At 56.3% G+C, this 57,671-nt stretch carries 51 protein-coding genes, 2 tRNA genes and 1 pseudogene (1 of these 54 running past the window's edge); 29 read left to right on the forward strand and 25 right to left on the reverse strand.

Features of this window, described 5'->3' with window-relative positions; translation table 11 throughout:
* Nucleotides 1-19 precede the first annotated feature (19 nt).
* From RB602_RS09470 to RB602_RS09490, 5 genes are read left to right on the forward strand one after another with little or no spacing between them, the layout of a single operon-like run.
* Nucleotides 20-550, forward strand: a complete 531-nt coding sequence (locus RB602_RS09470) for a hypothetical protein (RefSeq protein ID WP_317080315.1) — start codon at nucleotides 20-22, stop codon at nucleotides 548-550.
* Nucleotides 551-556: 6 nt separating this feature from the next.
* Entirely contained in the window at nucleotides 557-1,084 is a 528-nt protein-coding gene (locus tag RB602_RS09475; RefSeq protein ID WP_317080316.1) for a hypothetical protein, read from the forward strand.
* Complete coding sequence (locus RB602_RS09480; protein WP_317080317.1) at nucleotides 1,077-1,370, forward strand: hypothetical protein; 294 nt, start codon at nucleotides 1,077-1,079, stop codon at nucleotides 1,368-1,370. Before RB602_RS09475 ends, RB602_RS09480 begins: the two co-directional genes overlap by 8 nt.
* A gap of 58 nt (nucleotides 1,371-1,428) precedes the next feature.
* Entirely contained in the window at nucleotides 1,429-1,791 is a 363-nt protein-coding gene (locus tag RB602_RS09485) for a hypothetical protein (protein WP_317080318.1), read from the forward strand.
* Nucleotides 1,792-1,808: 17 nt separating this feature from the next.
* A complete protein-coding gene (locus tag RB602_RS09490; protein ID WP_317080319.1) occupies nucleotides 1,809-2,045 on the forward strand; it encodes a DUF4170 domain-containing protein in 237 nt (78 codons plus the stop codon).
* A 122-nt stretch (nucleotides 2,046-2,167) separates the two neighbouring features.
* Here the strand turns inward: RB602_RS09490 and RB602_RS09495 are convergent, their stop codons facing one another.
* From RB602_RS09495 to carB, 3 genes are all read right to left on the reverse strand, one after another.
* Complete coding sequence (locus RB602_RS09495) at nucleotides 2,168-2,836, reverse strand: rhomboid family intramembrane serine protease (protein WP_317080320.1); 669 nt, start codon at nucleotides 2,834-2,836, stop codon at nucleotides 2,168-2,170.
* 23 nt (nucleotides 2,837-2,859) lie between these two features.
* A complete protein-coding gene (greA, locus tag RB602_RS09500) occupies nucleotides 2,860-3,330 on the reverse strand; it encodes a transcription elongation factor GreA (protein WP_317080321.1) in 471 nt (156 codons plus the stop codon).
* A 105-nt stretch (nucleotides 3,331-3,435) separates the two neighbouring features.
* Complete coding sequence (gene carB, locus RB602_RS09505; protein WP_317080323.1) at nucleotides 3,436-6,777, reverse strand: carbamoyl-phosphate synthase large subunit; 3,342 nt, start codon at nucleotides 6,775-6,777, stop codon at nucleotides 3,436-3,438.
* Nucleotides 6,778-6,830: 53 nt separating this feature from the next.
* On the opposite strand from carB, the gene RB602_RS09510 reads away from it, so the two are divergent.
* Both RB602_RS09510 and RB602_RS09515 read left to right on the forward strand, forming a co-directional pair.
* Complete coding sequence (locus RB602_RS09510) at nucleotides 6,831-7,016, forward strand: hypothetical protein (protein ID WP_317080324.1); 186 nt, start codon at nucleotides 6,831-6,833, stop codon at nucleotides 7,014-7,016.
* A 49-nt stretch (nucleotides 7,017-7,065) separates the two neighbouring features.
* Nucleotides 7,066-7,422, forward strand: coding sequence for a PIN domain-containing protein (locus tag RB602_RS09515; RefSeq protein ID WP_317080325.1), 357 nt, complete (start codon nucleotides 7,066-7,068; stop codon nucleotides 7,420-7,422).
* Between the two features lie 143 nt (nucleotides 7,423-7,565).
* Here the strand turns inward: RB602_RS09515 and RB602_RS09520 are convergent, their stop codons facing one another.
* Complete coding sequence (locus RB602_RS09520) at nucleotides 7,566-8,123, reverse strand: hypothetical protein (protein ID WP_317080326.1); 558 nt, start codon at nucleotides 8,121-8,123, stop codon at nucleotides 7,566-7,568.
* Entirely contained in the window at nucleotides 8,120-9,394 is a 1,275-nt protein-coding gene (carA, locus tag RB602_RS09525) for a glutamine-hydrolyzing carbamoyl-phosphate synthase small subunit (protein ID WP_317080327.1), read from the reverse strand. Before carA ends, RB602_RS09520 begins: the two co-directional genes overlap by 4 nt.
* Nucleotides 9,395-9,589: 195 nt before the next feature.
* Between carA and RB602_RS09530 the strand changes: the two genes are divergently transcribed.
* The 9 genes from RB602_RS09530 to RB602_RS09570 all read left to right on the forward strand — a co-directional run bounded on the left by RB602_RS09530 (nucleotide 9,590) and on the right by RB602_RS09570 (nucleotide 19,126).
* Entirely contained in the window at nucleotides 9,590-10,042 is a 453-nt protein-coding gene (locus RB602_RS09530; RefSeq protein WP_317080328.1) for a GatB/YqeY domain-containing protein, read from the forward strand.
* Between the two features lie 180 nt (nucleotides 10,043-10,222).
* Entirely contained in the window at nucleotides 10,223-12,037 is a 1,815-nt protein-coding gene (gene dnaG / locus RB602_RS09535) for a DNA primase (protein WP_317080329.1), read from the forward strand.
* Between the two features lie 109 nt (nucleotides 12,038-12,146).
* Nucleotides 12,147-12,416 carry a hypothetical protein gene (locus tag RB602_RS09540; protein WP_317080330.1) on the forward strand — a complete coding sequence of 90 codons (270 nt, stop codon included), beginning with the start codon at nucleotides 12,147-12,149 and terminating at the stop codon, nucleotides 12,414-12,416.
* Nucleotides 12,417-12,478: 62 nt separating this feature from the next.
* Nucleotides 12,479-14,482 carry an RNA polymerase sigma factor RpoD gene (rpoD, locus tag RB602_RS09545; RefSeq protein ID WP_317080331.1) on the forward strand — a complete coding sequence of 668 codons (2,004 nt, stop codon included), beginning with the start codon at nucleotides 12,479-12,481 and terminating at the stop codon, nucleotides 14,480-14,482.
* Nucleotides 14,483-14,502: 20 nt separating this feature from the next.
* Nucleotides 14,503-15,126: a VanW family protein gene (locus RB602_RS09550; protein ID WP_317080332.1), complete on the forward strand. Its 624-nt coding sequence runs from the start codon at nucleotides 14,503-14,505 to the stop codon at nucleotides 15,124-15,126.
* A complete protein-coding gene (locus RB602_RS09555; protein WP_317080333.1) occupies nucleotides 15,123-16,148 on the forward strand; it encodes a hypothetical protein in 1,026 nt (341 codons plus the stop codon). The genes RB602_RS09550 and RB602_RS09555 overlap by 4 nt, the downstream gene beginning before the upstream one ends.
* 186 nt (nucleotides 16,149-16,334) lie before the next feature.
* Nucleotides 16,335-17,000: a DUF6975 family protein gene (locus RB602_RS09560; RefSeq protein WP_317080334.1), complete on the forward strand. Its 666-nt coding sequence runs from the start codon at nucleotides 16,335-16,337 to the stop codon at nucleotides 16,998-17,000.
* A 79-nt stretch (nucleotides 17,001-17,079) separates the two neighbouring features.
* Entirely contained in the window at nucleotides 17,080-17,925 is an 846-nt protein-coding gene (locus RB602_RS09565; protein ID WP_317080335.1) for an AAA family ATPase, read from the forward strand.
* A 19-nt stretch (nucleotides 17,926-17,944) separates the two neighbouring features.
* Complete coding sequence (locus RB602_RS09570; protein ID WP_317080336.1) at nucleotides 17,945-19,126, forward strand: vWA domain-containing protein; 1,182 nt, start codon at nucleotides 17,945-17,947, stop codon at nucleotides 19,124-19,126.
* A gap of 147 nt (nucleotides 19,127-19,273) precedes the next feature.
* Here RB602_RS09570 and RB602_RS09575 read toward each other — a convergent pair whose 3' ends face one another.
* Genes RB602_RS09575 through RB602_RS09585 form a run of 3 tightly spaced genes read right to left on the reverse strand, consistent with a single transcriptional unit; the run spans nucleotide 19,274 to nucleotide 22,333 of the window.
* Nucleotides 19,274-20,542 carry a M24 family metallopeptidase gene (locus RB602_RS09575; protein ID WP_317080337.1) on the reverse strand — a complete coding sequence of 423 codons (1,269 nt, stop codon included), beginning with the start codon at nucleotides 20,540-20,542 and terminating at the stop codon, nucleotides 19,274-19,276.
* Between the two features lie 28 nt (nucleotides 20,543-20,570).
* A complete protein-coding gene (locus tag RB602_RS09580; protein WP_317080338.1) occupies nucleotides 20,571-21,776 on the reverse strand; it encodes an exo-beta-N-acetylmuramidase NamZ family protein in 1,206 nt (401 codons plus the stop codon).
* A gap of 2 nt (nucleotides 21,777-21,778) precedes the next feature.
* Entirely contained in the window at nucleotides 21,779-22,333 is a 555-nt protein-coding gene (locus RB602_RS09585; RefSeq protein WP_317080339.1) for a DOMON-like domain-containing protein, read from the reverse strand.
* Nucleotides 22,334-22,426: 93 nt separating this feature from the next.
* Between RB602_RS09585 and tyrS the strand changes: the two genes are divergently transcribed.
* Together tyrS and RB602_RS09595 are read left to right on the forward strand one after the other, a co-directional pair.
* Nucleotides 22,427-23,656 carry a tyrosine--tRNA ligase gene (gene tyrS, locus RB602_RS09590; RefSeq protein ID WP_317080341.1) on the forward strand — a complete coding sequence of 410 codons (1,230 nt, stop codon included), beginning with the start codon at nucleotides 22,427-22,429 and terminating at the stop codon, nucleotides 23,654-23,656.
* Nucleotides 23,657-23,747: 91 nt separating this feature from the next.
* Complete coding sequence (locus RB602_RS09595) at nucleotides 23,748-24,086, forward strand: PilZ domain-containing protein (RefSeq protein WP_317080342.1); 339 nt, start codon at nucleotides 23,748-23,750, stop codon at nucleotides 24,084-24,086.
* Nucleotides 24,087-24,198: 112 nt separating this feature from the next.
* Here RB602_RS09595 and recG read toward each other — a convergent pair whose 3' ends face one another.
* On the reverse strand, nucleotides 24,199-26,250 hold the full coding sequence (recG, locus tag RB602_RS09600; RefSeq protein WP_317080343.1) for an ATP-dependent DNA helicase RecG: 2,052 nt from the start codon (nucleotides 26,248-26,250) through the stop codon (nucleotides 24,199-24,201).
* Between the two features lie 105 nt (nucleotides 26,251-26,355).
* Between recG and RB602_RS09605 the strand changes: the two genes are divergently transcribed.
* Together RB602_RS09605 and mfd are read left to right on the forward strand one after the other, a co-directional pair.
* Complete coding sequence (locus RB602_RS09605; RefSeq protein WP_317080344.1) at nucleotides 26,356-26,637, forward strand: succinate dehydrogenase assembly factor 2; 282 nt, start codon at nucleotides 26,356-26,358, stop codon at nucleotides 26,635-26,637.
* Nucleotides 26,638-26,642: 5 nt separating this feature from the next.
* Nucleotides 26,643-30,131, forward strand: a complete 3,489-nt coding sequence (gene mfd / locus RB602_RS09610) for a transcription-repair coupling factor (protein WP_317080345.1) — start codon at nucleotides 26,643-26,645, stop codon at nucleotides 30,129-30,131.
* On the opposite strand, the gene RB602_RS09615 is transcribed toward mfd, so the two are convergent.
* Nucleotides 30,128-31,588, reverse strand: a complete 1,461-nt coding sequence (locus RB602_RS09615; RefSeq protein ID WP_317080346.1) for an EAL domain-containing protein — start codon at nucleotides 31,586-31,588, stop codon at nucleotides 30,128-30,130. The genes mfd and RB602_RS09615 overlap by 4 nt on opposite strands.
* Before the next feature lie 259 nt (nucleotides 31,589-31,847).
* On the opposite strand from RB602_RS09615, the gene RB602_RS09620 reads away from it, so the two are divergent.
* Nucleotides 31,848-32,624: an NAD kinase gene (locus tag RB602_RS09620; RefSeq protein WP_317080347.1), complete on the forward strand. Its 777-nt coding sequence runs from the start codon at nucleotides 31,848-31,850 to the stop codon at nucleotides 32,622-32,624.
* A 67-nt stretch (nucleotides 32,625-32,691) separates the two neighbouring features.
* Nucleotides 32,692-32,766, forward strand: a tRNA-Asn gene (locus RB602_RS09625).
* Between the two features lie 52 nt (nucleotides 32,767-32,818).
* Here RB602_RS09625 and secA read toward each other — a convergent pair.
* Nucleotides 32,819-35,587 (reverse strand): preprotein translocase subunit SecA, encoded by a 2,769-nt coding sequence (gene secA / locus RB602_RS09630; protein ID WP_317080348.1) that lies wholly within the window; start codon nucleotides 35,585-35,587, stop codon nucleotides 32,819-32,821.
* 104 nt (nucleotides 35,588-35,691) lie between these two features.
* Nucleotides 35,692-36,084, reverse strand: a complete 393-nt coding sequence (locus tag RB602_RS09635; RefSeq protein ID WP_317080349.1) for a hypothetical protein — start codon at nucleotides 36,082-36,084, stop codon at nucleotides 35,692-35,694.
* Here RB602_RS09635 and argJ point away from each other — a divergent pair.
* Nucleotides 36,083-37,306, forward strand: a complete 1,224-nt coding sequence (argJ, locus tag RB602_RS09640; RefSeq protein WP_317080350.1) for a bifunctional glutamate N-acetyltransferase/amino-acid acetyltransferase ArgJ — start codon at nucleotides 36,083-36,085, stop codon at nucleotides 37,304-37,306. The genes RB602_RS09635 and argJ overlap by 2 nt on opposite strands.
* Entirely contained in the window at nucleotides 37,306-38,118 is an 813-nt protein-coding gene (locus RB602_RS09645; protein WP_317080351.1) for an inositol monophosphatase family protein, read from the forward strand. The genes argJ and RB602_RS09645 overlap by 1 nt, the downstream gene beginning before the upstream one ends.
* A gap of 166 nt (nucleotides 38,119-38,284) precedes the next feature.
* Here the strand turns inward: RB602_RS09645 and trxA are convergent, their stop codons facing one another.
* From trxA to ahcY, 8 genes are all read right to left on the reverse strand, one after another.
* Entirely contained in the window at nucleotides 38,285-38,611 is a 327-nt protein-coding gene (trxA, locus tag RB602_RS09650; protein WP_317080352.1) for a thioredoxin TrxA, read from the reverse strand.
* Between the two features lie 83 nt (nucleotides 38,612-38,694).
* Nucleotides 38,695-42,123 carry a double-strand break repair helicase AddA gene (gene addA, locus RB602_RS09655; RefSeq protein ID WP_317080353.1) on the reverse strand — a complete coding sequence of 1,143 codons (3,429 nt, stop codon included), beginning with the start codon at nucleotides 42,121-42,123 and terminating at the stop codon, nucleotides 38,695-38,697.
* The gene (gene addB, locus RB602_RS09660; protein ID WP_317080354.1) at nucleotides 42,120-45,128 is read right to left on the reverse strand and encodes a double-strand break repair protein AddB; all 3,009 of its coding nucleotides are present in this window, start codon (nucleotides 45,126-45,128) and stop codon (nucleotides 42,120-42,122) included. Before addB ends, addA begins: the two co-directional genes overlap by 4 nt.
* Entirely contained in the window at nucleotides 45,121-45,852 is a 732-nt protein-coding gene (locus RB602_RS09665; protein WP_317080355.1) for a nucleotidyltransferase family protein, read from the reverse strand. Before RB602_RS09665 ends, addB begins: the two co-directional genes overlap by 8 nt.
* Nucleotides 45,849-46,856 carry an aminoglycoside phosphotransferase family protein gene (locus tag RB602_RS09670; RefSeq protein WP_406568347.1) on the reverse strand — a complete coding sequence of 336 codons (1,008 nt, stop codon included), beginning with the start codon at nucleotides 46,854-46,856 and terminating at the stop codon, nucleotides 45,849-45,851. Before RB602_RS09670 ends, RB602_RS09665 begins: the two co-directional genes overlap by 4 nt.
* Nucleotides 46,843-47,292: a tRNA (adenosine(37)-N6)-threonylcarbamoyltransferase complex ATPase subunit type 1 TsaE gene (tsaE, locus tag RB602_RS09675; protein WP_317080356.1), complete on the reverse strand. Its 450-nt coding sequence runs from the start codon at nucleotides 47,290-47,292 to the stop codon at nucleotides 46,843-46,845. Before tsaE ends, RB602_RS09670 begins: the two co-directional genes overlap by 14 nt.
* Nucleotides 47,289-49,649: a PAS domain-containing sensor histidine kinase gene (locus tag RB602_RS09680; protein ID WP_317080357.1), complete on the reverse strand. Its 2,361-nt coding sequence runs from the start codon at nucleotides 49,647-49,649 to the stop codon at nucleotides 47,289-47,291. Before RB602_RS09680 ends, tsaE begins: the two co-directional genes overlap by 4 nt.
* 150 nt (nucleotides 49,650-49,799) lie before the next feature.
* Nucleotides 49,800-51,212, reverse strand: coding sequence for an adenosylhomocysteinase (gene ahcY, locus RB602_RS09685; protein WP_317080358.1), 1,413 nt, complete (start codon nucleotides 51,210-51,212; stop codon nucleotides 49,800-49,802).
* Nucleotides 51,213-51,441: 229 nt separating this feature from the next.
* Here ahcY and RB602_RS09690 point away from each other — a divergent pair, with 229 nt between their 5' ends.
* Nucleotides 51,442-51,918: a peroxiredoxin gene (locus tag RB602_RS09690; protein WP_317080359.1), complete on the forward strand. Its 477-nt coding sequence runs from the start codon at nucleotides 51,442-51,444 to the stop codon at nucleotides 51,916-51,918.
* A 71-nt stretch (nucleotides 51,919-51,989) separates the two neighbouring features.
* Here RB602_RS09690 and folE read toward each other — a convergent pair whose 3' ends face one another.
* The gene (gene folE, locus RB602_RS09695; RefSeq protein WP_406568348.1) at nucleotides 51,990-52,610 is read right to left on the reverse strand and encodes a GTP cyclohydrolase I FolE; all 621 of its coding nucleotides are present in this window, start codon (nucleotides 52,608-52,610) and stop codon (nucleotides 51,990-51,992) included.
* Between the two features lie 98 nt (nucleotides 52,611-52,708).
* On the opposite strand from folE, the gene RB602_RS09700 reads away from it, so the two are divergent.
* Both RB602_RS09700 and RB602_RS09705 read left to right on the forward strand, forming a co-directional pair.
* A complete protein-coding gene (locus RB602_RS09700) occupies nucleotides 52,709-53,929 on the forward strand; it encodes a bifunctional alpha/beta hydrolase/OsmC family protein (protein WP_317080360.1) in 1,221 nt (406 codons plus the stop codon).
* A gap of 125 nt (nucleotides 53,930-54,054) precedes the next feature.
* Nucleotides 54,055-54,462, forward strand: a complete 408-nt coding sequence (locus tag RB602_RS09705; protein WP_317080361.1) for a host attachment family protein — start codon at nucleotides 54,055-54,057, stop codon at nucleotides 54,460-54,462.
* 13 nt (nucleotides 54,463-54,475) lie between these two features.
* Here the strand turns inward: RB602_RS09705 and RB602_RS09710 are convergent.
* Both RB602_RS09710 and RB602_RS09715 read right to left on the reverse strand, forming a co-directional pair.
* Nucleotides 54,476-54,552: transfer RNA gene (locus tag RB602_RS09710), tRNA-Arg, on the reverse strand.
* Between the two features lie 80 nt (nucleotides 54,553-54,632).
* Nucleotides 54,633-55,034, reverse strand: coding sequence for a (deoxy)nucleoside triphosphate pyrophosphohydrolase (locus RB602_RS09715; RefSeq protein WP_317080362.1), 402 nt, complete (start codon nucleotides 55,032-55,034; stop codon nucleotides 54,633-54,635).
* Between the two features lie 86 nt (nucleotides 55,035-55,120).
* Here RB602_RS09715 and RB602_RS09720 point away from each other — a divergent pair, with 86 nt between their 5' ends.
* Nucleotides 55,121-55,306 carry a Flp family type IVb pilin gene (locus RB602_RS09720; RefSeq protein WP_317080363.1) on the forward strand — a complete coding sequence of 62 codons (186 nt, stop codon included), beginning with the start codon at nucleotides 55,121-55,123 and terminating at the stop codon, nucleotides 55,304-55,306.
* Between the two features lie 137 nt (nucleotides 55,307-55,443).
* Nucleotides 55,444-55,599 (forward strand): annotated as a pseudogene (locus tag RB602_RS09725) (Flp family type IVb pilin); the annotation flags it as partial.
* Nucleotides 55,600-55,757: 158 nt separating this feature from the next.
* Here RB602_RS09725 and RB602_RS09730 read toward each other — a convergent pair.
* Nucleotides 55,758-57,254, reverse strand: a complete 1,497-nt coding sequence (locus RB602_RS09730) for a M48 family metalloprotease (protein ID WP_317080365.1) — start codon at nucleotides 57,252-57,254, stop codon at nucleotides 55,758-55,760.
* Between the two features lie 143 nt (nucleotides 57,255-57,397).
* A protein-coding gene (locus RB602_RS09735; RefSeq protein WP_317080366.1) for an acetyl-CoA carboxylase carboxyltransferase subunit alpha crosses the window boundary here: on the reverse strand, nucleotides 57,398-57,671 show its final stretch. Its footprint extends 677 nt past the window's final position; the window shows 274 of its 951 coding nt (coding positions 678-951); its start codon lies off the right edge, out of view — the gene reads right to left on this strand; its stop codon occupies nucleotides 57,398-57,400.

A 57,671-nucleotide genomic window follows, 5' to 3' on the forward strand; every position in this document is an offset into this window, starting at 1 on the left:
CATGGAAGGACCACATTCAGTGAGCGAAGACACCAAGAGCGGCACTGGCGCCGCAAAGCCGAAAACCACTGCGCGCAAAACCAGCGCGGCGGCGAAGAAAAAGACCACCACCCGCAAGACAACCGCAAGCAAAAAAACCGCGACAACCGCCAAGAAACCAGCGGCCAAGAAGAGCACGGCTCTGGTCGCGACCAAGGCGGCAGCAAATGAGAATAATTTTGCCGAGGACACCAAAGCCAAGGCAGCGGAGCTTGCCAATGATGCGAAGGGACGTATCAGCGAGGCCATCGCTAATCTTGGTGGTCTGATCGGTGACAGCGCCGGTGCGATTGACGAGCGCCTGGGCAGCCGCTTTGGCGATATGGCCCGCACCGCCTCTGACAATGTCACCAGCGCGGCCAAGAAGGTTGATGAAAGCGATCTTGGCGAACTGGCCGATGAAACCCGGGAATTTGTTCGCAAGAGCCCGGCTCTGGCGGTCGGCATTGCCGCGGCCGCTGGCTTTGTTGTCGCCCGACTGTTCAAATCCGCGAGCAACAACGATAACTGATACTTGATGTCCAGCTCTCCCCAGACACCGCAGGACACTGCGCCTGATGACACACATCATCAGGATACCCATGACGCTGCCCATGATAATACGGTGCCGGGGGAGAATGCTGACGTCAACACAGAGGACGCGCCGACCAGGGACCAGACTGCGGATAAACCGGCCATGGTTGATCAGCTCAAAGGACTCTATGCCGATGGGCAGACATGGTTTCAGGCAGAGCTCGGCTTTCAGAAGGGTCGCATCAACTATACCGTGCGCGCGGCCAAGCTGGGGGCCATTGGGGTTGGGGTTGGCCTGTTCACGCTTTTGTGCGCCTATATCACCTTGCTGCTCGGCATCTTTATGACCGTCGCGCACTATTTCGGGCCGCTGATCGCGCTGCTCACCGTGCCGCTGACCTGGACTGTGCTGGGCCTATTGGCGCTGCGCTTTGCCAAGTCACAGCTGAACAGCACCAAGGCCATGATCGCCGAGACAGGCGGAATTACCGGTCGCAAAGTGGCGGAAGCGGTAAAGGACGACAATGGCTGAGAAACTCTCTCGCAAAGACCTGTTACAGCTAAAGGCCGATCGGGACGAGAGCGAAGCGCAGCTGCGCGCAGCAACCGACGCGGCGCGCGAGCGCTTTGCACCGCTCAACCTCACCAAAGAGGCAGCGGAGCATGTTACGGTAAAGGCGAAATCAGCGGCGAGTGCGACGGCTGAGGGCGCCAAAAAGCATAAATGGAAGCTGATTGGCGGCGCGGTGCTGGCATCTGCCGCATTGGCCTATCTTCCGGTCAAGAATCTGCTGGCGAAACGAAATCCGCCGTCGTAAAGGCTCCGTTTATACGGTCGGTGGTATATACTCTGTCGATGAGACAAGGAGATTGGGCATGTCTGACAGCACAAAAACAAATGCCACCACCGGCTTTGAAGACGCATCGGAAAAGCTGCGCGAGACCGTAGTAGAATATCCGCTTATCAGCCTTGCCGGAGCGCTGGCTATCGGTGTCGCCATTGGCGCGTCACTGCCAAAGAATCGGCGCGAGCAATCGCTGATCGGAGATGCGGGCCGCAAGGTCAAGGAAAGCGCCGAAGAAGCGATACATGCGGCGCAGGAAGCGGGTCGGGCTGGTCTGGAAAATGCAGGACTTTCGGTCGATGAGGCCAAGCTGCATTTCCGCGATCTGGTTCGCCGTGCAGGAGAGGCAACGCAATCAGCCCGTGACGCCGCACGCGAGCGCATGGGGCATTAGAAACGAACAGGGATGGTATGAGCAAATTGCATCTTGTATTGGGTGGCCGGGTCAAGGATCCGCGTGGCCTTGATTTTGTCGATCTCGAGCAAATGGACCTGGTCGGGGTCTATCCCGATTTCGCATCGGCAGAAGAAGCCTGGCGCGGCTGCGCCCAGCGCACCGTTGATGATGCCGAGATGAAATATGTCGTCGTGCATCTGCACCGGCTGCTTGAGCCGGAACTGCCGGAAGAGGTTGAGGCTGGCGAGTAAAGCGCCAATTCGCGCTCAAAAGTACCTCAAGCAATTAAAAATCCGTTCGTGTCGAGCGTAGTCGAGACACTTCTGTCCACTTGCAACGGCCTCTCGACTTCGCTCGAGGCGAGCGGTCGTGGCTAGGCTTTGGGAAATAATGACCGCGTAAGCGGTTGCGTCAGCACCAAGCCGGTCAAAAAACCGCCAATATGCGCGCCGATGGCGATGCTCTGGCCGCTAACCCCGCCAATGCCCAGAGCCAGCTGGATCAAGACCCACATAAAGGCGAGCCGCGCTAGCTGGCTGTGATAAGGGGTGAGATTGCCGATAGGTTTTTGCTTGATCTCGACATTCAGCAATATCGTCGCGGCAATCAGCGCACTGATCGCCCCGCTGGCGCCGATAGTGACAGCACCGATGGAAAAGGGATCAAAAGCCTGTACAAAGGCCGCGCCATAGGCTCCAGCGACCGTCAGTAACAGCGTGCGCGCACTTCCGAGCACGCGCTCAACAATCGTACCGCACAGCAGCAAGATCAGCATGTTGAACAACAAGTGCACAAAATCGACATGCAGAAAGGCGCTGCTCAGCGGTGTCAGCAGTGCCGGAACCAACAGATCAAAACGGGCAAAGCTGGCGCTGTCAAAAAAGCGTGCCGGCACAAATCCGGCATGCATCGCTGCCTGTTCCTGAAGCCCGGTGACATTCAGGCCGAGCCAAAGCAGCACACAGGCCCCTGCGAAAAACAGCGTAAAGGGACCAGGTTTACGGACAGCGCTGCTGCGCTTTTGCGGACGGAAATGTTCCATGTCCCCGATATAGGGACGGAAACTTAAATAAACTCGATTTTTTCGACGAGATAATATTTATCGCCTGCAGGCACACTTACTTCGACCTCATCCTCGACCTGACGGCCGATCAGAGCGCGGCCAATTGGGCTGTTATAGCTGATACGGCCATGGCGCGCATCGGCTTCGGCCTGGCCGACAATCTGATATTTCAGCGGCTTGTCATCTTCATCGAGCAAGGACACCGTCGCACCAAACACAATTTTATCGCCCGAAAGCGTGGTCGGGTCGATAATCTGCGCGCGGCTGAGCTTGTCTTCCAGATCGCCAATCGTGGCTTCGACCTGGCCCTGACGCTCTTTTGCGGCATGATATTCGGCATTTTCCGAAAGGTCACCATGGGCGCGCGCTTCCTCGATCGCGTCAACGATCAGCGGGCGTTCTTCCTTCAGCGCCTTTAATTCCGCGGCCAGCTTGTCATAGCCTTCCTGCAGCATTGGCATTTTGTCTGCCATATCGGCTTCCTTCACATCTCATGTCTTCAGCGACAAAAAGTTTCTCCTGGCGGCCCTTGGGAGCCGCCGAAAATCAAAACCTATTGTCGGGATTATTCGTTCAGATCAGCCATAATAGGCTTGAAGTGGCTTAACTTCAAGACTTGTGGTGCGTAAAGCCGCAATTGCCTCTACGGCGGCCATGCTGGCCGAGGCTGTAGTGAAGCTCGGCGTTTTGGTCTGCAGTGCCGAGGCGCGGATCGATTGCGAGTCTTTGAGGCTCTGCCAGCCCTCGGTGGTGTTGATGATCAGGCTGACCCCGCCATCCTTGATCCGGTCGACAATATGCGGCCGCCCTTGCGCCACTTTGTTGACTGTCTCCAGGGTAACGCCCTGCCCTTTGAGATACTCGGCTGTGCCGCCGGTCGCGATAATATCGAACCCCAGCGATTCGAGCTGTTGCGCTACCGGAACGATATTCGGCTTGTCACTGTCCTTCACCGAAACAAACACCGTGCCGCTATCGGGCAGATGCAGGCTCGCCGCGAGTTGCGACTTGGCAAAGGCGATGGGGAATGTCTGGTCGATACCCATGACTTCGCCGGTGGATTTCATCTCGGGCGACAGCACCGGATCGACACCGGGGAAGCGGGCAAAGGGGAACACCGCCTCTTTGACCGCCATATGGTCGATATTACGATCGATAGCGGGTAGCGCGGCCAGTTTTTCGCCCGCCATCACCCGCGCCGCGATCTTGGCCACCGGCGCACCAATCGCCTTGGCGACAAAGGGCACGGTGCGGCTGGCGCGGGGGTTAACCTCAATCAGATAGACAGTGCCATCCTTGACCGCGAACTGGATATTCATCAGGCCCTGCACACCCAGACCATGGGCCAGCGCCTCGGCTTGGCGCTCCATTTCGGCGATCAGATCATCGCTGAGGCTATAGGGCGGCAGGGTGCAAGCGCTGTCGCCAGAATGGACGCCGGCTTCCTCGATATGCTGCATAATTCCGGCAACGGTGACGCTCTCGCCATCGCAGATCGCATCGACATCAACCTCGACAGCATCGCGCAGATATTGGTCGATCAGCACCGGACTGTCGCCCGACACCTGCACCGCGGTGGCAATATAATCATCCAGTTGCGCAGGGCTGTCGACAATCTCCATCGCGCGTCCGCCAAGCACGTAAGAAGGCCGGATGAGCACCGGATAGCCAATCTTGTTGGCCACAGCGAGCGCCTCATCGCGGCTGCGGGCAATGCCGTTATCGGGCTGTTTCAGTTTGAGCTTATTGACCAGCTTGGCAAAGCGCTCACGATCCTCGGCGAGATCAATCGCATCGGGCGAGGTGCCTAAGATAGGTATCCCCGCCTCTTCCAGCGCCTTGGCGAGGTTAAGCGGCGTCTGCCCGCCAAATTGCACGATAACCCCGACCAGCTCGCCATTGGAACGCTCGACTTCGAGAATTTCCAACACATCTTCAGCGGTCAGCGGCTCGAAATAGAGCCGGTCCGAGGTGTCATAATCGGTCGACACCGTCTCGGGATTACAGTTGACCATGATCGTCTCATAACCGGCATCGGCCAGCGCGAAACAGGCATGGCAGCAGCAATAATCAAACTCGATCCCTTGCCCGATCCGGTTCGGCCCGCCGCCAAGAATGACGATCTTGCGTTTGTCGCTCGGCTCGGACTCGCATTCGGGTTCGCCAAAAATCGGCGCTTCATAGGTCGAGTACATATAGGGCGTGCGCGCATGGAATTCGGCGGCGCAGGTATCGATGCGTTTGAACACCGGGCGGACACCCAGCTTGTGCCGCAACTCGCGCACTTCGGCGGCGCTGGTGGCTCCGGCCATCGCTTGCAAGGCATCGTGTAGTAGCCCATGCGAACGCGCGCGTGTCTCGCCCAGACCGCCGCGCACCGGCACCGAACGCACCGCCAATGTCGCCAGTCGCCGGTCGGAAAAACCCATGGCTTTGAGCGCACGCAGACCTTCGGCATCGGTCGGCAGGCCATGTTCCATCACTTCGGCTTCGGCGGCGACAATCTCGGCAATCCGCGCGACAAACCAGGGATCATAATGGGTGATCTCGCAGACTTCGCTCTCAGACAGCCCCTCGCGCAAGGCCTGTGCAATCACCAGCAACCGCTCGGGCGTCGGCTTGGCGAGTTCGGCGACAATCACATCGCGATGCACACCTTCCAAACGCGGCACGCGGTTAAAACCATCCAGCCCGGTCTCCAGCCCACGCAACGCTTTTTGCATCGATTCCTGAATATTGCGGCCAATCGCCATCACCTCGCCCACCGATTTCATCGCGGTGGAGAGGTTATTCTCCGCGCCCTTGAACTTCTCAAAGGCAAAGCGCGGGATTTTGGTGACGACATAGTCAATTGTCGGCTCAAACGACGCCGGGGTGACGCCGGTAATGTCATTGTCGATCTCGTCAAGCGTATAGCCCACCGCCAGCTTGGCGGCGACCTTGGCGATGGGGAAGCCAGTGGCTTTGGACGCCAGTGCCGAGGAGCGAGAGACGCGCGGGTTCATCTCAATCACTACCAGACGCCCGGTCTGCGGGTTCACCGCGAACTGCACATTAGAGCCACCGGTCTCAACGCCAATCTCGCGCAGCACCGCAATGCTGGCATTGCGCATGATCTGATATTCCTTGTCGGTCAGCGTCAGCGCCGGGGCGACGGTGATGCTGTCGCCGGTATGCACGCCCATCGGGTCGACATTCTCGATCGAGCAGATGATGATGGCATTGTCCGCCTTGTCGCGCACCACCTCCATCTCATATTCTTTCCAGCCCAACAGGCTTTCATCGATCAGGATCTGGTTGACCGGCGAGGCATCAATGCCGGTGCGGCAATAATGCTCAAACTCTTCACGATTATAGGCAATGCCACCACCAGTGCCGCCCATGGTGAAGGCGGGACGGATAATCGCCGGCAGGCCGATTTCCTCCAGCGCCGCAAACGCCTCGTCCATGCTGGTGGCGATGCCCGATTTCGGACTTTCCAGACCGATGGCGTCCATCGCAGCACGGAATTTCTCGCGGTCCTCTGCCTTATCGATGGCCTCGGCGCGGGCACCGATGAGCTCGACATCATATTTGTCCAGCGTGCCGTCCTCATCCAGGGCCAAAGCCGTGTTGAGCGCGGTCTGCCCGCCCATGGTCGGCAGCACCACCAGCTTTTCATCCGGCCGCTCGGCGCGCTCCCGCGCGATAATCTTGGCAACGATATCGGGCGTGATCGGCTCGATATAGGTGGCATCGGCCATATCCGGATCGGTCATGATCGTCGCCGGATTGGAGTTGACGAGGACAATGCGATAGCCCTCCTCACGCAACGCCTTCACCGCCTGCGTGCCCGAATAATCAAATTCGCACGCCTGGCCGATAATGATGGGTCCAGCGCCGATGATCAGGATGGAGTCTATGTCAGTTCTTTTGGGCATTGTTTATGGCTGTACTCTTATGGTAAACTATGGCGTAAAGGAGCTTGAACGCATTGGATAGACCCAGAGTAGACCCCGAGAAAAACAGCGATCCTGATCCCATGGTTTCGGACGAAGTGGTCAATGCGAACTGGGTTCACGATCTGATTGCCATGACCCGCCCGGGGGCCGAGATCAATCTTTCTTATCGTGCTCTTTCTGATCGTGTCGTGCCGTTCGCTTTTGATGATTTTAGTTGATACTAACGTCTTTAGCGAAACGACCAAACCACGCCCCAATGATAGTGTCGTGGATTGGCTGTTAAAGCATCGCGATGAAACGCTGCTCTCTTCCATTGTCGCAGCAGAATTAAACATGGGCATCAATGTTACGCGTGGCCAGGACTTACGCAAAATGCTCAAAGGCTGGTTTGATCGTCTGGTAGAAGCCCATGAAGATCGCATTGTCCCTTTTGATATGGCCAGCGCATCAAAATGGGCAGAATTTGGTTCACAGGTGCTTATCGGTGAACAACGTGTGGGATCGCGCCAGTTTGACACATTGATAGCCGCGCAAGCCCTGGCGCTGGAGATACCGCTTGCAACGCGGAATAGCCGGGATTTTGAGGGCATTGGGCTGGTCTTGATCAACCCTTGGGGAGAATGACAGGGCCACTGCGCAATTTGCGGTGCAGTTGGGATGGAATGTCCAGACGCCAATGATAAGCTCCCCATTACCGCCGAGCACCCTCACCCCAACCCTCTCCCTCAAGGGAGAGGGAGGAGGCACAGCAAAAGAGATTACATATGCTAAAGATCGGTAATGCCATTTAGCGTCCGTTGTTGCTCAAGAGTCTCGATAATATGCTGAAATCCCGGTCTAAACCACCCAAAGTCGACTTGTTCTTCTTCCTCAGACAAATTGCAATTTGCGGAAAATTTGTTCCAGCCTGAATGGAGACTGTCATCTAATTGCTGCCAAGAATTACCAAAGCGAGAGGCTGAAACACCTTCTGTATTTACCTGAACTTTGATGTCTCCCTGGCAACCTTCCCTACTCAGCACAAAGCTAACCTCCGTGGCCTCTGTTTCATAGAGAGCGGATATCTTTGTTTTGGCATTACAAGCCGTGAGGGTCGCCTGCCTATTGATGCCTACACCTCCTCTGGTCCAGACATGTTCGAAGAATGCCTCTCCATCTCGATTACAAGCCATCGCATCAAAGCCTTGCTGTGCCATATTAGACGTTGACTTTGCAGCACCTTTTAATTGTGAATCCTGTTTAGGATCAATCATTTCAGTAGCAGGGGAAGTATCATCGCAAGCACCGAGTATCAGAAACAGCAACAGCAGATAAACCAGCCTCACCCCAACCCCCGCACAAATTTGGCGAACAGATAAAAACTGTCCTGCGGGCCGGGGCTGGCTTCGGGGTGATATTGCACGCCGAAGGCATTTTTATCGGTAAAGGCGATGCCGCAATTGCTGCCGTCGAACAGGCTTTTGTGCGTCTCGCGGACATTGTCGGGCAGCGTGGCGCCATCGACCGCGAAGCCATGGTTCATGCTGGTGATCTCGACCAGGCCCCCTTTTTCATTGGCGCTCTCATCCCAACCGCCGCCCACACGCTTTACCGGATGGTTGGCACCGCGATGGCCCTGATGCATTTTGATCGTCTTCGCGCCCGCCGCCAGCGCCAATAGCTGATGGCCGAGACAGATACCGAAAATCGGAATATCGCGCTCCAGCAGGCCCTGTATCACCGGCACCGCATAGTCCCCCGTCGCCGCCGGATCGCCGGGGCCGTTGGAGAGGAACACGCCCGCCGGTTCGAGCGTGAGGATATCGTCCAGCGCGGTCTCAGCCGGGACCACGGTGACCTTGGCGCCTGCCTCGACCAGATTGCGGAAGATATTGCGCTTGGCGCCATAATCGATGGCAACGACATGGGGGCGTTCTCTCCCCTGCACACCCTCTCCGTTCGTCTCGAGCGTAGTCGAGAGACTTTGCGCTTCATCAGCCTGTGTCTCGACTTCGCTCGACACGAACGGGGTTTCTGTAATCGGCGCATAACCATGGCCCAAACGCCATGCGCCGCCATCCCATAGCTTTGCCTGATCGCCCGTCACCTGTTTGGCAAGGTCCATGCCTTCCAGCCCCGGCCAGGCCCGCGCCTCGGCCAGTAACGCATCAATATCGAACTGACCGTCCGGATCATACGCGATCACCACATGCGGCGCGCCGGCCTCGCGGATGCGGCGGGTCAGCGCCCGGGTATCGACGCCCGATATACCGATGCGGCCATTCGCCGCCATCCATTCGGTAAAACTGCCGCCGCTGCGGAAATTGCTGGGCGCGGTCACATCCTCGCGCACCACACAGCCCAGCGCATGCGGACTGTCCGCCTCGACATCCTCGTCATTCACGCCGACATTGCCGATATGCGGGAAGGTGAAGGTGATGATCTGCCCGGCATAGCTGGGGTCGGTCATCACTTCCTGATAGCCGGTCATCGCGGTGTTGAAGCACAACTCACCCACCGCGCTGCCCGTCGCGCCAAAGCCCCTGCCCCAGACCAGCGAGCCATCGGCCAATACCAGCAGTCCGGTTGCGCCTTTGGGGGCTGTGCTGCTGGGCATGGCTGTCCTCCTTGCGGGGTTTGTTCAGGTGGCGGCGCGGGGGCTATGCGCCACGCCAAATTGACGGGGTGCTAAACTGTGGGCCGATCAACGGTCAATCTAGGAAAAAATTTCATCCCCGGCTATGATCATCCTTTATTGCAAAATCCGCCACATGACCAAAATAGCAAGACCCCCAAGGACGAGAAGACGAGAATGCTACGTGACGACCTGAAGGCGGCGCAAATTGCCGCGATGAAAGGCGGCGACAAGCCGCGCACCGCCGCCATCCGCCAGATTATGGCCAAGATCAAGGATCAGGATATCGCCATGCGCACCGCTGATGGCAGCGGCGATGATGATGCGATGGTTGTCGATGTGCTGCGCAAAATGGCGAAGCAACGGCGCGAATCAATCGCGATGTACCGCCATGGCGGCCGCGACGAACTGGCCGATGCGGAAGAGAATGAGCTGACGGTCATCGAGGAATTCCTGCCCGCGCAGATGGACGAAGCCGCGACTCGCGCCGCGATTGAGGCGATCAAGGCCGAAACCGGTGCAGAAGGCATGAAGGATATGGGCAAGGTGATGGGCCTGTTAAAACAACGCCATGGCAGCCAGCTCGATATGGGCAAGGCGAGTGCACTGGTGAAGGCGGTGTTGGGGTAATTACTCCCCTCCCGCCTGCGGGAGACAATGCCAAAATTCGCTTGCGAATCTCAACACTTTATCAGCTTAAATTGTTCAAAACAGTATCAAATACTTACTTGTTGATTCCAATTTACCAAATGATTACATGTATTTAACGGTCGGATGGTAAATCCAATTCAAAAATGATATTTCGTCAGAATGACTCTTTCCCCAGCCTGGTTGGATCAATTGCGCTCGCGTACGACCCTATCTTCTTTGATAGGGCGCTCGATTAAGATTCAAAAAGCTGGAAGAGAGTATAAAGCCTGCTGCCCATTTCATAACGAGAATACACCCAGCTTTACCATTAACGATCAAAAAGGCTTCTACCATTGCTTCGGTTGTGGGGCCCATGGCGATGCGATCACCTGGATGACCGAACATAACGGTCTTGGCTTCATGGATGCGGTGAAGGAACTGGCCAGTGAAGCGGGCATGTCCCTCCCCGCTCCTGATCCCAAAGCTGCCGAACGCGCAGAAAAGCGTACCAGCCTGATTGATGTGTGTGCAGCGGCACAAGACTGGTTTGTTCAGCAGTTAGATACAGTCGAAGGCGCTAAGGCACGCGCGTATCTCGAGAAGCGTGGTATTTCAGAGGAAACGCAGCGCACCTTTGGCTTTGGTTATGCTCCCGAAGGACGCGGCAATATCGCCAAGGCACTCGATGGCTTCCCCAAAGAGCAACTTGTTGAAGCTGGATTACTGATTCAGGTTGAGGATAAAGCGCCCTATGATCGCTTCCGCGGACGGCTGATGCTACCGATCCGTGATGCGCGTGGACGAGTGATTGCCTTTGGTGGGCGCATATTGGGTGAAGGTGAGCCGAAATACCTCAACTCACCCGATACACCTTTGTTCGACAAGGGCCGGACTTTGTATAACCTCGACAGGGCTGCCCCAGCATCCCGAAAGACCAACCGGCTGCTTGTGGTCGAGGGCTATATGGATGCGATTGCTCTATCTCAGGCTGGGTTTGAAGATGTGGTAGCACCACTTGGCACCGCCCTGACCGAAGAACAGATCGGCATGGCATGGAAGCTCGCGGAACAACCAACTCTCTGTTTTGATGGTGATAAGGCCGGCCAAAAAGCAGCAATGCGTGCGGCGCATAAGACATTACCCATTCTGAAACCTGGATACTCCCTACGTTTCTGTCTAATGCCTCAAGGGCAGGACCCTGATGATTTTCTGAAGATAAGCGGCCCTAAGAAGATGGGCTATTTGATTGATCATGCAGAGTCTCTGGCAGATTATATCTGGCATACTGAGAGTTCAAAATACGGTCCGACTCCAAACGCCGACGAACGCGCTGCGATGCTAAATGATCTAAAGCTCTACGCACAAGAAATAGAGCATTACGATTTAGCACGTGAGTATCGCAAAGAGCTAGTTGATAAGTTCTATGAACGCTTTGGCTGGAATAAGAAAAAATTATCTCAATACGCTAACGTAATACACCTTGCAGCGTTCAAAAACCGACGCTCTAGGAGAGATAATTATGCAAGGGCAATACTGCTAGGATTGTCAAGGTATCCGAGAACCATACACGATGTCATAGATCAAATATTTGAATTTGAAATACAAGATCAAACCATCGACGATATGCGCACCAAGCTAATACGGTTTGTCTCCGAAAACCCTGATGTCGAACAAGATATGATTGAGCAAATATGGGAACAAGAGCTGGGGGATAAATTCGAGAAGCGGAACTACAGAACTGACTTAGCATTTTCTTTCTATCATAAGGCTACAGATGGCAAAAGAGCCGAAAATGATCTCGTCATTGTTGTAAAAATACTATGCCAGGAGAGCCGGTACGAGAGAGAACGTAAAAAAGCTGAGGAGCGAGTTGCTCAGGAGTTTAGTCAGGAAGCGCTTGATAACAGGTATCGCATTGAACAGCAGCAGCTTAAATCATTACAGTCGTTGCAAGAAGTAGCAAGTCAAGTAAGGGAGTATTCCAAAGCAGCCTAAGGTCAATATGGTTCTCTAAATCAACCAGCCTGACCTTGATACCGCAACGCTGCGCACCATATTGGAAGAACGGGGATTTGGGGGAATATGTGCATCGCTGTCGGCAGCGTTGAACAACCTTCCCTTTTCCTTCACCCAAAGCGCATCACATGATGCCGAAACGGACAATGATAATATAGGTGCACGCAAGGATTTGCAGGAGGTTTTGCATATCGCCATTGCCCAGCCCCGGCTGAAGCAACGGCTTGAAAGACTGGAGAAACAGCTCAATAGCGATCCGACAGATACGGTGTTTACCCAATTTGCCGAACTGCAGGATCAGAAACGCAGCTTCAACCAGCGAATAACGGACCTTGCAGAACGCGCGCGCGCCCGGTAACGGAAGTATAATATACGGCTCTTGCGAATAGCGACGAGCGGTAACAACAGGAATACATAGCCTTGGCAAGCAAAGCAAAAGACGATCGCAGCGATGGTGATGCACCGCTGATCGACCTCAATGAAGCCTCAATCAAGAAACTCATCAGCCGCGCCAAGAAGCGCGGTTACATCACCTATGATGAGCTGAACGAGGCCCTGCCCCAGGACCAGATGTCCTCCGAGCAGATTGAAGATGTGATGTCCGCCATCTCGGAAATGGGCGTCAACATCGTCGAGAGCGAGGAAGACGTTAACGACGATACGCCCGAAGAAGTCGGCGCCGCCGATGCTGGCAAGACCGAGACCAAGGCTCCGGAAAAGAAGAAAGAAACCGGCGACCGAACCGACGATCCGGTGCGCATGTATCTGCGCGAAATGGGCGCGGTGGAATTGCTCAGCCGCGAGGGCGAGATTGCGATTGCCAAGCGTATTGAGGCGGGCCGCGACACCATGATCCTAGGCCTGTGCGAAAGTCCGATTACCTTCCACGCGATCATTGAATGGTCGGACGCGCTCAATAACGAAGAGATGCAGCTGCGCGAGATTATGGATCTCGATGCGATGCTCTCCAAAGAGCCTGCGCCGGAAAATCTCGAGGACGACGCTGAAGACGATGGCGAGATCAGTGAGAAGAATGCCGGACCTTCCTATAAGGAAGAGGAAGATGTCGAGGAAGAAAGCGGCGATGAGGATGATGACGAAGCATCGATGACCGAACGCCGCGCGCGTCCGGGCAATGATGATGATGACGAGGACAACACTCTGTCCTTGGCGCAGATGGAGGCGGCGCTGAAGCCCGATGCGCTGGAAAAATTCGCGACCATCACCAGTCTGTTTAAGAAATTCGCCAAGTTACAGGAAGAGCGCCTTGACGTGCTGAGCGTCGGTGATGATTTCCCGGCGGCGAAGGAAAAGAAATATCAGAAGCTGCGCGAAGACCTCACTGCTGAGGTTGAGTCGGTGCAGTTCCATGCCACCAAGATCGAATATCTGGTCGATCAGCTTTATGCCTTTAACCGTCGCCTGACCGCTTTGGGTGGCCAGATGCTACGTCTGGCAGAACGCCACAAAGTTCCGCGCAAGGACTTTCTCGACCGCTATATCGGACGCGAGCTGGACGATAACTGGGTCAGCGATGTCTCCAAGGTCGACAAGAAATGGACCGCTTTCGCTGAGAAAGAAGCCTCTGCGATTGACCGTATCCGCTCGGAAATCAGCGATATTGCCTCTGCTACCGGCATGGCGCTGCCGGAGTTCCGCCGTATCGTCAATATGGTGCAGAAGGGTGAGCGCGAGGCGCGTATTGCCAAGAAAGAAATGGTCGAGGCCAATCTGCGCCTGGTGATTTCCATCGCCAAGAAATACACCAATCGCGGCCTGCAATTCCTCGACCTTATTCAGGAAGGCAATATCGGCCTGATGAAGGCGGTCGATAAATTTGAATATCGCCGCGGCTATAAGTTCAGCACCTATGCGACATGGTGGATTCGTCAGGCGATCACCCGCTCGATTGCCGATCAGGCGCGCACCATCCGTATTCCGGTGCATATGATCGAGACGATCAACAAGCTGGTGCGCACAAGCCGCCAGTTCCTGCACGAACAGGGCCGTGAGCCGACGCCGGAGGAAATGGCAGAGCGTCTCTCCATGCCGCTGGAAAAAGTGCGCAAGGTGATGAAGATCGCCAAGGAACCGATCTCTCTCGAAACGCCGATTGGCGATGAGGAAGATTCGCATCTGGGTGATTTCATCGAGGACAAGAATGCGATCATCCCGGTCGATGCCGCGATCCAGTCCAACCTTAAGGAAACCGTCACCCGTGTTCTCGCCTCGCTCACCCCGCGCGAGGAGCGTGTTCTGCGGATGCGTTTCGGCATCGGTATGAACACCGATCATACGCTTGAGGAAGTCGGCCAGCAGTTCAGCGTGACGCGTGAACGTATCCGTCAAATTGAGGCCAAGGCGCTGCGCAAGCTGAAGCACCCAAGCCGCAGCCGCAAGATGCGTAGTTTCCTCGATCAATAATGACGATGCCATCGGCTGACGTGACAGCCTCCGTCGCCCCGGTTGGTTCCGGTTCGCCGCCAGATCGTTTGTTTCCGCTCAAAGCGCGGCTGCTTGCCGTCAAGCGCATCGTGCAAAATTTGCTCTCCTCGGACAAGCCCGTCGCGTGGCGCCGCGACAATGTGACGATTGGCGAAACGCTCGCACGCGATGTCAGTCCGCTCTACACCGCCAGGGATCCGCGTGAATTTGCGCTGGAGCTGGGCAAGGTCCAAAATCTCCGTGTCGCCGCGAAGCGGTTGGATGGGTTGGTTTTTGATACCGGCGAGCTGTTCAGCTTTTGGCATGTCATAGGCCGCCCGACGCGTTCGCGCGGCTTTGTGGAAGGGCGTGAACTGCGGCAAGGCTGCCTGATCCCAACGATAGCAGGCGGTATCTGCCAGATGACCAATGCGCTGTCTTGTGTCGTTGAGCAGGCCGGTATGGAGATTGTCGAGCGCCATAGACATAGCGCCACTGTGGATGGACTGGCGCTTGACCCAAAAACAGATGCGACGGTATTTTGGAACTATGTTGATTTCCGTTTCCGCGCCGCGCGACCCATTCGCCTCACCACCCGTTTGACGAGAGATAATTTGGAAGTGGTGATAGACGCACTTGCATGACCGTTGCGCCCAGAAGCTGTGCCAGCTGCGGGGAAACCGGCTGTGTCATGCATGCCAAGCATGGCGTCTTCGCGCCGGCGGCTGAACAGACGAGCTATATTCTCGACGATGTCTGGCCCGAATATGCCAGCATGGTCTCCTCGACTGCACAGCCCAATGACCAGATCATCGCGCCGGGCCTCTTGGGCCGCCCCGGACTAGATCGCTATCGCTGGCCAGGACAACCTGCCCATAAAGCATCCCTCGCCACCTTTCGCCGACACGCGGAAATGCGGCGGGTGGCCGAAGCGCCCGGTGGTGTCCGCCAGCGCGCCTATCTTGCCGAAGATCGCAAGCTGGGCCACGCACTGGCGCAGCATATTGATTATCGCGCCCGACATCTTGTGGTCGCCCAGACCTGGCTGCCCGCGCTCGAAGAAGCCGGAGTGCTGGGCGGGCGCAGCTATGATGTATTGATGTCGCGCTATCCGTTGGGTGAGGTCCATCGCCTGCTTGACCGCACCGCCAAGCAAACGGGACCCAGCACGACGATTAACGACTTCCGCGCACCCGATTCGCTGGTTGAACGCGAAGCTGCTCTGCTGTCAGGCGCGCGGCATATCATTACCCCGCATCATGGCATTGGCGCCCTTTTCCCCGGCCAGTGGCTCCCGCTCGCCTGGCATCGTCCAGAGGCTAAACCCCATATCTCCGGATCGCGTGTGGCCTATATTGGCTCAAACCTCACTCGTCACCGCCCGGATATTGTCCATGAACTCGCAGCAAAGCTGGAAGAACCGCTTATTGTATTCGGCGCGAAGCGCGGTGCGCAGTGGGAAGGTATCGCGACCGAGCATCGCAATATGGGCGCGGACTGGCTCAACGATATCGGAACAATCATCCAGCCCGCCGCGATGATCAATCAGCCACGGCTTTTGCTGAGCGCGCAGGCGGCAGGCATAACGATATATGCCAGCAATGGCTGCGGGCTGGCTCCTGGCGACTTTCGTCCGGTGAGCGACTTGGTCAGAGTAAGCGCCTAAGTCCCAGAGAATAGTAAAGCGCCAACTATTTCTACCGAAATGGACTATGTTTGCACCAAAGGCGGACCTATCGGTAAGACTGTTTTTAGGAATCACCGGTAATTTCTTTCACAGACACTGCGGTATGTACCGCGACCAGTCCTTAGTGAGGGAAATGTGACAACACCGCCATCATATACCGGATTAATGGACCCATCGAGCCGCGCCGATTTAGCAGCCCTGCAACAGCGCATTGCCGAGCGCCCTGCCCAGTTGCCGGACATCGTTGCCCGGCTAAGTACAGATGTCGCTTCCTTTAGTGGCAGCGATCTTGCCGATATCGCCTATTATCTTGGCAAGCTGCATGGTCATCATCCGGGCCTGTTCGATCATATGAGCCATCGCTCGATCCAGGACGACAATCATGACCTGATAGTGGATCTGGCGGAAACATTCGCCGCGCAACGCGCGATGCTGGCCAATATGACGGTCGAAGCCGGTCCCGCAACAACATTGGCAGGCGAATACAACGCAGTCAAAACCATTGAGCAGTTGCGGACCGCGATTGATGTGCTCGGTCAATCAGATCGCCAAGGCTGTGGTATGGGCGCTGCAATTGCGCTGCTTTCAGACTGGATAATCTGGCGGCCCGCCTTGAACGCGCTCGCCACACGATTGGCTATCCCGGTGCCGGATAGCGAAATGCAAGACATGCAGAAAAGGCTCTTGGCGTCGCTTGAAAACAGGGCCGAACCGCGCGAACTGCGCGCCATCAGTTTCGGGCTAGAGCAGCTTTATCATCAGCATGACCAGTTCTGGCTTCTCCTCGAACGCCGCCAGAAACTGCGCAACACCATGCTGCGTTCGGTCTGAACCCAATTCACCGCTTGCGATTTCGTTTATCGCTCTCTATCCGTTTAATCGCGTGATTAAATGAATAGTGGAGCAATACATGCAGCGTTTTGAAGGCACCAAAGACTATGTCGCAACCGATGATCTGAAAGTTGCGGTCAACGCTGCGGTAACATTGCGCCGCCCGCTCCTCGTAAAGGGTGAGCCCGGCACCGGCAAGACGGTATTGGCGCATGAAATCGCCAAAGCCACTGGCGCTCCACTGATCGAATGGAACATCAAGTCCACCACCAAGGCGCAACAGGGTCTGTATGAATATGACGCAGTCGCCCGTTTGCGCGATGGTCAGCTGGGCGAAGAGCGGGTGCATGACATTCGTAACTATATCAAGCGTGGCAAGCTGTGGGAGGCGTTCACCTCGCCAGAACTGCCTGTGCTGCTGATCGACGAGATTGACAAGGCGGATATCGAGTTTCCCAATGACCTGTTGCAGGAGCTCGATCGCATGGAATTCCATGTCTATGAGACCAAGGAAACCATCGCCGCCAAAGAGCGCCCGATTGTGGTTATCACCTCGAACAATGAGAAGGAATTGCCCGACGCATTTCTGCGCCGCTGCTTCTTCCACTACATCAAATTCCCCGATCAGGAAACGATGCGCGAGATTATCGACGTGCACTTCCCCGATATTCAGAAGAGTCTTGTCAGCAAGGCGATGGAGATATTCTACGAGGTACGCGAAGTGCCGGGCCTGAAGAAAAAGCCCTCTACCTCGGAGCTGCTAGACTGGCTAAAACTGCTGCTGCACGAAGATATGCCACTCGACGTGCTGCAATCGCGCGATCCAAGCAAAGCGATCCCGCCATTGCACGGGGCTTTGCTGAAGAATGAGCAGGATATCATGCTGTTTGAGCGGCTGGCCTTTATGGCGCGGCGGAACAGCTAAGCGCCGAGGGAGAGCGAAAATGTTCTTTTCCTTCATGGACGAATTGCGCAGCGCGGGTATCCCGGCATCGCTTAAGGAACACCTGCTGCTGCTCGAAGCACTGAACGAAGATGTCATTTCCCAGTCGCCTGAAGAGTTTTACTATCTCTCCCGCGCCACATTGGTGAAAGATGAGGGATTGCTTGACCGATTCGATCAGGTTTTTGCCAAGGTTTTCAAGGGTCTTGAAACCAGTTTTGAAGAAGAAACCGCAACTATTCCAGAAGACTGGCTGAAAGCCGTTGCCGAGAAATATCTCTCCGAAGAAGAAATGGAGAAGATCAAATCGCTCGGTTCCTGGGAAGAGATAATGGAGACGCTGAAAAAGCGTCTGGAAGAACAGCAAAAGCGCCATGAAGGCGGCAATAAATGGATCGGCACTGGTGGCACTTCGCCCTATGGTCATTCGGGCTATAACCCCGAAGGCGTCCGTATCGGCGGCGAGAGCACGCATAAGCGCGCGATCAAGGTATGGGACAAGCGCGAATTCCAAAATCTCGACAACACCAAGCAGCTCGGCACCCGCAATATCAAGATGGCGCTGCGCCGCCTGCGTCGTTTTGCGCGTGAAGGCGCGGCGGACGAGCTGGATATTGATGGTACGGTTGAAGGCACGGCGAAGCAGGGCTGGCTCGATATCCGTATGCGCCCGGAACGGCATAATGCGGTCAAATTGCTGCTGTTCCTTGATGTTGGCGGCTCAATGGACCCGTTTATCAAGCTGTGCGAGGAACTGTTCTCGGCCGCGACGGCGGAATTCAAAAATCTCGAATTTTTCTATTTCCACAATTGCGTCTATGAAGGCGTGTGGAAAGACAATCGCCGCCGCTTTTCCGAGCGCACGCCGACCTGGGATATTCTCCACAAATATGGCCATGACTATAAGCTGATCTTTGTCGGTGATGCCTCAATGAGCCCCTATGAGATCAGCCATCCCGGCGGCTCGGTCGAGCATTTCAACGATGAGGCCGGCGCGGTGTGGATGCAGCGTATGGTCAATACCTACCCCGCCACCGCCTGGCTCAATCCGGTGCCGGAAAAGCAATGGAGCTATTCGCAAAGCGTGCGGATGGTTCAGGAGCTGGTGAAGGACCGCATGTATCCCCTGACTTTGACGGGTTTGGATGATGCCATGCGGGAGTTGAGCCGTAAAAACGGTTGATCGCTAATACTGTGGATCGTTTCAAGCTCAGTTTGAGGCGTTCCGTTCGTGTCGAGCGTAGTCGAGACACTGCTCTCCACCTGCATAGGCCTCTCGACTTCGCTCGAGGCGAACGGGTAAGGTGGATCATCAAAAGCCGGAAAGGCACTATCCGAAAGGCTCATCAATCGCCTTTGACGGTTGCGTGAAATAGCGTGGACCATCTTCGGTCATATAGAAACAGTCCTCGATGCGAACACCGAACTCTCCTGGCAGATAGATGCCCGGCTCATTGGAGAAGCACATTCCCGCTGCCAGTTCGGTCGTCTCACCGCGTACCAGATTGATCGATTCATGCCCATCCATACCGATGCCATGGCCAGTACGGTGCGAGGTTCCGGGGAGCTTGTAATCCGGGCCATAGCCAAGCGTCTCATAATAGGCGCGCACAGCATCATCGACACTACCTGCCGCGACGCCGATCTGCGCTGCCTCAAACACCACATCCTGTCCATTGCGCATATGCTGCCATACCTGACGCTGCTTGGCGGTTGGTTCGCCATAGACAATGGTGCGCGAAATATCGGACCGATAGCCATGCACCGAACAGCCGCAATCCATGAGAACGATTTCGCCTTCCTTCACTTCTTGCGGTTGATCAGAGCCATGCGGATAGGCGGCTGCTTCCCCAACCAAAGCGATAGCGAATTTCGGTTGTCCACCCAGCGCTCGCGTCGCACCGTTCATAATTGCCGAAATGTCAGAGGGCGTCATGCCGCGTTCGATGCGCGGGAGCGTATAGGCATAGGCCGCCAGAGTGATATCAGATGCGGTCTGCATCAGAGCAAGCTCGGAGGCTGACTTAAACATACGACAGCCGAGAATAACCGGCGAAGCGGAAACGATCTTGGCATCCGGCATTACCCGCTTAAGCCCGTCAACGGCGAAGAAACGTACCGTTTTCTCAATACCGATATTGCCGGACGTATTGCCGGTGCGCGCCAGCCAGTCGGCAACTTTACGCAGCGGGTTCTCATGTTCGTCCCAGGTCAGGATTTCAGCCTCGACCGACAGGCTTTCCTGAATGCTCGGTTCCTCGAAAAACGGCGTCACAATCGCCAATGCGCCATCGGCACCCAGCACCGCCGCAGTCAGCCGCTCGCTGCGCCACCATTGCACACCGGTGAAATAATCAAGGCTTGATCCGGGCTCGATCAGCAGTGCGGACATGCCCTGTTCACGCATCAATCGCTGCGCTTTCGCCAGTCGCTGCAGCCTTTCTTCTCGACTTATCGGCTTTGCATCGGTGGCCATGTTGCTAAGTCCCGCAAAGCTGTCTTGCGCGAGTATCCGAGTAACAGGCAGCAACGTACCCAGCGCAGCAACACCGCCAAGCTGGAGAAAATGTCTGCGCTGCATATTTGCTACCAGTGTCATTCGCTTTCCTCCTGCTGCGCGCCCTGCTCTAACCGGAATAGATTGTATGCGATGCAATAGTTTCGGCCCAAGCCTGCTCATCATGTGACGTCATAGCGTCAAGATCACCCGGTTCTGCCGCTCCGTCATCCACCCATTCGCGCAGCGCAGGACCGCCGTTTATCACATCAATGGCGAGCCTATCGAGCTCATATTCATAGGGAAAATCACGCCAGAGCGGATAATCCGGGTAGAGCTGGCGGATGGCTTTGAAGGCCAGCGCCTGCAGTCGCCAAGGCTTGAATGCGTGATGGTCGTAGAAGCCCTGTTCAGCATGGATATGCACACCATGGCAGAGTTGGCCGACATGCTTGTGAAATGTCGGCTCAAACCAGATTTCACGCAGCGCGAAGCCTTTCAGCCATTCAGGAGCCATGCGCTCCATCTCCGTCATGACGTCACGTGCGTTGATATCCGGTGCGCCGAACAGCTCGAGCGGGCGGGTGGTACCCCTGCCCTCGCTCAATGTCGTGCCTTCCAGCATCACCGTCCCGGCATAGGCCCGCGCCATATTGACGTTAGCGGCATTGGGGCTGGGGTTGACCCATATGCGGTCAGTCGGCCAGCCAAAGCCGGGCGCGGCATCGGGTTGCCATCCGGTCATCTCTATTACCTGGTAGTCCACATCGAGCTGGAAATGGTCGATAAACCAGCGTCCCATCTCACCCATAGTCAGACCGTGGCGCATCGGCATCGGCCCTGCACCGACAAAACTCTCCTGTCCTTCCAGCAGGCTCAGCCCTTCAATCGGCCTGCCAGCAGGATTGGGCCGGTCGAGTACCCAGACCGCTTTGCCATGCTCGGCCGCCGCTTCAAGGATATAGAGCAGGGTTGTGACAAAGGTGTAGATACGGCAGCCAAGGTCTTGAAGATCAATCAGAATCACATCGAAAGTCTGCATCGACTGTCCAGTCGGTCGCCGCACTTCGCCGTAAAGGCTGAACACCGGGATATTATAGACCGGATCAGTCTCGTCGCGGGTCTCGACCATATTGTCCTGCTTGTCGCCTTTCAGCCCATGTTGCGGGCCAAAAGCAGCGGTGAGATTGATATCCTCACAGGCCATAAGCGCATCAAGGCTATGTGTCAGATCAGCCGTTACAGAAGCCGGATGCGCTAGTAGTGCGACACGCTTGCCCTTAAGCGGAGCCCGCAGTTCCGGCTCAGCCAGCAAGCGATCAATTCCAAATTGCATGGTCATTCCTCGGGAAGCTCGGCAATAAAGCCATCAGCATGGTGAAAGTCGGGTTTCGGGAAAGGATGCGTCAACGCCCAGTAGGAACTGGTGCCATCACGTTCGGCAACCACAGCTGTCAAGCCCAGTGAAGCGCCATCTAACTGCGCAGGCAACTCTGCTCCTGCAAAATCCAAAAGCGCATCAATCTGCAAAATGCGACTATCTTCCTGGACCGTTACGATAGGCGATATCCCTAGCGGCAAATCACGCATACCGCTGCGAAAACTATCAAAGCGGTAGGCAGCCCAGCAGGTGGAGGGAGAAAAGTTAAATTCACAGTATCCGGGGCCGTCTAAGTCCCGAAGGAATAGTTCGCAACAAGTTGTTTTCCAGAGATAATCTTTGCGAACAGCCTTTACATCATCAGGAATATCAAGCACGGCAGGATCAGCATCGATGGTGTAACGAACGCCAATCTGGCGCGCGCCTTTACGTTCCAGTTCCGCCTTCACAGCACACACAGTACTGGATGGCGCACTGTCATGCGATGCCAGATTGTATTCGTGCTTTATCACTGCCTCCCGATATCTCCTGCTTCGCTTTATGGCAGAAAAAGCCTGGCGACAACTCTGTGGCAGTAGCGAAGTCTTCATGCTAGTGGGCGCCGCATGACGAACTACACATCATCACTGCTCCAAACCCTTGATGAGCGCGGCTATATCCATCAGACGACCGATGCGGAAGGGCTTGATGCACTGGCCGCGAAACAGATTGTGCCGGCTTATATCGGCTTTGATGCCACAGCGTCGTCGCTGCATGTCGGCAATCTGGTGTCGATCATGCTGCTGCGCCGGGTGCAGCAGGCGGGGCATAAGCCGATCGTCGTTATGGGCGGCGGCACCACCAAAATCGGCGACCCTTCAGGCAAGGATGATGTCCGCAAGATGCTGACTGAGGACGATATTGCCAGCAATATCAAATCGATCCAGTCGACCTTTGAGAGATTTCTGACCTTTGGCGATGGGCCGACTGACGCCATTCTCGTCAATAATGACGATTGGCTTGGCAAGCTCGGCTATATTGAGTTGCTGCGCGATGTGGGAAGGCATTTCACGGTCAACCGGATGCTGACATTCGATTCGGTGAAGCTGCGTCTCGACCGCGAACAGCCGCTGACCTTTATCGAATTCAACTATATGATCCTGCAGGCTTATGATTTTCTGGAGCTTGCGCGCCGCCATGGATGCCGGTTGCAGCTTGGTGGATCGGATCAATGGGGCAATATCGTCAATGGTATGGAATTGGCACGGCGCATTGATGGTACCGAGCTGTTTGGCGTCACCACGCCTTTGATCACTAAGGCCGATGGCAGCAAGATGGGCAAATCAGTCGATGGCGCGATCTGGCTTAATGACAATATGCTCTCCAGCTATGATTATTGGCAGTTCTGGCGCAACACCGATGACCGCGATGTCGGCAAATTCCTGCGTCTGTTCACCGATGTGCCACTGGATGAGATTGCCCGGCTGGAAGCACTGGAAGGCGCAGAGATCAATACCGCCAAGCTGGCACTGGCCAATGCCGCAACGGCGCTATGTCATGGCGAAGAGGCGGCGCAACAGGCCGAGGCAACGGCACAGGCGACCTTTGCCGGTGGCGGCCTGGGGGAAGACTTGCCGAAAGTCAGCGTCGCGCAAACGGATATGCCGATAACCGATCTGTTGGTTACCATCGGTTTCGCCGCGAGCAAAGGCGAAGCCAAGCGCTTGATCAAGGGCGGAGGCGTAAAGATCGACGGCGACAAGGTCGCCGATGAAAAGCTGCTCCTGTCCCCTACATCTGAAGAAAGAAAACTCTCTGTCGGCAAGAAGAAGCACGGAATAATCACGGCCAACTAGGGTCAGGACCCTAAGGCGTAACAGTCGCATTCACCGCATCTTTACCGTTGTCTGCAATAGTGCATCAATCGACTATTGCCGGAGAGAGCAGATGAGCAAAGGTGCAAACCTTTCAGTAATGGATCAGCGCGCCGCTGCGCGCCACAGTGTCGACTTTGTGGTTATCGGCGAGCATCGCAGTCTCGGCGACATCAAGGCGCATATCGTCAACGTCTCCGCCAATGGTTTTATGACCGAGGGCGACATGCCTTTGCAAAAAGGTGAGCGCCTGTCGCTGCGGCTTCCCGTCGCCGGAATGATTGAAGCGCATCTGATCTGGTCGCTGGGTGGTCGCTCCGGTTTCCAGTTTGAGCGCATCCTGCGCCCGAACGACTTTATCGATATGGTCGAAGCGATGCAGCCGCGCGCGACCGTCAGGAAATACCGCTAATCCCCGGCTTTAGTATCCCAAGTTTCCGTTCACCTCGAGCGAAGTCGAGAGGTCAATGCGAGTGGAGAGCAGCGTCTCGACTACGCTCGACACGAACGGTAATCTATATGCTTTATCCCCCGCGCAAAAGCCGTACGCCGTAATCGCGTTCAAAAAGATAGAGGGCAATACGCGCCGCTTCGCCGCGTTCTGATACCAGTTCTGGATCCGTCTCGGTCAGCAGTCGCGCATCATCATGCGCTGTGCCGATCAGGGTGTGCACCTGTTCCGGCGTGGCCAGGCGATATCCAACATCGCCCGATTGTCGTGTGCCGAGCAACTCCCCTGCTCCGCGCAGCCGCAAATCCTCTTCTGCGAGATGAAAACCATCCTGCGAACTGCGCATCAGCGCCAGCCTTTCGCGGCCTGTCTCACTGAGATTATCGCCCCTAAGCAACAGGCAGCGCGATTTATCCGATCCGCGCCCGACCCGCCCGCGCAGCTGGTGTAGCTGGGCCAGTCCATAGCGTTCGGCGCTTTCGATAATCATCAGCGTTGCATTGGGGACATTGACGCCGACCTCAATCACCGTGGTGGCGCACAAAATCTGCGTTTCCCCGGCGACAAAGCGCTCCATCTCGGCGTCCTTGCGCTCGGCAGGCATCTGGCCATGGACCAGTCCGACCTTGTCGCCAAAACGCGCTTGCAACATGGCGAAGCGGGTCTCGACGGCGACAGCATCGACCTGCTCGCTATCGTTAACAAGCGGACAGACCCAATAGGCCTGGCCGCCGCCATCCATATGCCGCGCCAAACCATCGGCCAGCTCATCAAGCCGGTTTTCGCTCAGCACCAGAGTCTCGATAGGCTGACGGCCTGGCGGCTTTTCATCGAGGCGCGATACATCCATTTCACCAAATTGGCTGAGCGTCAGTGTGCGCGGGATTGGCGTCGCGGTCATGGTCAGCATATGCGGCGGCGCCTTGCCCTTTTTGACCAACAATAGCCTTTGATTGACGCCGAAACGGTGCTGCTCATCAATTACCGCTAAGGCGAGATCATGATAGATCACCGCATCCTGAAACACCGCATGGGTGCCGATAATCAACTGGATCGAACCATCGGCAATGCCCATCAGTTTGGCCTCGCGCGCCTTGCCCTTGTCGCGCCCGGTCAGGACCTCGACCTCGACCGGCAGGCCGCGCAGCATCTCGCTGATTCCGTCAAAATGCTGCCGCGCCAATATCTCGGTCGGCGCGAGCAGAACCGCTTGCCCGCTCGACTCAATCGCCTGCAGCATCGCCATTACCGCCACTACGGTTTTGCCCGAGCCAACATCGCCCTGCAGCAGTCGCAGCATTGGCGTTTCACTGGCCATATCGCCAGCAATCTCGGATATCGAACGCTGCTGCGCGCCGGTCAGGCTATAAGGCAACTCCAGCGCATCGGTCAGCCGTTTATCACCGGGGCGCGGCCGGGTTTGCTGGCGGCGATTGCTTTTGCGCAGCAGAGCAAAGGCGAGTTGCCCGGCAAATATCTCATCATAGGCAAGCCTTGAACGCGCCACATCATGGCGATCCTGATGCACCAGATGCAAGGCATCGCGCCAGGCAGGCCATTGCTCGCGCGCATGCAATCCGGGCTCAATCCATTCGGGCAGTTCGGGCACATCCGCCATGGCCTCTGTGATGCTGAAATGGAGCTTCTTGGCCGTCAGCCCATCCGCCAGCGGGTAAATCGGTTCTACTGCATTCACCACCTCATTCACCGGGCTGATATGATCGGGATGCACAATCTGCAGCATATCGCCATAACGGTCGAGCCGCCCGGAGACGCGGCGCTTCTCATTGGCGGGCAATTGCCGCCGCGCCCATCCGCCATTGCGGCCGAAAAACACCAGCGCCATGACATTGCCCAGATCATCCTGCGCCAATATCCGCGTCGGCCCACGTCCTGCAGATTCGCGTACACTGGTAACCAGTAGGTCGAGCACGACATATTGGCCGACATAGGCCTCATCCAACTCGGTGAGATGGTGCCGCATGCGATAATCATTAGGCAGATGGAAAATCAGATCGCGGAGCGTCGCGATATTGAGCCGGTCGAGCGGCTTCATTAGCTTGGGTCCAATGCCCTTGATGCTGTCCACGGCAGCAAATAGCGGATTGAGGATCGGCGGGCGCATGATTATGTAACTCGTCCAAACCGCAGTTGATGACCTTTGCGCATAAGGCCGCTATGGCATTGGCCCTGCATTACGGCAAGACGCGCAGCAAGAAAGACGCAACCCATGGATACGCCCAGCCCGAATGACCATAATGACGGACGCCAGCGTTACCGCGCATGGCATCGCGGCACGCGTGAGGCGGACTATATGGTGGGCGGGTTTTTTGATCGCTATCATGCCGAGTGGAGCGATGCCGACCGGGCATGGTTTGACCGGCTGCTCGCCTGTGAGGATGTGGATATCATGGCCTGGGCGATGAAAATGGCTCCGGTGCCGCCCGAATTTGACGGGCCACAAATGGCAGCGATGCAGAAGCTCGACTATATCGAGATTCCGGGAACCTGAACGCCATGTCCGTTTACCAACAGATCGCGTCGGCGACGGCGCCCCTGACCCTTTGCGGCAGCCCGCCGGGGGCAGTGCCGTTGATCCTCACCGATCTGGCGCGCCAGCATAAGGAGCGGATTGTGTTTGTCGCGGCTGATGATTCGGCGATGGCGGCAACGGCGCAGATTGCGGCGCAAATGGCGCCTGATCTGAAGATTGCGACACTCCCGGCATGGGATTGCCTGCCCTATGATCGCTCCTCGCCCTCTGCGGCGGTTTCGGCAGCGCGACTGGAAACTCTGCACGCACTGGAACAAGGTCTGGAAAAAGGCCCTAAGCTGGTCGTCACCACTGCCAATGCGCTGATCCAGCGCAACCTGACGCCGTTTCGCATCCGTGCCTTTGCCAGAACGCTGCGAAAAGACGAACAATGCGACCGCGAAGCGCTGATCCGGCATTTGCAGGGTCTGGGCTATAGCCGCACCGATACTGTCGCCGATTTTGGCGAATATGCCGTGCGCGGGTCGATTGTTGATCTTTATCCGTCCGGCGCGGAACATGGCCTGCGGCTTGATTTCTTCGGTGATGAGATTGAGACCATCCGCCTGTTCGATCCGGCCAGCCAACGGACGGTGGAGAGTATAGAGAGCTATCAGCTTCTCCCTGCATCTGAAGTAGTACTCGATGAAGACAATATCACACGCTTCCGCAGCCGCTATCGCGAACTGCATGGCGCAGAGGGCACCAGCGATCCGCTCTATCAAGCGGTCAGTGAAGGCCGCCCGCTGGCCGGTATGGATCATTGGTTGCCGCTTTTCGAGGAACGGCTTGAACCGCTATTTGCACATTTTGACGCGGACGACCTGATCCTGCGCGACAATGGCGCGGCGATTGCCATGGAGCAGCGCTTTGAGGCGATTCAGGACTATTATAACAGCCGCATAGAAGCACAGGCCCGCGACAATACCACCTATCGCCCGCTGGCGCCCGATACGCTGTATGCCAGCAAGGACGAACTCGACGCGCTAATCGCTAATGTTGCGGCGCATCAGCTTTCGCCCTTCCATGAGCCGGAGAGTGACGGCGTGATCGATATGGGCTTCTCGCCCGGTCGCGACTTTGCACCGGAACGCAAGGCAATGGGTAGCAATGGGGGCAGCATCTACACCGCCGTCACCCAGCATATCGGCAATAACAAAGCCAAGGGTCTGGCGACGATCATTGCCAGCTACACCGATGGCTCACGCAGCCGGAAGCAGAGCCTGTTGGAAGAACATGGCCTGGGCGATATCGCAGTTGCCAGCGATTGGCCAGGCGCGCTTGCCATAGCGCGAAGCGGCAAGACCGCGATGCTGACCATGGCGGCGGAGACAGGCTTCGCCAATGACAGTCTGGAACTGCTCACTGAACAGGATCTGCTTGGCGACCGTCTGGTGCGCCGCAGCCGCAAGGGCAAAAAGGCCGAGACTTTCCTCAGCGAACTGGCGACTCTCTCGACCGGCGATCTGGTAGTGCATGTCGAGCATGGTATTGGCCGCTATGACGGCCTGATTTCCATCCCCGTCGGCGAAAGCCCGCATGATTGCGTCGCCCTCACCTATGCCAATGACGATCGGCTCTATGTTCCGGTGGAGAATATCGATGTCCTCACCCGCTATGGCAGCGATGGCGAGGGTGCATCGCTGGATAAGCTGGGAGGTGAGGCATGGCAGCGCCGCAAGTCCAAGCTCAAAGACCGCATCCGCGCTATTGCTGGCGAGCTGATGAAAACCGCCGCTGCACGCGCCCTGCGTAGTGCCGAACGGATTGGTTTGGATGCCACGCCTTATGCGGCTTTTGTCGACCGTTTCCCTTATGAAGAAACCGAGGATCAAGAACGGGTGATTGCCGAGGTTCTCGATGATCTAGGCGATGGCAAACCGATGGATCGCCTCGTCTGCGGTGATGTCGGCTTTGGTAAGACCGAAGTGGCAATGCGCGCCGCCTATGCGGTAGCTATGTCAGGGTTACAGGTCGCGGTAATCGCGCCCACCACCCTGCTCGCGCGCCAACACCATGCCGGATTTGCAGAACGCTTTCGCGGATTTCCGGTCAATGTTGGAAGACTGTCACGATTGGTGCCGGAAAAGGAGGCTAAGGCGACCCGTGCCGGTATCGCCGATGGCACTGTCGATATCGCCATCGGCACCCATGCACTGCTCGCTAAATCGCTCGATTTTAAGCGGCTTGGCCTTGTGATTATTGATGAAGAACAGAAGTTCGGCGTCACCCATAAGGAACGGCTGAAGCAGCTTAAAAACACCGTCCATGTCCTCACCCTGACGGCCACACCAATTCCGCGTACTTTGCAAATGGCGATGACAGGCCTGCGCGACCTTTCGGTGATCCAGACACCACCCGTCGACCGGCTGGCGGTGCGCACCTACGTCATGCCCTGGGATCCGGTGGTGCTGCGCGAGGCCTTGCTGCGCGAGCATTATCGCGGCGGCCAGAGCTTCCTCGTCGTACCTCGCATCAGCGATCTCAAGGATATGGAGGAATTCCTCAAAGAGGTCGTGCCAGAGGTCAAACCGATCACCGCGCATGGCCAGATGTCGGCGACAGTCGTCGAGGAACGCATGTCTGCCTTTTACGAGCGCAAATATGATGTGTTGCTTTCCACCACCATAGTCGAAAGCGGGCTGGATATCCCGACGGCGAATACCCTGATCATCCATCGCGCTGATCGTTTTGGCCTCGGCCAGCTCTATCAGCTTCGCGGTCGCGTCGGGCGTTCCAAGACCCGCGCCTATGCCTATTTTACAACACCGGAAAACCGGGTGCTGACCGAGACGGCTGAAAAACGCCTCAAGGTGCTGAGCGATCTCGATAGCCTGGGGGCCGGTTTCCAGTTGGCCAGCCATGATATGGACATTAGAGGCGCCGGAAATCTGGTCGGTGACGAGCAATCAGGACATGTCCGCGAGGTCGGTTTTGAACTCTACCAGGCTATGCTCGAAGAGGCGATTATCGAGGCCAAAACGGGCGACCTCGCCGATGATATGCGCGAGGAAGCCTTCTCGCCCTCAATCACCGTGGATGCGCCGATCCTGATCCCCGAAGACTATGTCCCCGATCTCGGCCTGCGCATGGCGCTCTATCGCCGCCTCAACAAGCTGGAGGATACCGCCGCGGTTGAGGCCTTTGCCGCTGAATTGATCGACCGTTTCGGGCCGATCCCTTCACCGACGGAAAACCTGCTCAAGATCATGCGCATCAAGCTCAACTGCCTGACCGCGCGTATCTCCAAGATCGATGTCGGCCCGCGCGGCGCAGTGGTCACCTTCCATCAAGACACATTCCCCAATGTGCCGGGGCTACTGGCCTATGTCGAACGGCTGAAAGGTGTCGCCAAAATCCGACCCGACCAGAAGCTGATGATAGCCCGCGTCTGGCGCGACCCGCAATCGCGGCTCAACGGCCTAATGCAATTGTCACGTGGCCTAGCTGGAGTGGCGAGCAAGGCAGCCTAATTCGCGCGCATGGCGAAGGTAATAAAGTCAGCATTATCAAGCGCTTCACCACCAAGGAAGCCCTGATAATAATGGCAGCCTTCTTCAGCGAGATGATCGCGTTGTGCGACATTCTCTACACCCTCGGCAATCACCTCCAGATCAAGTGCCAAACCCAGTGCGATGATCGAGCGCACAATCGTTTGGTCGCGCGGTGAGCCCTCAATATCGCGGCTGATCGCACCATCGATTTTGAGATAATCGAGCGGCAGCGATTTGAGGTATAACAGGCTGGAATAGCCGGTACCAAAATCATCAATCGCCACCCGCATATGCGTCTCACGCAACTTTTCACATAGCCGCGAAGCGCGCTTTAGATCGCTGATCAGAGCAGTTTCCGTGATCTCCACCGTAAGACGCGCAGCATCAAAACCCGAACTGTGCACCGTTTCGATCATGCTGTCGGCAAATCCGGGGATAGCGAGATCCTGAGCCGTCAGATTCACCGAAAGCCGGACATCGGATAAAGCCTCAGGCCAAGCCGCGGCATGTTGTAAAGCCTTACGCTGTATATAGTCAGACACCGGCTGCACCATCTCGGCGCGGCCGGCGACGGCGAAAAGAGTCGCCGCGCCCAGCTCTCCCAGCTCCGGATGCTGCCATCGCGCCAGAGCCTCAACCCCTGTCAGATGGCCATTGGCCATGGCAAATTGCGGCTGAAAACGGACGATAATCTCTTCCCTGTCAATCGCACGCGCCAGATCATTTTCCAGATTGGCCTCACGCGGCGGTGGTAAGTCGCTGCCGCGATCAACCCATTTGATCAGAACCGAAACATCTCCAAACAGGCCATCCATTCCCGCATCCAACCGGCCCAGTAATTGCTCTGGCGTTTCGGACTCCTTGCGCGATGCTAATGCGATCTGCGCACCGATAGACACAGCGCTATCATCCAGCAGGCTGTTGTCGTGCAGCATGGTGACGATTTCTTCCGCCATCCAGTTCCATTTATGCCGGTCACGCAGCGTTTCGGCGAGCAGATAGAACCCCCGATCATGCCGGAAGATCGCAATGTCATGGCTGCTGCAGTCAGTAGCAAACCGCAATATGCGCTCGCGCAAGGACGCAAGCATAGCATCCACTTTCGCGCGGTCATTATGGGCATTGAGTAGAGACAATCGCTGAAAAGCGATCCCCATGGCAAATTGATGTGCATGGTCTCTACAGGCGAGCCAAGATAAAGCCTGTGCTTTGCTGTCTTGACTAAAATCATCAGCGACCAGCGTCAGATTTGTAAGAGCCTGTTCGATAATGACCTTGATACGCTGCGGCCCATCATCGATAAAAAGATGATCTGCGCCATTGCGGATGCTGGTGCTCTCAGAGCCTTCCATTAGCACCGGGAGAGTGATCCTGGCTGATATCGGAGCAATATCGATACCTCTTGCCCCGTCATGATCTATAATCTCCAGACCCACATCTGCCTCATCCTCATCGGACGACAGGATAACGAAACCCGCCTGCTCCAGCCTGTTACACAGTTGCTGAATAGCGTGAGCATTGTCCTGATGCTGCTCGGCTTGCAGGATCGTAATCGAAGTCAGTGCTTTGCTCCCACCATTGTGCTGCGCTCGACAGATGTGGCCAATGTTTCTATAGCTTTAGCATTAACAGCTTATAACTTAAGCCAAAGCTGATTTGTCATTTCATCTTATGCACAGTGCCGGAGACCCGAATATGTTAGGCAAAACCGCACTGATGGCCTCTTCTACAGCCGACGCCACTGAAGCTGCCGAAAAACTGCGCGAGAGCTTTGATTGGTGTCCTATGGAAGAGGCAGAGCGAGTAGTCGCGCTCGGCGGTGACGGGTTTATGCTGCAAGTGCTGCACTCGATGCTCGCCAATGAGCGAATTATCCCGGTCTTTGGCCTCAATCGCGGCACAGTCGGCTTTCTGATGAATATCTGGAAGGATTCGCTGCAGAATTTCCCAAGGCGCCTCGATAAGGCAAAACATCTCACCGTGATCCCGCTCAGCATGACCGCGCGCACCATGGATGGCGAGACGTTCACCTATCCCGCTATCAATGAGGTATCGCTGCTGCGCGAAACAAGGCAGACGGCGAAGCTGGAAGTTTCGGTCAATGGTCGGGTCAGAATCCCGGAGCTGGTGGCCGATGGTGTGCTTGTCGCAACGCCTGCAGGCTCTACTGCCTATAATCTCTCTGCCAATGGCCCGATATTGCCGCTGGGTTCGCCGCTATTGGCCCTCACACCCATCAGCCCATTCAGGCCCCGCCGCTGGAAAGGCGCGATTTTGCAGGACAGCTCAGAAATCAGCATCAAGGTGCTGGAACCCGCGAAACGTCCGGTTAGCGTCGTCGCTGACCAAAAGGAAATCCGCGATATCTGCGAGATCAACATCCGCAAAGACAGCCGCAGAAGCCTGACTTTAATGTTTGATCCCGAGCATAGCCTGGATGATCGTATCGCGATGGAACAATTTGTTGTCTGAAGGGCTTGCCAAACCGGAAAAAGCGTTGCTATAGGGCCGCCTCGCTTCGGAGAAATCGTGAAGCCACTCCCCGATAGCTCAGCGGTAGAGCATTCGACTGTTAATCGAACGGCCGTTGGTTCGAATCCAACTCGGGGAGCCATTTCTTTCTGACATTGCCAGCCTTTAGAGGCCAGCGCAGCCCGGCGCGGGGATTACCCCAGCGCGCCGTGGCAATGCTTGTATTTGCGGCCTGATCCACAGGGGCATGGCGCGTTGCGGCTGATATTCATATGCGCATAGGGATTGCCCTCGCTGGCATCGACCGGATCAGCGGTCAGCACGCCTGCCCCCGGAACGACACCCGCCGGACTTTGGCGCGGCGGCAGGGCACTGGAGACAGTGCCGCGTGTACCGCCATCGATATCATTGCTGTTATCCTCGCCCGTCAGCGGATCGATATGCGTCGTAAGGAAATCCGGCAGATCGGGCAGCGGTTCCGGCTCGGCCACGCGATATTCGCTGGTCATCACCGTCTTGGTCACTTCCTCGCGGATCACCTCGAGCATCCGCTCAAACAGGCCAAAGGCTTCCTGCTTATACTCATTAAGCGGGGTTTTCTGGGCATAGGCACGCAGGAACACCACCTGACGCAGCGCATCGAGCGTCGAGAGATGCTCTTTCCAGTTATGATCCAGCGTCTGCAGCATGATCGACTTTTGGATCGAACCCCATAGCTCATCATCAAGATTGGCAATCTTCTCTTTTAATGAGCCTTCGCTGAGCTCGGATATCCGTTCTTCCAGAACATCCTGCGCCAATGCGTCCTCTTCCATCCAGCCATCGATATCGGGTGACAGTGCAAAAACCTCATCGAGATCCTTCTTCAGCCCATCAACATCCCATTGCTCGGGATAGGAACCCACCGGGCAATTGCGATAGACCACGGCATTGACGGTATCGAGGCGCATATTCTCAATGTCTTCCGACACATCCTCGCCATCCATAATCTCGGCGCGCTGCTCATAAATGACCTTGCGCTGATCATTCATCACATCATCATATTCAACCACCTGTTTACGCACATCATAGTTGCGCGCTTCGACCTTTTTCTGCGCTGTTTCAATCGCTTTGGAGAGCCATTTGGAGCCAATCGCCTCACCATCGGCAAGGTTCTTGTTCATCATCTTGGCAAATAGCGTATCCGGACCGAAGATGCGCAGCAGGTCATCCTCCAGGCAGAGATAGAAGCGCGACAGTCCGGGGTCGCCCTGACGGCCGGAGCGGCCACGCAACTGATTGTCGATACGGCGGCTTTCATGCCGCTCGGTACCGAGGACGAAAAGGCCACCAGCATCAAGAACGCGTTGTTTCTCTTCGGCAATCTCGGCTTTCAGCTTCTCGACAGCCGCATCGCGCTCCGGGCCCTCGGGCATGTGGCCTAGTTCATCTTCGATGCGGAAATCGAGATTACCACCGAGCTGAATATCGGTACCGCGACCCGCCATATTGGTGGCAATGGTCACCGCGCCGATACGCCCGGCCTGCGCCACAATATGCGCCTCGCGCTCATGCTGGCGCGCATTCAGCACCTCATGCTTCACGCCTTCCTGATTGAGATATTCCGACAGCAGTTCGGACTTCTCAATCGAGACGGTGCCGACCAGTATCGGCTGGCCAATCTCGTTCTTCTCAGCAATCGCCTTGGCAATCGCCTGGAATTTGTCCTGCGTGTTTTTGTAGAACTCATCTTCCTCATCGATGCGCTGCACCGGCACATTGGTGGGGATGGAGACGACATTCATCTTGTAGATGTCGAAGAATTCCGCTGCTTCGGTCGCCGCGGTGCCGGTCATGCCCGACAGCTTGGGGTACATACGGAAATAGTTCTGGAAGGTAATCGAGGCGAGCGTCTGGTTTTCCGGCTTGATCGCCACGCCTTCCTTGGCCTCAACCGCCTGGTGCAGACCATTGGACCAGCGGCGGCCATCCATCATGCGCCCGGTAAACTCGTCAATGATGACCACCTTATCATCCTTGACGATATAATCAGTGTCGCGCTTGAACATCACATTGGCTTTGAGCGCCTGATCAAGATGATGCACGACCTGGGTGTTCTCATAATCATAAAGGTTGGTGCCAACCAATAGCCCCGCCGCTTCGAGCAGACGTTCGGCTTTCTCAATGCCGTCCTCGGTTAGCGAGATATTGCGGGTTTTCTCGTCCTTCTCATAATCTTCTTCTTCAATCTTCTGCACGACCTCATTGACCGCAACATAAAGCTCGGACTTGTCATCGGTCGGGCCAGAGATGATCAGCGGTGTCCGCGCCTCATCGATCAGGATCGAGTCAACCTCGTCAACAATCGCGAAGTTGAATGGCCGCTGCACCATCTGGCTGCGATCATGCTTCATATTGTCGCGCAGATAGTCGAAACCCAGCTCATTATTGGTGGCATAGGTGATATCCGCAGCATAAGCGGCGATGCGCTCTTCTTCCTGCAGATTGGGAACAATCACCCCGGTAGTGAGGCCGAGAAAGCGATAAATCTGTCCCATCCATTCGGCATCACGCGCAGCGAGATAGTCGTTGACGGTAACGACATGCACGCCCTTGCCTTCAATTGCATTGAGATAACAGGCCAGTGTCGCCACCAGCGTTTTACCCTCACCGGTGCGCATTTCAGAGATTTCGCCGCGATGCAGCACAATGCCGCCAATCAGCTGCACATCAAAATGGCGCATACCGGTTACGCGGACTGATGCCTCGCGCACGACAGCAAAGGCCTCGGGCAGGATAGCATCGAGCGCTTCACCATTGGCCACACGCTCGCGAAACTCGCCGGTTTTGGCTTTCAGCTCATCGTCTGAAAGCGCCTGCATATCAGGCTCTAAAGCGTTGATCTGATTAACGATCTTGCCGAGCGATTTGACATAACGGTCATTGGATGAACCAAAGAGATTTTTTGCCAGATTACCAAACATGGCGGGATTCCTTGCGATATTCAGATGGGGGATAGCCTGCGCAATCCTATGGCAGACAAAATACAATTACTGGTTAAGCAGCGGGGGTAGCCGCTATTGGCGCGTTATTCGCGTGAAAGATCGTGACGGATCGGCGGGCTGGAGTGAGTATCCGCTGGATCGACCGGAAGCACGGGCGCTGCAACGCCCAGAACCGCCAATGGCTGGTGGCGCACATCGCGGCTAACGGCTTCAAATTGCTGATAATGTGCGGCATTGGCTGCCGGCTGCTGCCCGATGGCCGCGCTGTCGAGCATTTCTGCGGCTGCTTCGGCCGGACATGCGGCATGCGCCACCGAAACACCGTTCAGCAGCACCAACAGGCAAATCAACGCTCGTGACATATTCGTCAGCATGGAACGCCATATAGGGACATTCGCGCCGTTGGTCCATGGTGGAGCGCGCAGTTTTTCAAAGGCTCTTGCCGAAAACCATAAGCTGGCTATCACGGGCACCATGTTAGAGACTTCACCGCTTGCTGTGCCCTTCCCTGAAATGCCTGATATTGACGGCGTGACACTGCGACTGGCGCATGCGCGTTATAAGGATTGGGACAGGGCAGACCTAACCTTCGTCGCTTTAGAAGAAGGCACCCATGTAGCAGGTGTGTTCACCCGCAATATCTGCTGCTCTACCGAGGTCGAAATGGGCCGCGAACAGATCAAACAGGGACAAGCACGTGGGCTGATTGTCAATGCAGGCAATGCCAATGCCTTTACCGGCGCGCGTGGGCGTGAAGCTGTCGAAGCGATTATGGCGCAGGTCTCGGACTATTTGGAATGCCCAAAGGAACGGGTTTTCGTTTCGTCCACGGGGGTAATAGGTGTTCCGTTGCCCAAGGATCGTGCCGAAGCCGGTGTCCGGTCAATCTTGACCGCATCTCCCTGTAGCTGGCGCGACGCAGCACAGGCCATAACCACCACCGACACCTTTCCCAAAGGTGCGACCGCCAGCGCGATTGTTGATGGCCGTAGCATAACCCTGTCCGCCATTGCCAAGGGTTCAGGCATGATCGCGCCCGATATGGCGACCATGCTCGGCTATATCTTCACCGATGCCGCGATTGCGCCTGCATTTCTCCAGCAACTGCTTTCCGACGCCAATAGCGGCAGTTTCAATTGCATCACTGTCGATAGCGACACCTCCACCAGCGATACGGTATTGCTCTTCGCAACAGGCAAGGCAGGCAATGCCCCCCTCACCTCTTATGATGATCCGGGTGCCGATGCCTTTGCTTCCGCACTGAAGCAGGTGTGTGAAGACCTGGCGCATCAGATTGTCCGCGATGGCGAAGGCGCGAGCAAGTTTATCGCGGTGCAAGTCTCCGGCGCAGTCGATAACGCCAGCGCGCGACAGATCGGCCTCGCCATTGCCAATTCCCCACTGGTCAAGACCGCCATCGCCGGAGAAGATGCCAATTGGGGCCGGGTGGTGATGGCCGTTGGAAAAGCCGGACAACCCGCCGACCGCGACCAGCTTGCCATTCGCTTCGGCAATCAATGGGTCGCGCGGGAAGGCCGTGCCATTGATGATTATGATGAGGCTTTAGCAACCGCACATCTGAAACAGCCTGAGGTGGAAATCGGCGTCGATATCGGCCTCGGTGATGGCCGAGCCACGGTGTGGACCTGCGATCTGACCCATGGCTATATCAGTATCAATGCGGATTATCGTAGCTGATGGCAGCGAGACCCCATCCGCTGGATCGCGCCGTTACTGAGTTGCTGCGTCAGGTCGCCGATGATCTGGTAATGCCCTATTTCCGCAATCTCGGCGCGGCGGATATTGCCGAAAAGTCGCCCGGTGATCTTGTTACAAAGGCGGATCAGCTTAGCGAAGAAGCACTGCATCAAGGCCTTGCAAAATTGCTGCCCGACGCTGTGGTTGTCGGTGAAGAAGCCTGTGAGTCAGACCCGTCATTAAAGGCTCAAGCTGGCGCGCCACAAGCATGGATTATCGACCCGATTGACGGCACCGGCAATTATGCTGCGGGCAATACACCTTTCGGCATGATTGTCGCGCTGGCAGAGAATAATCGCACTATTGCAGGGTGGATTTACGATCCGGTGCGCAAGCGTATCTGCCACGCACATTATCGTGCAGGTGCATTTATCGACAGCGAACAGGTCCGTATCAGCTCTAACCTACCGGAGCGCCCCAATGCCGCACTGGCGATGCGCTACATGACCGAGCAACAACGCGAAAAGGCGCTTGCCATTGCCGAGGAACACTATGAGCTGATGCCAATACCCAATTGCTCAGCCGAGCAATATCTGCTGTTGGTACAGCGCCAGCATCATTTGACAATTTTTGAGCGCACCCTGCCCTGGGATCATGCCGCCGGTGTGCTGTTTCTCAACGAAGCCGGCGGCAAAGCAGCACGTTGGGATGGCAGCGAATACCGCCCCGGCGATGATCGCAAAGGCATGCTGGGAGCGTCAAATCCGGCCATATGGGAACAGGCGGTGGAACTGTTTGAGAGGGGATTATAAACAAAGTGCCCCTCCTCTTCAGAGGAGGGGTTGGGGTGGTGGCGAGGCGAAGCCGAGTTCGCGCCAGCGAATTCTTCATTTGTCGCAGCACCACCCCGCTGCGACTAAGGGCCTTACGGCCCTAGGTCTCACTGCCCCTCCTCTGAAGAGGAGGGGAGATTCAGGCTCAGCCGGGAAGTGCACCCTCAAGCCAATCCTTAAGCTGGCTTTTCGGTGCTGCCCCAACTTTCTCGGCAACCTTCTCGCCCTTGTCGAAAAGGATCATGGTCGGGATACCGCGCACGCCATATTTAGCCGGAGCATCTGGGTTATCATCGATATTGACCTTGGTAATGGTCACCTTGTCGGCCATTTCATCGCTGATTTCTTCGAGCGCCGGGCCGATCATCTTACACGGACCGCACCATTCTGCCCAGAAATCGACCAATACCGGGCCATCCGCACCCAATACGTCGGACTGAAAACTATCGTCGGTTACTGCTTTTGTCGCCATTATATGTCTCCTTACTTGTACCTGAAACTAGGCCCTGATCGCCAAAGCGCAAGGGCATGCGGCTACAGCTTTGCTTGAAAGCCCTATACCCATTCTTTCGTGATGTCAGACAGGATGGTTTCATCCAGCCACAGCATTTTTGCGGTCGCGGTATAGAGCAGGCCGATACGCACATCACGCTCCGGGTAAATATGCTGCAGTGCCAACCGGTAGGCCGCCATTTGCCGCAAATGGGCCTTGGGAATGGCGTCCACATTCTCCGGCGGGTTGCGCCCGGTTTTGAAATCAATCGCAGTTATAGCGTCATCCGCGATCAACAACCGATCAATCGTACCGCTGATAACATGGCTGCCCACCGGCACCGCCAAAGGCACCTCCGCGCGCGATCCGGGACCGAATATCGGTGCAAATTCCGGCGCGTTTAGGATCGATAGAACCAGAGCCACCATATCTGCGCGCTCTGCATCGGTGAAATCCGATGCGCGACGTGCAAGCCATGATCCGGCACGTTCAGCGCGACTATCAGGCGCGATTTCCGGCAATCTTTCAAACAGTGAGTGTAGTAATTTGCCGCGTTCCGCCGCTTTACGCATCGCCGGAGTGTCAATCGGCGGTGAGGCCCATTCATCCTCACCGAGAGATGAAGGCGCCAATGGTCGCGGTGGACGTGCTTCCTCTGGTGCGGAACGTGTTGTCCATTCGAGCAGATTACTGGCCGCATGTATCACCTCAGTCGATCCGCTCTGGGCTGTACTTTGGATAAACTGCTCAGGATCGCCAAAATGCCAATTCTGTCCCCAGATCGCATCGTCTTTAGGCACTATGTCCTGTGTGCCCATAACCTCAGCTGCCAAAGCGTGCCAGCTATCGGGTGCCACCATGCCGGTGCGACCATTGGCCGTGCCCGCCAGATACAGCCGCTCTTCCGCGCGCGTCATCGCCACATAGGCAAGCCGCCAATGCTCAGCTTTGGCTAGGTCTTCCTCTTCCCGATACGCCTCTGCAACCGGCCCGAAACGCTCCGCCTTTGGGACAGGTAGCAAGGGTAAAGTCAGCAGTTCGCCAAACTCATCCTTTACCTTCAGATCAATAGCATTGGTCGGCGACGCATCGGGATCAGTGGCGCTGTCAGCAAGAATAACAATCGGCGCTTGCAGGCCCTTCGCCCCGTGCACAGTCATTACCCGCACTTCGTCGCTGCCCTTCACCTCACGTTTAATCTCGGTATCCGATGCCTCAAACCAGTGCAGGAAGTTCTGCATTGTCGGGTGATGATCGCGCTCAAAGCCCTGTGCAATCGCCAAAAATTCGTCGAGCGGGTCAAGACATTCCGGGCCAAGCCTCGCGATCAGCTTTGCCCTGCCCTGCATTGATCCGCTCAATAGTTGCTCGAAAAAGCCATAGGGCGTGTCATAATCGGCCATGGCGAGCAGCGCGTGAAGCTGCGTCAATGCCCTGACATCCTCAGCCAGAGTCTGGCCAAGATGTCGCCATAACGAGAGACCGAAAGGCCGGTCCGCGGCTCTATCCAACTGCTCATGGTTCCAGCCTATCAGCGGTGACACCAGCAGATTGGCGAGATTAAGATCATCATGCGGCTGCAGCGTGAAGCGCGCCGCCGCGCACATATCGCGCACCGCCAGGGGTTGGCCGACACGCAGCCGGTCAATCCCAGCCACCGGGATGCCGCGCGCATAAAGCCGTGCAACAATCAGCCGCGCCAGATCGCCACGTTTGCGCAGCAGGATCATGATGTCGCCCGGCGTTGCGCGGCGCGGGGTCTTGCCTTTGTTCAACTGCAGCCCGCTATCCAGCCAGACACGCACCTGATTGGCGACATTGTCCGCCAATTGCCGATCAGGTTCGGACAGCCAGCCCTCAACATCATCGCCGACAGCCAGATCGGCCGCATCCTCCTGATCCGCACCTATGGCCGACCATAGGGTGACGCTGCCTGGGAAATTCTGCCCCTTATGCGGTGGAGACGGCTCGGGCAGATGCAAGGCCTCTGCGCCAAGATGGTCAAGACAGGCATCGACAAAGTCCAGCATCTTCTGCGCCGAACGGAAGCTGCGCGCCAGAGACAATTGCTGCATCCGCCGTTCAGACTGGCTGATCACTTGCGAAAAGCGGATCTTCGCGGCTTCATAATTGATCGGATTAGTGCCCTGAAAGCTGTAAATCGCCTGTTTGAAATCCCCGACGGTAAACAAGGTGCGATGCTTCTGCGCAGCACCTTCACCAGCAAAGAAGTCCGAGGTCAGTCCGGCGACAATCTGCCATTGCAGCGCATTGGTATCCTGCGATTCATCGACGAGAATATGGTCAAAACGCCGGTCGAGCTTGTAGCGTATCCATTCGGCCATGCTGCTGTCGCGCAGCAGATCGGCGGCATTGCGGATCATATCGTCAAAATCGAGTACACCATCGCGGCGCTTGCGGCTGTCAAAGGCGGAACCGAAACGGCGGCCCAGCTCCAATGCGGGGATTGTGCGTTCCGCCAGAGCAATAAGGGCGCGCTTCTCCAGAACTGCGCTTATTTCTTCAATGAGCGCATAGGCATAGGATTCATAGTTGCCGTCAGCTTTGAGCTGGCCGGAACTGATTTTGCGCGGCTCGCCGTCCTTTTTCAGAACACATTGCGCCAGATCATCCAGCATGGCGAGACGCGCCTCACCATCAGCGCTCTGCCAGCGGATAATGGTGTCGCAAATCCCCTGCCCGGTCTTGGTGTTCCATGCAGCGTTAGCACTATGCATTGCAGAAAGCAGGTGATCTGAGACAGCACCTTGCCTCAGCGATTGCGCAAGACTTTCCAAACTGTCATTTTCATCCAACCCCAGCCCGCGCCGGATAATCGGGCCGAGGGGTCTGTCAGGATGTTTCCATAAATCCGGCCGCGCCGCACAGCGTTGCAGAAACGCCATAAAGCGCTCTTCACCCAGCGATAGCGCCAGTTCCTTGACTGTATCAAACAGCCCCTCATCACGCGCCTGCTCGGCATCGATAAGCAAATTGGTCAGCGCATCTTCGGTGAGTTCGCTGCGTTCCATTTCGTCCAGCGCGGCAAAGCCGGGGGCTATGCCCGCCTCTACCGGGAAGCTGGCGAGCAGCGACTGGCAGAAGCTGTGAATCGTCTGGATCGCAATGCCGCCGCCTGGTGCATCAAGTACAGCGGCAAATAATGTCCGTGCGCGCGCCAGGGTTTTCGGGCCGATATCGGCGTTGATCGCACTTAAATCTTTGGCCAGCTCGGTATCATCAGCCTGCACCCATTTCGCCAGCTGGGTACTGATACGCTCGGCCATTTCCGCAGCCGCTGCTTTGGTAAAGGTCAGGCAGAGGATGTTTTCCGGGCGTACTCCGGGAGTCAATAACTGTCGGAAAACCCGCGAGGTAAGCACCTGTGTCTTACCGGTTCCCGCAGATGCGCTGAGCCAGATGGTATCCTGCGGCACCACAGCCGCGCGCTGATCATCGACCAGTGAAAAGAGAGAACCAGAACCGCTCACGCGCTGCTCTCCCGCCCTCTGCTATACCATTCATCAAGACGACTGAGATCATCATAGTCATTAAAGCCCGGATAGTCGGGATTCACTTCAGCAGTGAAAGGCTCATCACCGAAAATCCAGCGATCGAGCGCGTCATCGATATAGCGGACCATTTCGGGCATAAACTCGTCCGGTGCCAGCCCGGAGCGTTTCTTGCCCACTTTCAATGGCTGGTCGCGATAGCCAAATCCATCAGCCTTGTTACGCGCCAATGACCAATATTCGACGCTTTCAATCCGTCCCGTTATTCCCTCAAAACCGCCGCATTCAGCGATCAGTGACAGCACGCCCAATTGCATGGCATAGCCGGTCTCCACCTGCCGCGCTGTGGGCGGCTGGCCGGTCTTGTAGTCGATGATGATGAGGCCGTTATCGGCAGTGCGATCGATACGATCCGCCGTACCTTTGAGCGTAATATCATGATAATCGATCCGGCCGGTTGCTTCGGCAGCGAGAACGGTACGGCCTTCAGCACGCAGTCGCTCGGTTTCATCAGCAATCCATTGCATCGCCGCATCGATACGCGGACGCCAGACCGCGCGCAGGATCGGGAAATCGATCTGTTCTTGCCAGAAGCGATCAAGACGCTTCGACAGCAGCGCGGGATCACTATTGTCCAGCTTGACCCAGTCTTCCAATATCGCATGCACCGCAATGCCGCGCCATGCCGCCGTCGGTCTGGCATCAGGCGCATCTATCGAGCGCAGTCGCAAAATCTTGCCAGCATAAAAGGCGAAGGGCGCGCCACGCAGCCGGTCAAGATCGGTGGCGGCCAGTGTCACCTGTCGCCGCTCTGCGGAGGGAGCCGGGGCCGGTGTGCCAATCCTGACCGGCGGCAATTGTCGATCAAGATTGCGCGCTATGGCCAGCGTCTCTGTATCCCGCTGTAGCCGATCCCCCAGCATCGCCTGCAAACGTCGCAAAAACGGGGATGCAATAGTGATACCCTCACCGTCGCGCGCCGAGCGGGTCAGCACACATTCCGGTGCGCCCAAAGCGGCTGCCAGATCATGCGCGCTGAGGCCGTTACTGTACTCTGCAGTCGGCATATTCAGTTTGCGGCGCAGCACCGGCGGGATGAACGGATCGGGTTGTGTTTGCTGCGGCCATTTGCCTGCATTCAAACCGGCGCAGATCATCAGATCGGCCCGCTGCAATCGCGCTTCGAGCAAGCCCAATATCGCCACGCGCGGATGCTGGCCATAGCCCGGACGGATAGCGCTTTCGCTGAAGAAGCCGCGCAGCAGCAACGGCATATCATCTGCTGCACAGGTCAGAGAAGCCTGCTCAGCCTCGCCCTCAAGTGCGGAAAGCGCATCCGCCAGCGCCCTGCCCGCCTGCCCCTGCCAGATAGCCGATTGTGTTAATCGATCCGCACAGTCGCGCGCAGCGGCAAGCAATAGGGTTAGTGGATAATCACTTGCGGTCGAAAGGGCTGACAGTGGTGCGAGATCACTCGACTGAAGCTGCTCCCACAACGCGGCAACAGTCTCTCCCTTCTTGCTGTCCTGCTGGCCGCGATCAGCAAAGTGTCGATTGATCTGACGGGTAATTGCTTCAAGCCCAAGGCCATTTCTCGGGCCGCGTAAAGCCAAGTCTAGCGCCCGGACCTTGGTCAGCCATTCTCCGCGCAAGTCCTCGCCGGTCACCAGCGGATGTTTCAGCATATCGAGCAAGGCAACCGGCGAAAAGCTGCTTGCCAGACATTCGGCGATAGAGAGAAACAGGCTGCCCGGAGGTGTTTCACCCAGCGGGCGACCAGCACTGTCATCGGCAACAATATCCCAGCGCGCCAGATGCTTGGCAACGCGGCGCGCCAATACCCGGTCGGGTGTCACCACTGCTACACGCTTTTCGGGCGTCTCTAATGCCTGCCGCACCAGTAGCGCAATCGTCTGGGCTTCTTCACCAATGGTATCGCATTCGATCAGCCGAACATTGGGCAGTCGCCGCTCGGCACTCTCCAGATCGCGCCAGCGTCCACTGTGCCGGGCGGGCAGGAAGATATTGCTGATCGTCCTACTTATGACGGGCGCAGAGGCTGCTTCGCCCGATCGATGCCAGTTGCGCACCTCATCTCGGCGAATGCTCATCCGCTCGAGCAGCAGCCGCATATGATATTGCGGGTGATTGATCTGATGTGCCGCCTCATTGTCATCCAAAGCGTCATCATCTGACTTAGGCGGCATGAGGTCTTGCCAGATATCCTCATCCAGATTGAGGTCGAGCCCCGGTAGAATAACACTGCCACCATCCGCAAAGGCCACCGCGCGCAACAGCCGCGCCACCGCAGGTGCAGGTGTCGCAATACCAGCGGCGATAATATCTCCCGATGTGCGATTGCGGATGGATTCAGCCGCCTGTGCGAATAACAGATTGCGTCGGGAAGCCGCATCCAGCCTTTGAAGCTGTGTCAGATAATCCTGCCATTGCTGCGCAACATGGTTCACCAGATCAAGCGTCACCTGCCAGTGCGTCGCCAGCTCTGCACGCTGATCCTCGGCCATGACCGACAGTGCTGCAAAATCATGCTCTTCCACCGCAAGCTGGTCGAGCATGACGGCAAATTGCCGTGCCAGACGAAAACTCTCGGCGAGACTGATCTCTCGCTTTTCTCGCCCCTGATAGTCGCGGATCAGGCCCGCCAACACAAATTGCCGATGCAGCGGGTCCATGGCGGCGGGAATATCGTCCTGCCCTACCGGATCGAGCGCAGCGCCGACCGATTCTCCAAGTTCCATATCGCCAATCGCGACCATTTTGGGCAGCAACAGCCCGCTATCGGACTGCCTAACAAAGGCGTCCATCATGGAACGGCGGGCACGCTGATTAGGAAGCAATAATGTGACCGAAGCCAGACCATCGGCGCGGTTTTTATAGCGGTTGACCAGACCGGTCGCGAGGGCATCAGCAAAGCCGCGATGCGGCAATATGGTGTAGATTGATGGCTGCGCGCGGTCAGCCATATTGCAGCAAATCTTCCGTCGGGGCGATGGCACCGGGCGTGCCGACATCACACCACAACCCTTCATGGATGGCACCGAACAGGCGACCCTCTTCTACTGCCCTCTCCCACAATATCCGTGTGGAGAACGGTCCTTCCGGGGCATCACGCAACAAGCGGTGCGAGACAATCTGGATGCCGGTATAGATATAGGGCGCAATGCGGCGTGGTTTGCGCCAGCTCAGGCGACCATGGCCGTCCATATGAAAGTCACCCATGCCCTTATGCTGCGAAGCGCGCTTGTGCGGCACCACCAGCAACAGCGCATCCATGCGGTCCGCATCCCAGAAATTGCTGAGCTCGGTGAACACATCGCGCGGACCATCGAGCCAGATATTATCGCTGTTGATACAGAAAAACGGGTCGCGCTCGATCAGCGGCAATGCCTTGACCATGCCGCCGCCGGTTTCCAGCAACAGGTCACGCTCATCGGAGATTTTCACCTCCATTGGCAGCGACATGACATCAAGATGCGCTTCGAGCGTATCCGCGAGATAGTGCACATTGACCACGGAACGGGTAATCCCTGCATCCCATAGCTTGCCAAACACATGATCAATCAGCGGCTTGCCCGCCACCGAAACCAGCGGTTTGGGCCGTGTTGTCGTCAATGGCCGCATCCGCTTGCCATAGCCGGCGGCCATGATCATCGCGGTATCGCTGGCCAAGGGCACGGCTCCGCTCATGCTTTCAACCTGTCAATCAGACCTTCGCCCTGACGATAATCATCGGGGATATTGGCAGCGAACCATTCGGCCAGCGGCGCGCAAGCCGGATGCGCCAGATCGCGCTCCAGATAGCGCCAGACGCGAGGGATATAATCGAGATAGCGGTCTTTACCATCGCGCTTCATAAGACGGGTGAAAATGCCAATAATTTTGAGATTACGCTGCGCGCCCAATAACGCGTAATCGCTCAGAAACCGGTCAGAAGCCCGTGTACGCGAGACGAAATAATCACACATTTCCTGTTCTAATTCCTCGGAAACATCGCGCCGCGCATCCTGCAATAGCGATACCAGATCATAGGCAGGATGACCGAGCAGCGCGTCCTGAAAATCAAGCAGGCCCTGCTTGTCTTCCTCCAGCAACATGATGTTTTCCGCGTGATAATCGCGCAGAACCACAACCGGGCGATCCTGTGCGGCCAGAACCGGTTCAAGTGCCTTATCCAGAGCGGCAGAAAAGCTCTGCTGGTCAATTTCCAGACCTTGTGCCGGACAATACCATTCACAGAATAACTCCGCCTCACGCTGGTAAACCTTTTGGTCATAAGGCGGCAAGCTCGGCAGCGTCTGGCGGTGCAGTGATGTCAGTGTCTTCACCGCCTTGCGATATATGGCAGCCTCATCCTCGGTAGCCATATCATCCACAGCCTCGCGCATGCGATCGGTGCCAAAATCCTCCAGCAGCACCAGTCCCGCTTCGGCATCGGCAGCAAAGATTTCCGGCGCGCGCAGGCCATTGCGACCGAGATACTCGGCAACATGCAGGAAAGGCTTCACATCCTCTTCAGGCGGCGGAGCAACCATCAGCATAGCCTGGCCCAGACCATTTTCCGGGGCCTTATGATCCACCCGATAATAGCGGCGAAAGGAGGCATCCCCCGGAATCGCTGACACTTTGGCCCCTCCCCAACCGGCAATCGCCAGAAAATCGTCAATCATCTGCGTCTGATTATTCGTACTCACGCAATCGTTCTTTCCATGTCTCTCCGGCGTCCAGCGTTATCGAACGCAATTCCTGATCGTCAACCGCTATCGTGATGGCAAGATGGTTGGGACCGGACATACCCCCCGCCATTTCGGGCCATTCAGCGATAATCACCGCGTCATCGCTCTGGTCTTCCAAGCCCAGTTCGTCAGCCTCTGCCGGATCTTCAAGCCGATAGAAGTCGCAATGCAGCAACGGCAAGCGCACTTCTGGTGGATCATAATGGTGCACAATCGCGAAGGACGGGCTCGCCACTTCCCCTCCATAACCCAAGGCTTGTATCATCGCGCGCGCCATGCTCGTCTTGCCAGCACCCAATGGGCCGCTGAGACCAATGGAGTCACCAATATGCAGCTTCGTGGCTAGTTGCGCTGCCCAATCGCGCATAGCCTGTTCATCGGCAAATCGGATCATTGCGGCAGGACAATCGTTACCATGGTGCCAACGTCAAGCTGGGAGGCGAGTTCAAACTGGCCGCCATGCGCCAGCACAATTTCACGTGCCAGAGCAAGACCCAATGCTGTGCGGCCTTTGCTGTCACCCTCTTTTGCGTCGGTCGAGGCAGCAATACCATCATTGATCGACGCTACCAAAGACGCAACCATGCCCGGACCGTCATCGGACAAGATCAACCGCAACGCCTGTGCTTGACGGCGGGCATCAATCACGATCCGACCCCTATCGCCAATATGCTCAATGCTGTTGTCCAATACATGGCCGATAGCCTGCGCCATGCGTTGCCGGTCAATTGCGACATCGCCGGCATCATGCGCAATGGTAACCGCGACATGATGGCCATGATGCTCAATCCGCGCCTCACGTTCGGCGAGCATATCGGCAAGGAAAGTCTTAATAGGCACCGATTGGAGCGACAGTGGCAGTGTACCGGCCTCACTCTGGCTTAGATCAAGGACGGTGTTGATCTGCTTACTGAGACGCTCCACCGATTTGAGGATCGCGTCGACATATTCCTCTGCATCCGATGTCAATGGACCTGCCAGGCCTTGCGCCAGCATCTCGGCAAAGCCGCCAATGGAGGTCAAGGGTGTCCTGAATTCATAGGACATATTGGCAAGGAATTCGGACTTGATACGTTCAGCACTGACCAGCGCCTCATTGCGTTCACGAAGCGCACTTTCAATATTCTGGCTGTCCGAAATGTCCAACATGGTGAAAAGTACGTTGCCATCGGGTAGCGGTATCGCAGCATATTCAAAATGCCGGTCATTGGTGAGGCGAAGCCGACCCGCCTTTTGCTTGCGTTCTACACTAGCCGAACGGATCACATCACGAACCTCGGATATGCGTGCTGGGCGTTTCAGCCGCTTGGCCAACACTTTCAGCAACTCATCAACGCGCGGATGAGCGGCGAGAATCTCTTCCTCTACCTGCCAGCTTTCACCAAAACGCCGGTTCCATAGATGCAGCTTTCCGTCGGGCGCAAACACCGCCAGCGCCTCGAACAAATTGTCGAACATCGCGGTGCGCACCCGCAAAAGCGTATCGCGCGCAGAGGCCAGTTCAACCTCCTTGCTGCGATCTTCAAAGAACAGCACCAGCCCGCCATCGGGCATGGGCTGCGCAATCACCCGCAAATGGGTGCCATCACCCAGCAGCCAGTTTTCCTCGCTTGCATCGGCATTGTGAAACCATTGCCTCCGCTCGAGGCGCCAAGCCGGGAAATCACGGGTTTCTGGCAACTTGCCGCCCTCGCGCATGCGGTCAAGCAGCCGGTCAAACTCAATATCGTCGGCAATCCATTGCTGACGGATAGCGAATAGTCGCTGGAATGACTGGTTGCTAAAGATAAGGGAGCGATCAGCGTTGAATTGGACTACGCCTGCGGACAGGCTGTCGAGCATATCGCGTTGCGCCTCGCGAAAACGGTGCAGAGCATTGCGCGCAGATTGCAAATCCTGCACGTCAATCGCATAGCCTGCAATGCCATTATTGCCGATGGGCACGTCGACAATTTCCAATGTCCGCCTGCCGCCATCGACCGTTGCAGAGACAGTACGCCTTTGTATTTCACCAGACTCGGCGGCATCGGCAGCGAATGCCTGAGCGCTGCGGCCATCAAGCGGCTCGACCAGCTCAATAGCCTGCGCGATTACCGCGTCCGCCTCGCTATGGCCCACCGCACGAACATAGGCGCTGTTGACCAGTGTCAGCTTGAGATCTGACGTGCGATACCACATCGGCATGGGCGCCGCTTCAATCAGGCCTGACAGTGCCTGAAACGCCCGGCGCGCCTCATCGGCGTCATGGCCAAGCTGCTCTATCTGCTCCTGACTCGCCGTGGCGTCATAAATCCACAGCAATGCCGCGTTGCCGGGCATCGTCGCAGGGTCTGACAGCTGACCCTTTATCAGCAACCGCCGACTCGACCTCGCTACGCGCACCTCAAGCGAAAAGCCGCTGCCGCTGCGTTGTGTAGCGCGGATCGCTTCATCCAGTGCTTTATGGTCATCGTCTTTAATACCCTGCCCTTGCGCGCCTTCATCGAGCAATTCAGAAAAATAAGCGGGCAATGCGTCCAGACCGAACCAGCGGCCAAGGCGTTCACTACCCTCCAAACGACCGTCGGAACGGACCAGCAATGGCTGTGTCGGGGATTCATCGAGTAACCGCGTCAGACGCTTGGATCGGCGCTGCAAGGTCCGCGCCTGAGATCGCATAGACAATCCGGTCAAAACCGCCCATCCCGCAGCAACAAACCACAGGGCAAAAAGCGCGATCAGACCTATCAGGGCAGTGGAAGAGACGGTCATCTGCGGTTCTATATGGAGGTAAATGCCATTCTGGAAGTCTGTTAGCTGTTGAAGCCACAGAAATGCGCTTGTCTCTTCCAGATTTCCTGAATCAAAAAAGGCCCGCCCTTTGTGGGGCGAGCCTTTTTGATCTGGTTTTGAACTAACCAATCAGTAGCGATATTCGTCGCTCTTGAACGGTCCTTGCTGATCAACGCCGATATAGCTGGCCTGATCATCGCTGAGCTGGGTCAGCTTGACGCCGAGCTTGTCGAGATGCAGGCGAGCCACCTTCTCGTCGAGATGCTTGGGCAGAACATAGACCTGATTGTCATATTGCTCATGACGCTGCCACAGTTCGATCTGCGCCAGTACCTGGTTGGTGAAGCTGGCGGACATCACAAAGCTTGGGTGGCCGGTTGCGTTGCCGAGGTTCAGCAGACGGCCTTTTGAGAGCAGGATCATCCGCTTGCCATCAGGAAATTCAACCATGTCGACCTGCGGCTTGATCTCGGTCCATTTCATGTTGGAGAGCGCACCGACCTGAATTTCATTATCGAAATGGCCGATATTGCCGACAATCGCCATATCCTTCATCGAACGCATATGGTCGATGGTGATAACATCCTTGTTACCGGTCGTAGTGACAAAGATGTCAGCCTGCGGTGCCGCTTCTTCCAGCGTCATCACGGAGAAACCGTCCATAGCCGCCTGCAGTGCGCAGATCGGGTCAATCTCGGTCACAACAACACGCGCACCTGCGCCGCGCAGTGATGCCGCAGAACCCTTGCCCACATCGCCATAGCCGCAGACAACGGCCACTTTACCGGCCATCATAACGTCGGTGCCGCGGCGGATGCCGTCGACCAGCGATTCCTTACAGCCATATTTATTGTCGAATTTCGACTTGGTGACGCTGTCATTGACGTTGATCGCCGGGAAAGGCAGCTTGCCCTGCTTCGCCAGCTGATAAAGGCGATTAACGCCGGTTGTGGTCTCTTCCGAAACGCCGCGAATGGCTTCAACCGTCTTGGTAAGATAGCCCGGCGATTTTTCCAGACGGCGCTTCAGCGTCGCAACAAAGGCTTCTTCTTCCTCATTGGTCGGGGTGAACAGCTCTTCACCGGCCTCAACCCGTGCGCCCCAAAGCGCATACATGGTCGCATCGCCACCATCGTCGAGGATCATGTTGCAGGTTTCGCCATTTTCCGCACCCCAATCGAAGATGCGATCAATATAGTCCCAATATTCTTCCAGCGTCTCGCCCTTGACAGCAAAAACCGGAATGCCCTGCGAAGCAATGGCAGCAGCGGCATGATCCTGAGTCGAGTAGATGTTGCAGGAGGCCCAGCGTACTTCACCGCCCAGAGCGACCAGCGTTTCGATCAGCACAGCGGTCTGGATCGTCATATGCAGCGAACCGGTGATCTTCGCACCTTTCAGTGGCTGCTCTGCACCATATTCCTCGCGCAGCGCCATCAGGCCCGGCATTTCGGTTTCGGCAATTTCGATTTCCTTGCGGCCAAAATCGGCTTCGGACAAATCGCGAATGATAAAGTCTGCGCCATGATCCAGCTTGGTCATGTTTCAATCTCCACTTGAGTGATGGGCGGGAACGGCTGTCCCGATTGCGCCTGCCTTTAGCCGTCCTTGTGGCGACAAGCAAATATAAAGATTCCTTTATATGATGTTTTGCCTGCAAAGATTATCAATCCGGTTCAGGCGCAATCAGGGCTTGCACTCACGCCCCAGCTAGACAACATAGCGGAACACAGAATAACCCAATCCCCACACTGTTTTCAGGAGATATAAGATGATAGAAGAAGGTCAGAAGCTGCCCGAAGCAAAGCTTACCAAGGTCGCCGAGAGCGGCCCGGAACAGGTGAGCAGCACAGAGTACTTCGCGGGCAAGAAAGTGGCCCTTTTTTCCGTACCGGGTGCCTTTACCCCGACCTGCTCGGCCCAACATCTCCCGGGATTTGTCGAAAAAGCCGACGAACTGCGCGCCAAGGGCATTGATGAAATTGCCTGCACCGCGGTCAACGATGCCTTTGTTATGGGTGCATGGAACCAGGCCGCCGGTTCGGCTGATGTCACCATGCTGGCCGACGGCAATGGCGATTTTGTTACCGCCATGGACCTTACCATGGATGGAAGCGGCTTTGGCATGGGCAAGCGCGGCCAGCGCTTCTCTATGCTGGTCAATGATGGCGTGGTCGAGAAGCTTTTCGTAGAGGCCCCCGGTGATTTCCGCGTCAGCTCGGCAGAGCATCTTCTGGAAGCGCTTTAAGCCACACGCTTAGAAACGAAAAAGGCCCGGAGCGGTGATGCTCCGGGCCTTTTGCTTATGCTGCGAGCAGCTTAATATCCCATCAGCTTCATCACCTCATCGCGGCTGCGATGATCGTCGAGGAAGCAACCCAGCAAACGGCTGGTGCTCATGGTAACACCGGGAGTGCGTACACCGCGCGCGGTCATACAGCTATGGCTGGCCTCTATCACGACAGCAACGCCATGCGGGTTGAGATGATCCCAGATGCATTGCGCCACTTCCGCAGTGAGCCGCTCCTGCACCTGCAAACGTCGAGCATAGCCGTGCAGAACTCGGGCAAGCTTGGAAATGCCGACAACCCTATCACGCGGCATATAGGCGATCGCTGCCTTGCCGATAATCGGTGCCATATGGTGCTCACAATGTGACTGGAACGGAATGTCTTTCAGCAACACGACCTCATCATAACCGCCAACCTCTTCAAAGGTGCGGGAGAGGTGCACCGAGGGGTCTTCGGCATAGCCCTGACAATATTCGCGCCATGCACGAGCGACACGCTTGGGCGTATCGACCAGTCCCTCGCGCTCTGGATCATCTCCGGCCCAACGCAGAAGCGTGCGAATGGCCTCCTGCACATCCTCAGGTACCGGCGGCTTGGGCGCGGCATAGGGATTGCCATTGGCTGGCAAATCAATGTCCATATCATTCATGAAATAGTCCTGTCTCTCAACTTGTCTCTAAGATAGGAAGTGGCGGGAAAAGCTGCAAGCATCAGCGCCATCTTGGGATAGAGTAAGGATAACGCGCAATGAGCCAGAAAGTTCATTTCACCAATGCAAAAGATATAAAATTATCAGGCACTTTGGAGCTTCCAGCTACAGAAAAGGTGCGCGGTTATGCCCTGTTTGCGCATTGCTTCACCTGCACCCAGGCCAGCCATGGCGCACGACGGATATCGGAAGCTCTAGGCGCGATGGGTATCGCCACTTTGCGCTTTGACTTTACCGGCCTGGGCCGCAGCGAGGGCGAATTTGCCGATAGCCATTTTTCTGCCAATGTTGCCGACATTGTTGCTGCTGCGGACTATCTCGACGCAGAGTTTGAAGCCCCCGCCCTGCTGATCGGCCACAGCCTTGGTGGCGCAGCCGTGATTGCCGCAGCCGAGCAGATTCCCAATGCAAAAGCAGTTATCACCCTTGGCGCTCCTTTTGCCGTCGATCATGTCCTTGGCCAGCTCGGCGATGCAGTAGCGCGCATTCAGCAGGATGGCGAAGGCGAAGTCGCCATTGGCGGCAGGCCGTTTCATGTGAATCGCGCCTTTGTCGAAAATGCGCAGGGTCAGGATCAGGCCACCCGTCTGGCCAAGCTGCATAAGGCTCTGTTGGTGCTGCATTCGCCTACCGATGCCATTGTCGGCATTGATCAGGCGCGCCAGATTTATGAGGCGGCAAAGCATCCGAAGAGCTTTGTCTCTCTGCCCGATGCCGATCATTTGCTTACCGATGCGGCGCAGGCACGCTATGTCGCAGCCATGATAGCCGCATGGGCTGCGCCGCATATCCCTGAAAACACCAAAGAAGAGGAAACCGAGCAAGACGCAGCAGAAGGCGAAGTGATGGTTGAAAGCGCCGGCGGCAAGTTCAGCCAACGCGTAACCGCAGGCGCGCATAGTTTCATCGCGGACGAACCTGTGAGCTTTGGCGGCAGCAATTTGGGGCCAACGCCCTATGACCTGCTATTGGCCGGTCTCGGTAGCTGCACCACCATGACGATTCAAATGGTCGCCAAGCGCGAGAAAATCCCGCTCGAACATGTCAGCGTCACCGTACGGCACAAGCGCTGCCATAGCGAAGATTGTCAGGAGGCGGGCGAAGGTCGCCCTCGGATTGAGATAATTGAGCGCGACCTGAAATTCACCGGCGATCTGGATGAGGCCCAACGCGCGCGGTTATTGGAGATTGCCGATAAATGCCCGGTGCACAGAACTCTCGAGGCAGATCCGATTATCAAAACCAAGCTGGTTGGATGAATTATAGGGAGTGCGCTTCGCCGACGATAAGTAATCACTATACAGGCAGCTTATCAATTGCGGTCGATTGCAGCAGACCTTATCGACGAAGCTTAAGACCAGAATTCACCATAGAAGGAAACATCATGCCAAGCTCTACCATCCCCGCCAATTGCCTTGTCGTCGTTGCTACAGGCGCCGAGGCCAAGCTTTACCGCAATGTGGGTGAGGATAATGCACTCAAGCTGCGTGCCGAGGGCACTCTGACACCGAAAGACCTGCTCTCTGAAGGTCCTTCAGGCGGCCATGTGCCTAGTTCGTCGCCCAAGGAAACCGATGAGGCTACCTTCTCCAAGCAACTGGCGCACCATCTCTATGCCATGGAACAAAAGGGTGATTACAACCATCTCGTCCTCGCAGCAGACCCGGACAGCCTCGGTGAAATCCGCCCATTGCTGCACAAGGAAGTGACCGACAAGATCGTGCTGGAAATGGCCAAGACGCTGACCAACTCATCGATCAAAGACATCGAACGGTCGATCCAGAGTAACTAAACTGTCAGGAAAATGGCGCACCCGGAAGGATTCGAACCTCCGACCCCCTGATTCGTAGTCAGGTACTCTATCCAGCTGAGCTACGGGTGCGTGTTTGATACCACCATGTTGGCGGGCCTCGGCTCTTAGTCAGGCCTGCCGGACTTGGCAACCGCTTTTTTGCAAGCAGGCTATTTCAGCTGATCGATAAAGGGCGCATCAGCGGGCGGCATGGGCAGATTGTGCATATCTTCCGGCTTGATCCAGCGCAGTTCTTCGGCGTGCAATGCTTCAGGGTCACCGCTCCAACTATCGGTCTGATAGAGCAAAAGGATGAGATGTTTGCCCTCCAGCGGCTCGCTGGCAAAGATAAGTGGCAAGCATTGAGACGGATTGATCGTCACACCAAGCTCTTCGCTAATCTCTCGGGTCAGGGCGTGCTCAGGACTTTCGCCCGCCTCCACCTTTCCCCCCGGGAATTCCCACAAGCCAGCCATAGACGTTCCCTCTGGTCGCTTTTGCAGAAGATAGCACCCATCATCACGGCGCATCGCCAGCGCGACGACAAAGCGGATTGTCAGTTTTTTTTCCATGTTTTCGGCCATCTTCAACCTTTTGTTAAAGTCTATCGGCAAAATAGCGCCGTCGGGAAGCGCAGTTTTATAGACGGGAGCGCAAGGTGATACAGATAGTTTCGCAATTATGGTATTCGCGCAAGGGCGCGACCGCGATCGAATATGGCCTTGTTGTCGGACTGATTGCTGTCAGCGCTATGGTTGCCATTGCTAATGTCGCAGACACAACCAGTGGCATGTGGGATCATGTAGAAGACAGTGTTGTCAGCGCCAGCGCCCAAGAAGAGTGATCACCGCTATAATAAAATCTGTCCCTCGTTAATTCTTTTTCAATAACTGCAAACTATCCCAACATGTGCTCGTCCTGAAATCCCAAAGGGATATTGAAGGACAAGTCGGGTAATAAGTGTAACCTAGGAGACCTATAATGACTATCGTACGTAAAGTATTTGCTGACAAGAAGGGCGCTACTGCCATTGAATATGGTCTGATCGCTGCTCTGATCGCTGTTGCTGCAATGGGCGCTATGTCCACTCTTGGCGGCACGCTGACCTCTACCTTCACCCAGGTCAATGACCAAATGGCTGGTAATGGCGGCACCACCTCTGGCGGTGGCACCACCTCTGGCGGCACCACCTCTGGCGGCACCACCTCTGGCGGCTAATTGCCTTCACAGCATAACCAGAAGAGGAAGGGGCGGCTCCTGGGCCGCCCCTTTTTTTGTGCGATAATCACCTTTGCTCAAAAGGTAACCGTTTTCACCTTCTGGCCCGGCGTTAATCGGGCATCATTAGCCAGACCATTCAGCGTGCGAAAACGCTCTTCCTGATAATTGTCGAACGGCATTTTCGCAGCAAGGCTGGCCACCGTATCCCCTTGCCCAACAGTGATCACATCAATCCGCTTGGCACGGACGCTCGATGCCTCATCACCGCTGACCTTGGCGAAACTACCAATCATCTGGCCAAAAGGATTGTTGCGTCCGGCAGGCGTGATTGTGACAAAGTGATAGGCCCGATCAGAAGAATATTCATAGGCATAGACCGAAACATCGACTGTCTGGCGACCATTATTCACGCGCGCGGTGGAAAATGCCATGGGCATACCATTGATCGTCGTCCGCCCGATTTCGCCATAGGGCAAGCGGTTGTTGTCCTTTGCCAAAGCATCAAAAACGCTCCGCACATAGGCGTTCAGGTCATTGCTATACGGCGCGAGAGAAAACTGCGCCTGACCGCCCTGCCCTTGCACGGTAACCGCTCGGGAACCGTTATTGACGCTATAGCCATTGGGCGTATTGAACGCGAAGCCCAGTGTCGGATGGACAAAGCGATTGCCCTGCACCACGCCCTGTTCTGGATCATCGCCGTAGAGCAATCCGTCAAGCTGCTGCAAGAACGCCTCCCGGTTGCGCTTACCCGTTCCGCTATGCTCGGTCTTGGCCGCTTTTTTCGCAGAACGACGCACACGCTTCGCGGAGTCGGGATGGGTGCTGGCCCAGCTCGGAACCGAACGACCGGTTTGACCGCGCGCCCGTTTCTCCAACGCATTTTGCAGCGCGAGCGAGTACAGCATGGTGGAAACCGCCTGGGTGTCATAGCCGGCGCGATCAAGGTACAGAACACCAAGATCGTCCGCTTCATGCTCCTGCCCTCGTGAATAGCTGAGCGTCAGCAGTTGTGAACCTCTGCCAAACAATTCCTGACCAAGGCGTCCAAAGGCAGAATCTCCGAGCAAGATCGCCGAGCCAATTTGTCCCAAAACGCCCAGAATATTGTTGCGCTTGGCAGCGCGCTGCCGCCGTTGTGAGTGGCGCGCATCAATATGGCCAACTTCATGACCGAGCACGCCTGCGAGCTCTGCCTCGTCGTTCATCAAGGCCATAAGCTGGCGGGTGATATAGATATAACCGCCGGGCACCGCAAAAGCGTTATTTACCGGTGAATTGAGCAGGGTAACTGTGAACTCTTCACGGGCGTTGCCGAGGCCAGAATAGGAGGCAATGTCCTTGCCAATACGCTCAACATAGGCGGCTTGCGGCGAATCATAAGCGCCACCAAATTCCTGCATCAGTTGCGGATGCGCCTCGCGGCCAATCTTCTTTTCCTCATCGGTAAGATAGCGCACCTCATTTTGCGCTGCATTGGCCGAAGAGACACCGCCGACGCTGCCCGGTGTCGAACAGCCGATAAGCAACGCCGAGACTGCAACGGCACTGGTCAATAGCCTTTTGGCCATGATATTCCTCCTGCTGACTATTACGCTTGGCGCACATGTACCGCGCAAGTTTTACCTTACGTTAACTACCCGATTTCAACCTGTAAGAAAAGAATGCAGGCTGTAAACTCGCGCCAACAAACGACGCGGCGACGGTTCCGGTTCTAAACTATTTCACCAATGGCAAGATATTTGTCCTGCCGCATTTGCCGCCTTTCGACGGCCGTCTTGGTCAACAGTTCGTCAAGTTCTTCGCTGATGGCCTGGCGCAAAGCCGTCATGGTGCCTGTCGGATCACGATGCGCGCCGCCAATGGGCTCATCAACGATGCGATCAATGACCCCCAATGCTTTCAGCTGTTGTGCGGTAATGCGCATAGCTTCGGCTGCCTCGTCCGCCTTGTCTGCTGTGCGCCAGAGAATTGATGCGCACCCTTCT

The organism is Parasphingorhabdus sp. SCSIO 66989 (assembly GCF_032852305.1).
Taxonomy (GTDB): domain Bacteria; phylum Pseudomonadota; class Alphaproteobacteria; order Sphingomonadales; family Sphingomonadaceae; genus Alterisphingorhabdus; species Alterisphingorhabdus coralli.

Excerpts from the sequence above, each read along its gene's own strand:
- mfd (WP_317080345.1), top strand. The coding sequence starts at position 26,643 with ATGTCCGTTTACCAACAGATCGCGTCGGCGACGGCGCCCCTGACCCTT.
- RB602_RS09635 (WP_317080349.1), bottom strand. The coding sequence starts at position 36,084 with ATGGTGCCCGTGATAGCCAGCTTATGGTTTTCGGCAAGAGCCTTTGAA.
- secA (WP_317080348.1), bottom strand. The coding sequence starts at position 35,587 with ATGTTTGGTAATCTGGCAAAAAATCTCTTTGGTTCATCCAATGACCGT.
- ahcY (WP_317080358.1), bottom strand. The coding sequence starts at position 51,212 with ATGACCAAGCTGGATCATGGCGCAGACTTTATCATTCGCGATTTGTCC.
- carB (WP_317080323.1), bottom strand. The coding sequence starts at position 6,777 with ATGCCCAAAAGAACTGACATAGACTCCATCCTGATCATCGGCGCTGGA.
- carA (WP_317080327.1), bottom strand. The coding sequence starts at position 9,394 with ATGCCCAGCAGCACAGCCCCCAAAGGCGCAACCGGACTGCTGGTATTG.
- addB (WP_317080354.1), bottom strand. The coding sequence starts at position 45,128 with ATGGCTGACCGCGCGCAGCCATCAATCTACACCATATTGCCGCATCGC.
- RB602_RS09560 (WP_317080334.1), top strand. The coding sequence starts at position 16,335 with ATGGACCCATCGAGCCGCGCCGATTTAGCAGCCCTGCAACAGCGCATT.
- RB602_RS09495 (WP_317080320.1), bottom strand. The coding sequence starts at position 2,836 with ATGGAACATTTCCGTCCGCAAAAGCGCAGCAGCGCTGTCCGTAAACCT.
- recG (WP_317080343.1), bottom strand. The coding sequence starts at position 26,250 with ATGCGCCCGCCGATCCTCAATCCGCTATTTGCTGCCGTGGACAGCATC.
- RB602_RS09580 (WP_317080338.1), bottom strand. The coding sequence starts at position 21,776 with ATGCAATTTGGAATTGATCGCTTGCTGGCTGAGCCGGAACTGCGGGCT.
- RB602_RS09555 (WP_317080333.1), top strand. The coding sequence starts at position 15,123 with ATGACCGTTGCGCCCAGAAGCTGTGCCAGCTGCGGGGAAACCGGCTGT.
- RB602_RS09490 (WP_317080319.1), top strand. The coding sequence starts at position 1,809 with ATGAGCAAATTGCATCTTGTATTGGGTGGCCGGGTCAAGGATCCGCGT.
- RB602_RS09485 (WP_317080318.1), top strand. The coding sequence starts at position 1,429 with ATGTCTGACAGCACAAAAACAAATGCCACCACCGGCTTTGAAGACGCA.
- folE (WP_406568348.1), bottom strand. The coding sequence starts at position 52,610 with ATGAATGATATGGACATTGATTTGCCAGCCAATGGCAATCCCTATGCC.
- RB602_RS09605 (WP_317080344.1), top strand. The coding sequence starts at position 26,356 with ATGGATACGCCCAGCCCGAATGACCATAATGACGGACGCCAGCGTTAC.
- RB602_RS09730 (WP_317080365.1), bottom strand. The coding sequence starts at position 57,254 with ATGGCCAAAAGGCTATTGACCAGTGCCGTTGCAGTCTCGGCGTTGCTT.
- argJ (WP_317080350.1), top strand. The coding sequence starts at position 36,083 with ATGTTAGAGACTTCACCGCTTGCTGTGCCCTTCCCTGAAATGCCTGAT.
- RB602_RS09690 (WP_317080359.1), top strand. The coding sequence starts at position 51,442 with ATGATAGAAGAAGGTCAGAAGCTGCCCGAAGCAAAGCTTACCAAGGTC.
- RB602_RS09620 (WP_317080347.1), top strand. The coding sequence starts at position 31,848 with ATGTTAGGCAAAACCGCACTGATGGCCTCTTCTACAGCCGACGCCACT.
- RB602_RS09475 (WP_317080316.1), top strand. The coding sequence starts at position 557 with ATGTCCAGCTCTCCCCAGACACCGCAGGACACTGCGCCTGATGACACA.
- trxA (WP_317080352.1), bottom strand. The coding sequence starts at position 38,611 with ATGGCGACAAAAGCAGTAACCGACGATAGTTTTCAGTCCGACGTATTG.
- greA (WP_317080321.1), bottom strand. The coding sequence starts at position 3,330 with ATGGCAGACAAAATGCCAATGCTGCAGGAAGGCTATGACAAGCTGGCC.
- RB602_RS09705 (WP_317080361.1), top strand. The coding sequence starts at position 54,055 with ATGCCAAGCTCTACCATCCCCGCCAATTGCCTTGTCGTCGTTGCTACA.
- tsaE (WP_317080356.1), bottom strand. The coding sequence starts at position 47,292 with ATGATCCGATTTGCCGATGAACAGGCTATGCGCGATTGGGCAGCGCAA.
- dnaG (WP_317080329.1), top strand. The coding sequence starts at position 10,223 with ATGACTCTTTCCCCAGCCTGGTTGGATCAATTGCGCTCGCGTACGACC.
- RB602_RS09530 (WP_317080328.1), top strand. The coding sequence starts at position 9,590 with ATGCTACGTGACGACCTGAAGGCGGCGCAAATTGCCGCGATGAAAGGC.
- RB602_RS09570 (WP_317080336.1), top strand. The coding sequence starts at position 17,945 with ATGTTCTTTTCCTTCATGGACGAATTGCGCAGCGCGGGTATCCCGGCA.
- RB602_RS09700 (WP_317080360.1), top strand. The coding sequence starts at position 52,709 with ATGAGCCAGAAAGTTCATTTCACCAATGCAAAAGATATAAAATTATCA.
- RB602_RS09645 (WP_317080351.1), top strand. The coding sequence starts at position 37,306 with ATGGCAGCGAGACCCCATCCGCTGGATCGCGCCGTTACTGAGTTGCTG.
- RB602_RS09480 (WP_317080317.1), top strand. The coding sequence starts at position 1,077 with ATGGCTGAGAAACTCTCTCGCAAAGACCTGTTACAGCTAAAGGCCGAT.
- RB602_RS09680 (WP_317080357.1), bottom strand. The coding sequence starts at position 49,649 with ATGACCGTCTCTTCCACTGCCCTGATAGGTCTGATCGCGCTTTTTGCC.
- RB602_RS09575 (WP_317080337.1), bottom strand. The coding sequence starts at position 20,542 with ATGACACTGGTAGCAAATATGCAGCGCAGACATTTTCTCCAGCTTGGC.
- RB602_RS09715 (WP_317080362.1), bottom strand. The coding sequence starts at position 55,034 with ATGGAAAAAAAACTGACAATCCGCTTTGTCGTCGCGCTGGCGATGCGC.
- RB602_RS09565 (WP_317080335.1), top strand. The coding sequence starts at position 17,080 with ATGCAGCGTTTTGAAGGCACCAAAGACTATGTCGCAACCGATGATCTG.
- RB602_RS09595 (WP_317080342.1), top strand. The coding sequence starts at position 23,748 with ATGAGCAAAGGTGCAAACCTTTCAGTAATGGATCAGCGCGCCGCTGCG.
- tyrS (WP_317080341.1), top strand. The coding sequence starts at position 22,427 with ATGACGAACTACACATCATCACTGCTCCAAACCCTTGATGAGCGCGGC.
- RB602_RS09665 (WP_317080355.1), bottom strand. The coding sequence starts at position 45,852 with ATGAGCGGAGCCGTGCCCTTGGCCAGCGATACCGCGATGATCATGGCC.